Source organism: Priestia sp. FSL R5-0597 (assembly GCF_038006305.1).
Taxonomy (GTDB): domain Bacteria; phylum Bacillota; class Bacilli; order Bacillales; family Bacillaceae_H; genus Priestia; species Priestia zanthoxyli.
Genome location: NZ_JBBOUZ010000001.1, coordinates 3,350,128 through 3,407,396, shown reverse-complemented (window position 1 = coordinate 3,407,396; position 57,269 = coordinate 3,350,128). Strand labels below are relative to the sequence as shown.

Below are 57,269 nucleotides of genomic sequence, written 5' to 3'. Positions count from 1 at the left end.
AGAAGAAAAAAGTCAGTTATTTACCCTGGACTAAAAAAGTTTCCTGTGGTAAACTTTCGGTATTATTATAAGTGAAAACTAAAATTTTTAAATAATTGATGCAGACAGGTTCACTTTTCTGCTTAAGCAGAATAGCCTATTACAAATCAACGAGTATATTTTTTTACCTTAAAAGTTGGTCTAATGAAAAAAATATAACCTTGTATAAAAAACAAGAAGGGGTGAAAAATAGATGGCTAGTGTAAAAAATTCTCCGCTGTCTACATTTACGACAGGTGAAACGGTGCAGCTAGAGCGAATTGAAATCGAAGGTGCCTTAAAGCGCCGCTTGTTAGATTTAGGGTTTATTCCAGGAGCCATCATCAAAGTGCTTCAAAAAAGCCCGTTAGGAGATCCTGTTGCTTATCAAGTCAGCCATACAACAATCGGTCTGAGGAAAGAAGAAAGCTCAAAAATTTTTGTAAAAAAAGTAGGTGACGACGGTGAGTGAGTATCGCATTGCATTAGCAGGAAATCCGAACACGGGGAAAAGTACGTTATTTAACGGATTAACCGGTCTTAAGCAGCACACGGGAAACTGGACGGGGAAAACTGTAGCCAAAGCAGAAGGGACGTTTGAACATCACCAGCAGCTCTACACAATCGTCGATCTGCCTGGAACGTATTCACTTTATTCAAATTCGGCAGACGAAGAAGTAGCGCGCGATTATATTTTATTTGAAAGACCTGACGTGACGGTTGTTGTGGTCGATGCAACGGCGATGGAACGAAATCTTAATCTAGCTCTGCAGGTAATGGAAATGACGGAAAACGTCGTGATTTGCGTGAACTTAATGGATGAAGCAAAGAAAAAAGGAATTGTGATTAACGAAAAAAAGCTCGCTGAATCGTTAGGGGTACCGGTTGTGCCTATATCAGCTCGCAATAAAAAAGGCATTACGAATTTGCTGGATGCGATTGAAGGAGTCGTGCGCGGGGAAGTAAAGCTTACTCCTTACCAGGTGCAGTATACAAAAGAAATTGAAGCGTCACTAAAGGAGCTAGAACCTCAAGTTGCTTCTATTGTAGGAAAACAATTTCCTCTCCGTTGGATTGCTTTACGGGTTCTTGATGGAGACACGTCGTTTTTAGAAACGATTCAGCAGCATCAGCAGCAAGATATCAGCCACACAGAAAGGAGGAACAGCGCATATGGGAAATCCGTTAACTCCTGAAAACTCATTAGCGATGGAACAGCTAACGCGCTATGCGCAGCAGGCAAAAGAAAAAGATCATCGTTCAAATATGGTCGCAAGCATTTATCAGTCGTCACAGCAAATATGTAAAAAAGCCGTTGTATACCAAGACCGCTCAAAGCTTCAGCGTACGGAGAAATTGGATAAAGTCTTCACTTCGCCAATTTGGGGCTTTCCGATTATGCTTGGTATTTTATCAGTCATCTTTTATATCACCATAGCAGGGGCAAACGTTCCTTCTGGATTAATTGCAGAAGGGTTCGGCTGGGCGGAAGGATATTTAACAGCTTTCTTTCAAGCGATGCATGCACCAGAATGGCTGCACGGAATTCTTGTACTAGGACTGTTTCGCGGCACGGGATGGGTCATTAGCGTCATGCTGCCTCCGATGGCTATCTTTTTTCCGGTGTTTGCCCTTTTAGAAAACTACGGCTACTTGCCTCGCGTCGCGTTTAATATGGATCGTTTGTTCAAACGAGCAGGCGCACACGGTAAGCAGTCGCTGACGATGGCGATGGGATTTGGATGTAACGCCGCAGCGATTATGTCAACGCGTATTATTGAATCGCCGCGTGAACGCATGATGGCGATTTTAACAAATAACTTTGTTCCGTGTAACGGCAGATGGCCTACGCTGATTTTGTTAGCTTCTTTATTTATGGCAACAGGCTTTACAGGGAGTGCTAAAACTTTTGTAACGGCGCTTGTTGTAGTCGGAACGGTGTTATTTGGAATTGTTGTGACGCTGTTCGTATCATGGGCACTGTCTAAAACGGCGCTGCGCGGAGTTCCAACACACTATACGCTGGAGCTTCCGCCTTACCGCAAGCCAAAATTTGTAGATACAATTGTGCGTGCGACGCTGGATAAATCGCTGTTTGTGTTAAAACGCGCGATTATTGTTGCAGCACCCGCAGCGGTATTAACGTGGGTATTGGCTAATATCTATATTGGCGATACGAGTATTTTAATGCACTTCGTTCAGTTTCTTGATCCGTTTGCCAAGACGCTAGGACTAGACGGGTATATATTAGCTGCTTTTATTATTGGCTTGCCGGCTAATGAAATTGTTGTACCAGTTTTACTGATGGCGTATTTATCAACGGGTTCATTAATTGAAATCGAAGATGCGACTCGACTCAAGCAAATTTTCCTTGATCACCACTGGACGTGGCTAACGGCTCTTAACATGATGCTGTTTTCGCTTCTGCATTTTCCGTGCGGAACAACGCTTGTGAACATTTATAAAGAAACCAAAAATGTTAAGTGGACGTTTCTTGCTTTTGCGATTCCAACAGTGATTGCGATTGGGGTTACGTTTGCGGTTGCTCAAGTGGTAAAAGCGTTTAACCTTATTTAAATATGAAATAAACGTGCAGGGCTTTGCGAAAAGTCCTGTATTTTTTATGAGTAGTCAATGAGATAAAGAGTATGATAGGGTGAACTTGATTGCTATTTGTTAGGTTAAATGGTAATTTGTATGATATAGATTTGCTTAATGCGCAAAAGAGATTAATAGAAAAAAGCGCCAATGAAATGCTAAAAGGAGGCTGACGGTGGGGATATTTTTTAATAAAATAGATTCAAACAAGAGGAGTAAGTATCAAACAAGGCTGTATTCTTGCTTCACTGTTCTCATCATAATCAATGTGATTAACAGCTGGTTTCTCGAGTGGCTGTGGCTTTATATCACCACAAGTAGCGTTCTTGTTATACTAGTGGTATTCCTGCTCAAAACACCTAAACGTGATTTAGAGAAAGAGTGGAAGCAGCTAGAAATAGAGAAAGACGAGGCTTTTGAAAACAGAGTCAATTTGATGATGATGAATGGCCGAAGTGACGTTCAGGCTATTAAATACATACGAAAAGAAAAAAATCTCGGTTTGCTTCATGCGAAGCAGTATCTTGACCGTATTAAAGAATCCAAGGAATAATAAAAACGACCTCTGCTTGTCAGAGGTCGTTTTTTAATAGGCAGTTTACTTTTTCTCGCCAACCGTCACTTTTTTTGTAAACATCTTCATGTCGCCTTTTATCGTAACGTGAGCGGTAATCGTATATTCGCCGTCGTCTTTAAACGTATAGTCGGTGCTGTATGCGCCGTTATCCTGATGTTTTGCATCGATCATTTCTTGATTAATATAGCCTTCTTTTTCGACTTGGATCTGTACGGCATCTGCATTTTCTATCTTTTTGTCTCCTTGTGTAACGAGCACGTTAATAGCTGTTTTTTCATTTGCTTTAATGGTTTGAGGGACTTCAATTGTTCCTTTAACTTCCTGTGATTTTTGCTCATTTCCTTTCGAACAGCCGACTACGGCAATAACTAAAATGAGCAGTAGCATACTAAGCTTTTTCATAAATATCTCCTTTTTATCTTACTTTCTACTAGTAAATAAATTTCTCCATAAAACTTTATCACTTAAGTTATAAAATAAAATCATCCCAATGAGTGATTTTTTATGAGTGTGACGGCAAGAAAATTGAACATTTTGTTACAAAAAATAGGTTACTATCACAATGCTGCTTTACAACATTGTGTCTTGACCTTAGGATTAAACATAATAAGCTATGAAAGGGAGAGAAGGATATGCTTACACTTTATGATGAACTGTACGGAAATTTTGAAGCAGAAGGCGTTCTTTTAAAACTGATTCAAAGTGACCCCGTACAGCGTTTAAAAGGAATTTACCAAGGCGGAGCGAGCCGGTTTGTAAATGAAAAATGGAATACTACTCGATATGATCATTCCGTTGGTGCGATGATGCTTGTACATAGGCTAGGAGGCTCTTTGGAAGAGCAAATAGCGGCTTTATTACATGACGTTTCACATACGGCATTTTCTCATGTGATTGACTATGTTTTGGAACAAAAAGAAGAAAATTATCATGAAATGATTTACGAACAAATTGTGACCGGGTCGTCTATTCCTTCTATTTTAACGAGCGCCGGTTTAGACTGGCGAGATATCTTACTTGATGAAAGCCAGTGGACGCTGCTCGAACAGAACGCTCCGCGCTTATGCGCTGACCGCGTGGATTATACGCTGCGGGATTTGTACGTATGCGGCGAGATTACTTTACAAGAAGTGCATGCGTTTTTGGATCAGCTTGTCGGATTTAAGGGACAAATGGCGTGCAGTAATTTATCAGCGGCAGAGTGGTTTGTGGATGCTTACTACAAAGAAGTCATTGGCTTTTTTATGAATCCGCTTAATATGTTTGGGAATTATCAGCTGACGGAAATTATCAAGCTTGCTTTGCAGAAAGATATAGTGTCTATGGAAGATTTTTTAAAGCAGGATGACGATGTGATTAGGTTGCTGAAAAACACTGGAGATAGCAGCATTGAAGGGATGTTATCTGCTCTTTTTGACAGTAAAATAGAAACAGGAACTGCGTCTTGTTATGATGTTTACCAAACGACAAAAATGCGCTGGGTTGATCCTCTTGTTATTGGTTCAGATGGGGCGGCTCCTGTATCTCAGCTATCACTTACCGCTAAAAGAGTAATAGAAGAAACGAAACAAAGGATAGAAAAAGGAGTATATATCAACGTTCAGGCTTCGTTATAAAAGAAATCGTTATATAAAAAGGGGATGCAATAATGTGCATCCCCTTATCTTATAAGAAGTTTTATAGACCTCTAAGGAAGCCTTCTTTTAACGAACTTCATCACGCTTCGCAGTTAGTTCTTTAATCGTTTCGCCTTCAACTAACACCGGCTGATAGTAAGTTTCGTTTGGTAACTCTTTTTTGCCCTGCAGCTTTTTAATGATCCAGTCCGCCGCGTCGCGTCCCATTTGTTCTTGCGGATGGGTTAACGTTGTTAAATTAATCGTCGCATTTTTAGCGATGTACGAATTGTCTTGACCAATAATTGACAACTTGTCCGGAATGGAAATGCCAAGCTGTCTGCATACATTTACAACTTCTAATCCGACTTCATCGTTATAGCAGACAAGAGCGGTCATTTCGTCTTGATTTTCAGTAAGAAACTCTTTTAAATTAGCGTACAAATCGAGCTTTGTTTCGGTGTTAAAAGACAAAATATGCTCAGGCTGAAAGCGGAGTTTTGCATCACCAAGCGCTTTTATGTAGCCTTTCATTCGGTATTTTCCCTGCAGGTCATCCATTTTGGCAATGAGTCCAATTTGTGTATGTCCTTTTGAAATTAATTCATTTGTGGCAAGGTAGCTTGACTGAACGTCATCTAAACAAAAAAACGGAACCTCTAATTCTTCGTAGTAGGCGTTAATCATTGTAAATGGAACGTCTTGCTCTTTGAATGATAAATAATACGAGATGTTTGGATTGTACAAATTACTTTTTGTAGGCTCAACAATTAAGCCGTCTACTCCGTAGGAAAGCATCATTTCCAGCGCTTTTTTTTCTTGTTCCACATCATTATTCGTGCTCGCCAGCAGCAGCGAATAATTATCTTTATTTAATCTGCTTTCAATTCCTCGAATGATCGAAGGGAAAATATAGTCGGAAATATACGTGGTAATAACGCCGATCGTTTTGTTGGCAGAAGCCCCGCTCGCTTTGGATTGATACTGATTGCTCACATAGGTGCCAGACCCTTTTTCACTTCTTAAAAATCCTTCATTCGACAGCTCTAAAATCGCTTTTCGAACCGTATGTCTGCTGACACCATACGTTTCTTGCATGACCGATTCAGTCGGGATTTGTTCGCCAATGCTGTAATCGCCTGAAAGAATTTTGCTTTTTATATCCTCAATAATCACCTGATATTTTGGCTTCATGTTTTCACTTCTTTCGTAGTTGTATACATTCAACTTTTTTTATGTGAAAAATTTGTATGGACATATTTTATCATGAACGTGAATAAATGAAAAGATTTCCGTAATTTTTAATCAAAAGGAAAATGATTTAAGGGTTGAATACCGATTTTTTAAAAGTTTAAGAAGAGAATAGTAGGGTGTTTTGAGTATTTGTGTGCATATATAATTTTATTATTGACAAATGTACGTACAAATAAATATACTTAGGTTGTTAACAAATTCAAACAGCGTTACATAAAACGGAAAGCGCTTCCTTACTGCTATAGGTATCTTTATAGCTATCAGAAAGGAGATTAAACGTGAAAACAACTCAAGAAAGCATAAAACAAGCAATTGCTAAAGGGAAAACGTCCCTTGGAATTGAGCTTGGATCTACTCGTATTAAAGCGGTGCTGATTAATGAAAACTTTGAAACGATCGCATCAGGCAGTTATGAATGGGAAAATCTCTTGGAAGACGGTTTTTGGACGTACAACTTACTTGATATTATTACAGGTTTGCAAAGTGCTTACCGTGAAATGAAGCAAGAAGTGGAACGAAGCTACGGAATCACCATTCGAACAGTTGGCTCTATCGGCGTTTCAGCTATGATGCACGGATATATGGCGTTTGATAAAACGGGTGAGCTGCTTGTTCCGTTTCGAACGTGGCGTAATGCAACAACAAGCGAAGCAGCAAAAGAATTAACTGAACATTTCCAATTTAATATTCCTGAACGATGGAGCATTGCGCATCTGTATCAGGCAATCATCAATCAAGAAAAACATCTGCCGCGCATCCATTACATAACAACGCTAGCCGGCTATATTCATTGGCTGCTAACAGGCACTAAGGCGCTTGGGATTGGAGATGCCTCGGGGATGTTTCCGATTGATGAACGCACAAAAAATTACAGTGAAGATATGATGAAGAAATTTGACGAGCTCATTTCTTACAAAGGATATCCGTGGCAACTATCAGATATTCTGCCTGCAGTTCATACTTCAGGCGAGCAAGCAGGTACGTTAACAGCGATAGGAGCTAGTATTTTAGATCAATCAAAAAATTTGCAGCCGGGCATTCCGTTTTGTCCTCCAGAAGGAGATGCAGGAACGGGAATGGTGGCGACAAACAGCGTAAGAAAACGCACGGGAAATGTTTCAGTAGGAACGTCCGTTTTTGCGATGATTGTACTAGATAAAAAGCTTTCAAACGTCTATCCGGAAATTGATTTGGTTACCACGCCAAACGGCAGTCCAGTTGCCATGGTTCATGCGAATAACTGTTCAAGCGACTTGAATGCTTGGCTCGGATTGTTTCGTGAATTTTTGGAGGCGATGGGGCAAAAAGTAGAGTCGGATAAATTGTTCCAAGTGATGTTAAATAAAGCGTTAGAAGCTGATCCTGATGGAGGGGGCTTGCTTAGCTACGGCTATTTCTCAGGTGAAAATATTACCGGAGTAGAAAGTGGACGTCCGCTATTTGTCCGGTCAGCAAAAAGCAATTTTAATCTAGCAAACTTTATGCGTACACATCTTTTTACAGCCTTTGGTGCTTTAAAAATAGGAATGGATCTTTTAGTCAAAGAAGAAAACGTAAAGATTCATAGTATTTTAGCGCACGGAGGGTTATTTAAAACGCCGGTAGTGGGTCAAAAAATGATGGCAGCGGCAATTAATACCCCGGTTTCCGTTATGGACACAGCAGGAGAAGGCGGCGCGTGGGGAATGGCTATTCTTTCTTCTTACATGCTCAATAAAAGTGAGAATGAAAGTTTAGAAGATTTCTTGGATGATAAAGTTTTTAAAGAAGTGACCGCACAGGAAATCTACCCTGACGAACTCGATGTAAAAGGGTTTGAAGCATTTATTAAAAGATATAAAAAAGGGCTAGTCATTGAAAAAGCAGCTGCCGAGCATCACAGCGAAGAACGGGAGGAGTTACTGTGCTAGATAAATTAAAAGAAGAAGTATTTCAAGCAAACCTCGATTTGCCAAAACAGGGACTGGTCAAGTACACGTGGGGAAATGTAAGTGCAGTTGATCGAGACAGCGGTTTGTTTGTGATTAAACCAAGCGGGGTGACGTATGAAAAAATGACGGCCAAAGATATGGTAGTCGTAGACCTAGATGGCCGTGTGGTAGAAGGTGAGCTTAATCCGTCCTCTGATACACTGACACACGCCGTACTATATAAACACTATCCCGAAATTGGCGGTATTGCTCATACGCATTCAACGTGGGCGACCATTTGGGCTCAAGCAGGACTTGATGTGCAGGCAATGGGAACGACTCATGCTGATACCTTTTATGGTTCCGTACCGTGCGCGCGCTTTTTGACAGAAAAAGAAGTAAATGACGGATATGAAGTGGAAACGGGCAAGGTAATTATTGAAACGTTTGAAAAGCGCGGTTTAGATGTGCTAGCGGTTCCTGGAATTTTACTTCAAGGACACGGGCCGTTTACGTGGGGAAAAGATGCCAAAACGGCGGTAATGAACAGCGTCGTATTAGACGAAGTATCCAAAATGAATTTCTTTACCCAAAAATTAAACGTGCTGGCTGAAGAGCTGCCGCAGCGTATATTAGACAAACATTATTTACGAAAACACGGACAAAATGCGTATTACGGGCAAGGACAGTAAAAGACTTACATACAGAAAAGGGGATTATCATGTTAAAAACGACTCAAAAAGAATTTTGGTTTATTGTTGGTTCACAGCATCTTTACGGAAAAGAAGCGCTAGCAGAAGTAAAAGCACACGCGCAAAGTATGACTGATGCTTTAAATGAAAGCGGTGTCTTACCTTATCCGCTTGTGCTGCAAGATTTAGCTGTGAACGCTGATACGATTACAAGCATGATGAAAGAAGTGAATTACCGAGATGAAGTTGCCGGTGTAATCACGTGGATGCATACGTTCTCGCCTGCAAAAATGTGGATTCGCGGTACCAAGTTGCTGCAAAAACCGCTGCTTCATTTGGCAACACAATTTAACGAAAGCATTCCTTGGGAAACGATTGATATGGATTTTATGAACTTGAATCAGTCCGCTCACGGTGATCGTGAATACGGCTTTATCAACGCGCGTTTGAACAAGCAAAATAAAATTGTAGTGGGCTACTGGGAGCGCCCCGACGTACAGCAGCAAATTGCACAGTGGATGGACGTAGCCGCTGCTTATAACGAAAGCTTCAACATTAAAGTTGCGCGTTTCGGTGACAATATGCGCAACGTGGGGGTAACAGAAGGAGATAAAATCGAAGCGCAAATTCAATTTGGCTGGACGGTTGACTACTTTGGAATCGGTGACCTTGTTCAATATGTCAATGCCGTTACGGAAGAAGAAATCAATGATTTATTTGCTGAATATGCCGACGCGTATGAATTTGTTTACGGCGATTATTCTGCAGAAGACTGGGAATCTAGCGTAAAAGTACAGGCAAGCTATGAAATTGCGATTAAACGTTTTCTAGACGAAGGCGGCTACAATGCTTTTACGACTAACTTTGAAGATCTATACGGCATGAAGCAGCTTCCTGGTCTAGCGGTACAGCGCTTGATGGCACAGGGATACGGCTTTGCTGGTGAAGGAGACTGGAAAACAGCGGCGCTTGACCGCTTGCTTAAAGTGATGAGCCATAATCAGTCAACGGGCTTTATGGAAGACTACACGTATGAATTGGCTCCCGGACGTGAGTCAGTGCTTCAATCACACATGCTTGAAGTAGACCCAACGCTAGCGGTAAACAAGCCAAAACTAATCGTTTCTCCGCTAGGAATTGGCAACCGCGAAGACCCGGCCCGCTTAGTGTTTGACGGTAAACAAGGAGAAGGCGTAGTCGTTTCTATGGCTGACTTCGGCACGCATTACAAGCTGTTAATTAACGAAGTATCGGCATTTGAGCCGGAAGTTCCAGCTCCAAATCTTCCTGTGGCGCGCGTGCTTTGGAACATTAAGCCGAACTTCCAAGACGGCGTTAAAGCGTGGATTGAAAACGGAGGAGGACATCATACAGTTCTTTCATTAAATTTAACTACGGATCAAATTGTGAGCTATGCAAAGCTTGTGAATTTAGAGTACGTCATTATTAAGTAAGCATCATTACTTCCAAGGGAGCGCTGCTTCCTTGGAAGTGAAAATATAGCGTCAGTAAAAGAACGCCGTATTTAGAAATAAATGAAAGCGTTTTAAATAAGTGTGGCAGGAAGAAAAACTAAGACAATACAAAGGGGATATAATCATGAGTAAAGTATCAAGTAAGTTTATCTTCTTCTTCGGCTCATTTGCCGGTATTTTATTCGGTTATGATATTGGGATTATTGCTGGTGCAGAAGGTCATATCCGTGAAGCGTTTCATTTAAGCCCGCTCTGGCTGGGGATTGTGGTTTCATCGCTAATGGGCGGAGCCATTATCGGTTCTATTTTAAGCGGATTATTAGGTGATAAGTTTGGACGAAGAAAGTTAATTTTAATTTCGTCTATCATTTTTCTGTTAGGCTCAATCGGTTCAGCGATTGCACCAGAGGAAATTACGTTAACGATTGCGCGCGTCTTTTTAGGTACAGCAGTGGGAACGGCTTCTTCTTTAGTTCCTGCCTATATGTCAGAAATCGCACCTGCTCATATTCGCGGGAAGCTTTCAGGTTTAAATCAGCTAATGATTGTAATTGGATTATTATTAAGCTATATCGTAGCCTTTATTTTTGAGCCGGTTCCAAACAGCTGGCGATTAATGCTTGGCAGCGCCGGTGTTTTTGCGATCGTTTTATGCATCGGGATGATCAAGCTTCCGGAGTCACCTCGCTACTTAATTAAAAACGGAATGGCAGATAAAGCGCGTGAAGTGCTGCGCACGCTTCGTTCCTCAGCAGCGGAAGTCGAAGCTGAAGTATCTGAAATTCAAAGCGTAGCTGTGCATGAACAATCAGGCATTAAACAGCTGTTTCAGAAAAAGTTTCGTTTAGCTTTAATTATCGGTGTCGGAATGGCAACTTTTCAGCAAATTCAAGGCTCCAACTCAATTGTTTATTATGCAACAAGCATTGCCCGTCAAGTTGGTTTAGCGCCGCAGGTAGCTGCTGGTTTTACGGTTATTGTTGGGGTAATCTTCGTTGTGACAACACTTATTTTTCTGCAGTTTGTTGATAAATTTAACCGCCGTACCATTCTTACGGTTGGCGGAGCGGGAATGGCTCTTTCCTTTTTTACCCCGGCTATTCTTGGAGCAGTAGGCGTTAATGAATCCGTTGTTAACTGGGTTACGTTAATTGCACTGTGCTGCTTTATCCTTTGCTATGCGTTTTCTTGGGCGCCGCTTACGTGGATCATTGTAGGAGAAATTTTCCCGCTTTCTGTACGCGGAATCGGTGCTGGAATTTCATCTGCCTTTAACTGGACAGGATCGCTGGCAGTAGGGCTTGTGTTTCCTATTTTAGCCGATCAGTTTAGCTTAGGCGTAATCTTTTCAACATTTGGGATCATTTGTGTTCTCGGATTATTCTTCATACGCTTTGTAGTTGTTGAAACAAAAGGACGTAGCCTAGAGCAAATTGAAACGGACATGGCAGCTCGTTCTGAAAGAAATTCGTTAAGTCCCGTTGAGCGTAATAAATATGTTTAATTGTCGTAAATGTTTTAAATGTAAGGTGCTGAGATAAAAATATTTTAGCTGAAGTGAAAAACGAACCATTAATCAAACACTTTGATTAGTGGTTCGTTTTTTATGGTGAACGCAGGTTTCAGCTGTTTCATTTCTTCTAGCAGCTGATTGGAGAGCAAGGCTCATCGACCGCCCCCGGAAAGCGAAGCCTTGCACGGAAATCAACTGCGGGGCAACAAGCGGTTCAGCTCATGTCGGTCTTTGTTCGTCTTTGGATTATGCTCCAGCTCTTATTAATAGATACTGAGATTCTAGCTTTTATGTTGTCCTATTAGTGCTTAACAAAATGAAAGAATAGATAGGCTATGGAAACTCATTTAAATGTGCGTTCTTCTTACAAGAAGGTAGTGACCTTCATCAACAAATTCTCATATAAATAAGTAAGCTTGTTTACTTTTAACTAAATTTATTTATTAATAGGGGGATTAACTAGTTGATGAATTTGACGCTTCATGAACGTTCTGAAAAGTTATTAAAGCAAAGAATTAAACAATTAAATCCGAGAGATCCATTCAACTTTGTTTTTATGGGCGACAGCAGAGGTGACGGACCAAACGATAATTGTTACACGATGAGCGGTGAATTTGAGCTTGTGTTAAAAAAGGCGGTGGAATTGAATCCGCTGTTTATTATTCATGGGGGAGACACCGTGTATACAGGAGAAAAGAGGTATTTGGAGCACTTTGTTAAAGTTGTCGAAAAAATAGCACCAAACATTCCCGTGTTTGTATGCGTAGGGAATCACGATGAATTAAACCTTGAAGAAAGCAACCTCGAAAACTTCAGAGCCACTATCGGAAAAGTGCACTGGGTCATTGATATTCCTGTCTTTAACTTCCGGTGCATCGCATTAAATAATATCATCAGCCCCAAGAATAAAATATATGGATTTACAGATAGAGAGCTGAATTATTTAGAGCAGCAGCTAGAGGATGCTCCTCGTAATACCGTTGTAGCCATGCATGCGCAGCCAAATATTGGCCGGTGGTCAGACCTGGGAGGTTTTCCTGTAACGACTCCTCAAAGTCAAGAATTTTTTGATTTAATTCAAGAACATCGCGTGAAAAAAGTGTTAGTCAGCCACGTGCATGCGTATGACGAGCAGTTTATTAGAAAAAACAGAAACGGGTCGTTTACGCTTGGAAGAGGTACTGATTTTGTATTATCAGGAGGCGCGGGTGCTCCCCTTGATTTTGAACCGCCTTTAATTTTAAATAATTATAATTTTACGGAGTTTTTTGTTAGCAGGTACGACATTTTAGGACCTCTTCTTTGGAAGGATTTTGGACGACCTCGAAGAAGTTGTTTGTAAAAACAAGAAAGTAGAAAGCTAGGTTCAAAAAAAAGAGGCTGGGACAAAAGGGTTTTAGGCGAAATGAAAAATGAACCACTAATCAAGCATCTTGATTAGTGGTTCATTTTTTTATTAGGGTAAACGTAGATTTCATGTGTATAGGTCTTTCTAGCAGGTGATTGGAGGACAAGACGAAGACTCCTGCGGGAAAAGCGGAACACGTGAGACCCCACAGGAGCGTATGCGACGAGGAGGCTCAGCGACCGCCCGCGGAAAGCGAAGTCTTGTACGGAAATCAACTGCGGTGTCACAAGCGATTCAGCTCATGTATCCCATTTGCCTTTAGATTGGATTCACTTGGTTATGTCTCAACCTCTTTTGGAAAACCGTACGAAACCTTGTAGCAGAAGGCTCAGTCAAACGTTATAATAGATAATGAATGATGATATATTCTCTATATTTGTCATATATTTGTATTACATATGTAATTGAAGAAAAACATTCACTTGATATACTGTTTAATGACTTAACTTTATCTTAACATTCACAGTGAAATGCGTGTTTATAGAGGCTTAAAACATACACAGCAAATGGAGGAGCTATCATGGCAAACGAAAAGATGCAAGAAGGACTCAATCGTTTTATTAAGGAAGATTTAAATGACCTTTTAGGTAGACTGTTCCCCCTAATGGACCGAGAATGTGCGGAAGAAAAGAGAATGCTTATCGAAACGGCGGTAGAGTACATCTATTCTTCAGGGTATCATCAAGGAGCAAAAGACTTGATCGAAACACATCGAAAAGATGATTACAAATTATTAAGGCAAAAATTAGCGTCAACGCCTCCTGAAAACTAATTTTTTTGAAATTTCTTTTGACAACATAAATGTAAGGTGTTAAGATGACTCTACATTCAAAATATTATAAACAATTAAAACTCTTATTGAGAGAGGCGGAGGGACTGGCCCTGTGAAGCCCGGCAACCATTTAACAATCTTGTTAAAAAGGTGCTACATCCTGCAAAGCGTACAGCTTTGAAAAATAAGAGAGGATTTCATAGATACTATGCCTCTCTATTCATGATAGAGAGGCTTTTTATTTTATGTGAATATGTTTTGAATGAACAATTTCATAGAAATGCATCAGGTGCTGTGTAACGAATGTACGCAGCTTAAAAGGGAAGACCGGTGAAAAGCCGGCGCGGTCCCGCCACTGTAATGGGGAGCAACTTATTAACCACTGTTTCATGTTGAAATGGGAAGGGATAGGAAGCGATGAACCTAAGTCAGGAGACCTGCCTGTTGTATGCACTTAAGCTCTACGGGATATAGAGAGGAGTGAGGAATACGTGTTGAGAAAAACAGGCTATCTCAACTTTAGTTAAGTATGCGTATCATCTCTCTTTTCATTTCGAAAAGGGAGATTTTTTAGTTTAGCGATAAAAAAATATATAGGGAGTGGAAAAAATGAGCAGTGTAAAAAGTTCAAATGTAGGTTATCCAAGAATTGGTGAAAAACGAGAATGGAAAAAAGCGCTTGAGCAGTTTTGGGCAGGAAAGATAGAGAAAGATATCTTTCTTCAGGAAATTGAAGCTCTTCGTCTTGGGCATCTGAAAAAACAGCGTGACGCAGGAATTGAATTAATTCCAGTCGGCGATTTTAGCTTATACGATCACGTGTTAGATACAGCCGCTATGTTTGGTTTGGTGCCAAAGCGCTTTGAATATAACGGAGGCCCGGTATCCCTTGAAACGTATTTTGACATCGCCCGAGGAACAAAAGGTGCGGTAGCCTCTACGATGACAAAATGGTTTAACACAAATTATCACTATATCGTACCAGAGCTTGACGAATGTACGCCTGCCCTTGTAGAAAATCGTCCGCTTCAATTTTACAAAGAAGCAAAACAAAAGCTGAATATCAAAGGCAAACCCGTTATTTTAGGTCCAGTAACATTTGTGAAGCTGTCAAAAGGATATAAAAAAAGTGAGTTTAAAAAAGTAGTTGAACAGTTTGTTCCTCTTTATGCAACAATCTTAGCGGAGCTGGAGGCAGAAGGGGTCGAGTGGGTACAAATAGATGAGCCGATTTTAGCTACAACGCTATCAAAAGAAGACCTGGCACTGTATAAAGAAGTCTATGAAGCTTTGAAAAAAGCGGCACCGAATGTAAAAGTCATTTTGCAGACGTACTTTGACAGCGTAGATTACTATAAAGAAGTAGTTGCTCTTCCTGTTCACGGAATTGGATTGGATTTTGTACATGACCGAGGCGAAAATCTCACGGCGCTTAATAAATATGGTTTTCCAACTGATAAAGTGCTGGCAGCAGGAGTGATTGACGGACGAAACATTTGGCGTGAAAACTTGGACGAACAGCTTTTAACAATCAGTGAAATTGAAGAAGCTGTATCAAAAGACCGTTTGATTCTGCAGCCTTCATCAAGTTTATTACATGTTCCTGTCACGGTGAAAAGCGAAAAAACCATTGAGCCAATTCTAAAAAACGCGCTGTCTTTTGCAGATGAAAAGCTGAAGGAAATCACGCTTTTAACAAAAGCGGTGCAGCAAGGAAAAGAAGCAATTGAAAAAGAAATAAGTGTAAGCAAACAAGCGATTCAAGCATTAAATGGATCATCTTTTCGAAACCATCAAGACGTTCAAAAAGAGCTGAAGCAGCTGCACAGCTATAAAGCGGAGCGCCAAGCGCCGTTTGACGTACGTCAACGCGTTCAGCAAGAAGCATTTCAACTGCCGCTTCTTCCAACGACAACAATTGGAAGCTTTCCGCAAACAAAAGAAGTGCGAAAAGAGCGTCTGAAGTGGCGTAAAGGAGAGTTAAGCGATGAAGCATATGAAGCGTACATTAACGCTGAAATCAAAAAATGGATTGAAATTCAAGAAAACATCGGCTTAGATGTCCTTGTGCACGGAGAGTTTGAGCGCACGGACATGGTTGAATACTTCGGTGAAAAATTAGGAGGTTTTCAGTTTACGAAGTTTGGCTGGGTGCAATCATACGGTTCTCGCTGCGTGAAGCCGCCGCTTATTTACGGAGATGTCTCGTACGAGCAGGCGATGACAATCAAAGAAACGGTCTACGCACAGTCTCTAACCAATAAGCCTGTTAAAGGAATGCTGACGGGGCCAATTACAATTTTAAACTGGTCGTTTGTACGTGATGATATCTCACGCTACGACGTGGCCAATCAAATTGCGCTTGCTCTTAGAAAAGAAGTGGAAGCACTTGAAAGTCAGGGCATCTCAATGATTCAAGTAGATGAACCGGCGCTGCGTGAAGGACTGCCGTTAAAACGAGAAAACTGGGAAAGCTACTTGAACGCGGCGGTGTATGCGTTCAAACTAGCCACGGTATCGGTGCAAAACGAGACGCAAATTCACACGCATATGTGCTATTCAGAGTTCGAAGAGATTATTGATGCGATCAAAGCGCTTGATGCCGACGTGATTTCCATTGAAACGTCCAAAAGCCACGGTGAATTAATTTATGCGTTTGAAAAACATACGTATAACCAGGGAATTGGACTTGGCGTATATGATATCCACAGTCCGCGCGTACCGAAGCTTGAAGAGCTGACACGAAACATTGACCGAGCTCTGAAGGTGCTTGACCCTGCACTGTTTTGGATTAATCCCGACTGCGGCCTTAAAACAAGAGGAATCAGCGAGACGGTTGAAGCTTTAAAAGTGATGGTTGAGTCTGCAAAACAAACAAGACAAAATTTATTACAAAACGTTTAATAACAAGAAAGTAAAGACCAAGCACTGTAAACGCTACACTGCTTGGTCTTATAGGTTTTTTAAAGGCCAAAAATATCCATTGACACTTCCCGTAGATTTTTGTATCTTTTTAAAGGTGTTTTTAAAATCAGGGAGGTACAACATGAGTAACAACAGCACGCAGCACGTTAAAATTGTAACAGCGGATCCATCAGCGCTAGGCCTATTCGGACTTGCCATGGTGACACTTGTTGCATCGTTTCAAAAGCTTGGGGTAACCGATGGTGTTTCATTGGTATTGCCATGGGCAATTTTTTTAGGCGGGATAGGACAGCTAATTGCGTCTATGCAAGATTTCAAACATAATAATACCTTCGGCGCAACTGCTTTTGGTGCCTTCGGTTTATTTTGGCTAGGTGTAGCTATGACATGGCTTATTCAGCTTGGCGCATTTGGGGAAGCGCTCGCAAAAGAAGCGGATCCGAAGCAACTAGCATTTGCTTTTGTCGGCTATTTGATTTTCAGCGTTTTTATGACAGTTGGAGCAATGGGCACTCATAAAGTATTATTTATTATTTTTGTGTTAATTGATTTCTTATTTATTGGATTATCGCTAAGTACATTTGGTGTGGCATATGAATACACGCATTTACTAGCAGCAGTGTCAGAGCTATTAATCGCTTTGTTTTCATTCTATGGATCTGCAGCGGCTGTATTAAATACTCACTATGGTCGAGTTGTGCTTCCGGTGGGCAAGCCATTTGGTGCATTTATTAAATAATCAAGACGTTCATTAAACAGCGAAGTAGGGTTGAATTCTGTATGATGCAGAGGTCAATCCTTTTTTATTTGGGCATTTTTATATATAGTAGAAAGAGATAGTTATATATAATAGAAGCTTTTAGAGAAAAAAGAGAAATACATAATGAAAGGAATCGTTTCAATGATTATAAGACAAGTGGATGAAAAAGATTTAAACCAATTAATTACGTTAGAAAACAAAGGGTTTACACCTGAAGAAGCTGCCTCAAAAGATGCATTTATCACGCGAATTAAAACCATTCCTGATACGTTTATCATCGCTGAAGAAAATGACGAAATAATCGGATATGTGAACGGACCCGTCATTTCAGCTCCGTTTATTACGGATGATTTGTTTGAAAAAACGATTTCGAACCCTGAGACAGGCGGTTATCAAAGTATTTTGGGTATCGTTGTAAATCCCAAGCATCATCACAAAGGAATCGCCAGTATGCTGCTAAAAGAGTTTGAAAAACAAGCACGGAACAAACAGCGCGTAACGGTGACTTTAACGTGTAAAGAAGAATTGATTCCGTTTTACGAAAAAAATGGATATGTGAATCAAGGAGTTGCGCAGTCCCAGCATGCAGGCGTGCAGTGGTTTAATATGAGTAAGGAGCTTTAATGTTACTACTATGGATTGCTTGTTACACCGCTAATGATTTCCGTGCAAGGCTTCGCTTTCCGCGGGCGGCCGCTGAGCCTCCTCGTCGCTTGCGCTCCTGCGGGGTCTCACCTGTTCCGCTTTTTCCCGCAGGAGTCTTCGCCTTGCCCTCCAATCATCAGCTAGAAGCACCTACATACACGAAACCTACGTTCACCATACCCATAAAAAAATTAGCACGAGATGAATTCTTAATCAAACTCGTTCGCCTTGTCCTTCAACTAACCTACTTTTGTTCTAACCTCTATTTCAGTTATGTAAAAGACTCTACTTTGTCAAACATATTTGACAGTAACAAAGGAAATAATATAAGATATGGGTGTAAAAAGTTTTTTACATTTTAGAGATGAGTGATGAATGGTGGAAAACCGAATTAAAGAACTGCGTAAAATCAAAAAAATGTCTCAGGATGAACTGGCAAAAGTATGCGGCGTCTCGAGACAAACGATTAATGCAATTGAAAACAATAAGTATGATCCAAGCTTAACGCTAGCTTTCCAGCTGGCCCAAGAACTGGGAGCAACAGTAGATGAGCTGTTTTTATTTCATAAATCATGAGTTAGTAAAAAAAAGGTAATGTGAAGCAACGATCTTCCTAGTAGGCGTGTTGACGATTCTGACCTATAAGCGAACAATACATAAGTAGGTAGAAGATTAATACTATTTCTATTGCTTCATATAAAAAATTCACCAAGAGATGGCGGTGAAATGAATGAAAAATCGAGCTGCCGGAGTAGCTCTTACAAGCATGGGCATGTTACTGTTGATGATAACGTTAATACTTCCTGTTCCGGGATTAATCTATAGTTTACTTGTAGGAAGCAGCATTCTACTAAAAGGATGCGGAACAGGAGGAATAAAAAGGTGTATCACCTGAATGCAGCGTGATGCGGAAAAGGAGGTTCCTTTTGAAAAAAAGAACGATTATTATAGCTGCACTTTTATTTATCATCGTATTTTATTTTACATATACCGGGAAAGCCTATCAGTTAAAAGACGTCATAAAAGTAGAGGAAGCAAACGTTACGCGTATTGAAATAGATACGGACGAAGGAAAACGTGTAGTAGATGACAAAAAAGAGATAAAGCAAATCGTACATTCTTTAGCAAAAGTAGAAGTGAAAAAAAGCAAGGAACTCGATCCAAAGTTTGACCAGTCTTACTGGGTAAAAATCGTTGAAAACGGAAAAGATGCGTACGGATTAACGATTTACGATGACGATTACATAAAAGCGTTTAACTTTGAAGATAAAAAACAGGCGACGTATACGATTGTTAAAGATCAAAAAGTAGATGTTAAAAAGCTGTTTTCAACTAAATAAAAAACCTACTAAAAAAGACAGCCTGCGCTGTCTTTTTTTATAAAAATAATAGATTGAAAATTTTGACTATTTTAAGTGGAATTAATCCTTGCCTATATAATTAATAAATGATTGAATTAGGTCAATATCGGGGTTAACTAACAGTGCTGGAAGAAGGCCAAATGTTAATAATACAAGGACGTTTGATCCAATAAAGATGCGAAGTGCTTTTTTGATTTTCATGATATTTCCTCCCTTTTTTATATTTTCGTATAAAAAGAGAAAAAAATCAATAGAAATGTGACGAAATTGTGAACTTTTTGTCTGATAGTCCCTGATAGATTATAAAAATTCCCTCTCTATACTAGATAAAGAGGGGATATAGTAAGTCATAAAATATGTAGAAACATTAAAAGTACATGCGCAGATTCCCGATAAATCGGTAGAGAAAATAGCATGAAAAGCCAATTAAGATACATCCAGCTGCAATAGAAACCCATTTGATATAAAGCTGATTCAGCACTTTTCTAGTTCCAGAGACAATTGTCATTAAGCCCAGATCATGAATTAAAATTCCCGTTAATATTCCGGCAGCAATCACTAGGAAATGAAACGAGTGAGAGGCTTGAAGCGAATTTGTCAGCACCGTCCCAAACACGCTCAGCCAAAAAATGAGATTGCTAGGAGAAATCGCAACAAAGATTCCGTTCACATAAGAAGAGGCAAACGAGTTTTTTACGTGTTCTCCAGGAGCCGTTATATCATGATCCGCGTGTCTAATGCTGTCATAGCCAATATAAAGTAAAAAAAGTGCCCCTACAAGCCACATAACAAGCTGGATAAAAGGAGCAGACAAAAAAGAAGCCAGTCCAGAGTAAAGAAGCACAATTAGCAACAAATCAACCGTCATGCCTCCAAGTCCCACAACCCAGCCGTGAAGAAAACCATTTTTTAAACCTTGTTTTGTCATTTCAATCGTTACCGTACCAACGGGAAGGGCAATCGAAAGACCGAGCAGCACATTTGTTAAAAATAACGTCACCAAAAACAAAACCTCTTTCAATCTCGTATCTACTATCGTTTTCCGTTTAAGTGGTCTTTCATTATATAAAAATATGTAGTGAAATTTGATGTTATGTATAAAAAACAGTAAGCACAAAGGCTGCTTCGATATATATTTGCACTTTTTACCTACCAAGCTATAAAAAGAGGAGCAGTAGCTGCTCCTCTTCACCATTTTAAACGCTTTCCTGCACGGTAGTTGACGGTCTTTTAAACGCAGCAACAAACCACACAATATTCGTAATCAGTAAGCCTAAGCAAGAAATCATTACACCTATGATGGAAGCTAAGTTTCCTGAGAAATCTTCCAGTCCAAATAAAAACAGAGCTGGCATTAGTAATAGAGTACTAGCAGCGATTAAAAGTCCAATGCTGCAAAAAGCAGCCATCACAAATTTTAAGAAATGCATTCCTAGCAGATAAAATGCTAAAGGCAATAGATATAAAAATAGAATCATGCCAAGAGATAACCACATCCCAACTGAACCGAACGTGTTAACATTGGGACCAGAATCTGCTAGAGGAGAAAGCGAAGCAAGAACTATGATAGAGCAGAAAAATAGGCCGGAAAGCAAAGTGGTGATCGCCACACTATTTTTTGCTGTAGAATTACGCACTGTTTGTTAACCTCCTTTCCAAATTAAAAGTATATGGATTAATTTTACAATATAAAAGTCCTGAAATCACCAATTTTTTACAAAAATGTTCGATAGGCTGGATAATAATGAAGAGAAGATGGGTTGAGATAATACACGTGAACATATTTTTTGTGTGGGCCTGGATAGTGGGTTTCGTGCCAGTATTGCGTCAGTATTGTTTGAATAGGGTGCGAATGAGGGGCCTCTCCGTAATGTCCGTAGTAGATACCGCTTCCTGAATAAGGAGAATACATAAAATCACCTGCCTGCTTAAATGAATGTGTTACACGGTATGTTTTTATACGGATTAACGTTCTTCTACAGTGTAAAAAGGGCACAAATAGGTCGTTTGCTGTATAAATGCCTCACTCCAGTAAAAAAGACCTCTAAAAGCACGAGGTCATAAGCTACGCATCTGTATGTTCTTCACTGAGATTTCTTTGAAAATCCAAAAAACGAGTTCCTTGAAACGTCAGTATTCCTTCGTCTCCTTCTGCAAGCTTGCCGTACTGGCTGCCTGAAACAGTAAATTCAGAGCGGTCGGTGCTTTCAAATTGAAAGGTTACGTAGTAAGTTGTAGACGTGTGAGAGTGGTGATGTTCGTGAGCATGGCTGTTATGGTGATGAACGTTTGTCCGTTTGCCCGTAATTTTTGCTTTTACAGATAGACGGGGAGACTGCTCATTTTTGCTCCACGTGCTGATTCCTTTAAAAATAGAAAACAAGAAAATACCAATAACAATAACAAAAAATAGCATAACAAACGTAGGCATTCCGTTAAATAACGCATCGTCTGGAAAAAAAGCGCCTCCGCTTAGGTCAGCATCACCTTCAAAAACAATGTCATCTCCGGACGGATCATCTTCAAATATCATTTCATCTTCAAACATTCGTATTCCCCCTTACTATAAATACGGTTCCTGAATGGAAAAAGTTTCATCTTTATAGTAGTCTTATGATAGGATAGCTAGTTACTATTCATACATATGAGTGAACAAGGAAAAGGAGAGATCAACATGGGGAAATACAAAGTTGTTATGTCTGGAAAGACGTGGCCAAACGCTTACGAAAAGCTAGCGGAACACTGCGATATTCAAATGTGGGAAGGAGAAGGGAAGATTCCACAAGAAACGCTGCGCGACTGGCTTCGTGATGCTGACGGCTTTTTTAATATCGGCCACATTACAGTGGACGAAGAGCTATTAGAAGCAGCACCGAATCTGCGCGTTATTTCTCAATCAGGCGTCGGGTATGACAGTGTAGATGTCGAAGCGTGTACCAAAAAAGGCGTGCCGTTTAGCAATACGCCGGGCGTGTTAGTAGAAGCGACGGCTGATTTAACGTTTGGTCTCTTATTGTCAGCAGCTCGCCGCATTCATGAAGGCTATGAAAAAGTGAAACAAGGAAACTGGGAAACGGTATTTGGCGTCGATTTATTTGGAAAAACGCTTGGTATTGTTGGAATGGGCGATATCGGAAGCGCCGTTGCCAGACGAGCAAAGGCATCGGGGATGAACATCGTTTACCACAACCGAAGCCGCAAGCATGAAGCCGAAAAAGAGCTTGATGCCGTATACCTTTCGTTTGAAGAGCTGCTTCACACAGCTGACTGTATCGTATGCTTAGTGCCGCTTTCAAATGAAAGCAAAGGCATGTTTGGAGAAGCGGAATTTAAAGCTATGAAAAACAGCGCGTATTTTGTGAACGCAGCGCGCGGAGGATTAGTGGATACGGAAGCACTGTACGAAGCGCTGAAACATGAAGAAATTGCGTATGCCGCACTGGACGTAACAGACCCAGAGCCACTTCCGGCAGATCACAAGCTGCTGCAGCTTTCAAATGTGCTAGTAACGCCGCATATTGGAAGCGCTACGTACGAAACGCGCAATCGCATGGCAGATTTAGCCGTCCAAAACCTACTTTTAGGTCTTGAGAAAAAGCCTTTAGTGACGTGCGTGAATGAAGAAGTGAACTACAAGTAAGGAGAGATTTTTTGTTAAAAGCATTACAGCTTATTTTTTCAATTATTACCGTTGGACTGGCTCTTTATATGATGCTCACTCACAATGACCAGTTCCTTTCGCTTTTAAATATACTTCTAGGCTTAACGATGCTAGTTTTAGGAGCAATTGAGTGGCAAAAAAGAAAGAAAACCAGCGCGTGGCTGCTGTTTTTCGTTGCGCTATTCAGCTGGTTTGTCGGTCTTTATCGCATGACCATTTAAAAACGCTTGGCATACGCCAAGCGTTTTTTTAATGTGCTTTTAGCTGCGTTTCTAACACGTTTTCAATAACGGAAGCTACTCCGTTTTCATCGTTTGTTAATGTAACGTCATCAGCTAGTGCTTTAATTTCTGCGTGCGCATTTGCCATAGCGATTCCTTTTCCAGCTCTTTGCAGCATCGATACGTCGTTAAAGCTGTCTCCAATGGCAATGGTATCGTGAAGAGAAGCGCCAAGCTCTTTTACAACGTAGTTTAATGCGTTTCCTTTTGACGCATCTTTGTGTTCGAGTTCAAAGTTATGATCAGCGGAAGAGACAAGCGTTATGTCGTGCTGCTTGCTAAAGTGATCCCAGCCTTTTTTTCGTTTTTCATCATCAAATGAAAAAGCTAATACGTTATAAAGCTCAGCGTTTGTATTTAAAATATCTTCATACGATGCAACAAAGGCAAATCCCGTTTGGCTGTACTGCTTAGCCGCCGCGTGATGAAGTCTTTGTTCGTCCACGTTTTTGTTGGCGCTTTTTACCCGGTCAATTTCAATGGCGAGCAGCTCACGGCCTGAGTTTGGTGTATAAATCGCATGTTCAGCAAACACTTCATAATAAAATTCGTTTGCATCCAGCCACTGAAGCGCTTCTTTTACGTGCTGGTCATCAATTGGAACAGAATGTCTGAGCTGTCCGTCCGGGTCATGAATAGTCGCTCCGTTTGCGGCAATCACCCAAAGGTTGGAAAGCTCAGCTTTTTTTAAAATTTCCTGCACGTCGAAATAAGCGCGCCCCGTAGCAACCACGACTTCAACTCCGTGTTTTTGCGCTTTTTTAATTGCTTCTGCATTCATTGTGCTAATTTCACTGCTGCTATTTAAAAGAGTTCCATCTAAGTCTGTAAAAATCATCTTCATAAACTATCTCTCCCCTTGACTATTATTACTTGTTTTTGCGTGTTTTATCTTGTTTATCCTACAATAAACGAAAAAACACTGATAATCAAGCGTTTTTACATTGTTTTTACAAAAGAAACAAGTATAATAAAGTAAAAAGCAGAAAGAAAACAGGTGAACAAGTAATGTTAAAACAAGAAAGACGCAAACAAATTATGAATTTGCTTGAAAAAGAGGGGCGCATTGTAGCTACGACGCTTAGCCAAACGCTGAACGTTTCAGAAGATACAATCCGCAGAGACCTGCGGGAAATGGACGCGCTCGGTTTGCTGCAGCGCGTGCACGGAGGAGCGCTTCCGCGTTCCACGTCTGCGGTTGATTACAAAGAGCGAAAACGTGAATTGATGGATGTTAAGCATTCACTTGCCGTTTCGGCGCTTCCGTTAATTAAAGACGGGCAGGTGCTTTTGATGGACGGAAGTACAACAAATATTCAGCTCGTCAAAGCTTTTCCAAAGAATTTAAACGTTACGGTTATTACAAACAGTCCGTTAATTACCGTTGCATTAGCGGAACATGACTTTGTAGAAGTTGTTTCTCTTGGAGGAACGTTTCGAAAAGAATCGATGGTCACGGTAGGACAAAGCGTGGTTGATACGCTTAAACAAATTCGAGCGGATCTTTGTTTTTTAGGCGTATACGCAATCGATCCTAAAATCGGTATGAGCATTCCTTTGCTTGAAGAAATGCACATCAAAAGTCAAATGATAAAAAGCGCGAGTGAAGTAGCGGCTATTGTAACAGCAAAAAAGCTCAATACGTCTTCAACGTACACGTTCAGCTCAGCCAACTCCCTAGATTGGCTCATTACAGAAGAACATGTGAACGAAACCGTGTTAAATGCTTACCGCGAAATCGGTATTGAAGTAATCACAAATAAATAGTAGTGTTAGTAAGGAAGTATATGGTAATGTAGAGTAAAAAGGAGCTTGAGCGATGAGCGAACAAATAGATGTTACGCAGGAATTAGCGAAGCTTCAGCAAAGAGTCGAACACCTAGAGGAAAGAGTGGAAAAAGCAGAGTCCAGGCAAGGCCCTTTATGGTTTCTATGGGAAGCTATACGATCAATTTTAATTGGACTATTTATTGTAGGACCTGTGGTCGCCATTATTTTTGGCGTGTTAGGGGCACTATCGGGAAAATAAAAGACCCGTTTCTTTATTGAAACGGGTTTTTTATTATTATTTGTTTTCTGAATCAGAACGAAACTTCGTGCTGACAAAAATGATAATAGCTAATAGAATCACAATTGGCAGCCAAATAATTTCAAATTTATAAGCTGGCTCTGCAAGTGCGGCGATAACAGCGCCAAAGCAGTAAAGCACAAGAGACAGCGCGCGAAGAATCGCATCGGTGTTAAACGTTTTGCGGTAGCGAGAGCTGCGAAAACGTGCCGTTACGTCTTCAAAGAAGTTAGCAAGCGTCCCTGTCAATACAGTTGTAGAAATTCCGGCTACGCCAAGCTTTCGAGCAGCCGTTGTTTGAAGACCCATTGCTGAGCTTAATAAGAAAATAAATAAGTAAGTTAAGTGTAAAGAAGGAGAAAACGAAGATAAAAGTGCAAAAACAAGTAAAATCAATCCTTCTATTCCAAGGGCAATCGTTACGGCTTTAGGCCAAAACGTTTTTTCTTTGTTTCCAACTAGGATTGCAGCTCCTACAACTCCTACAATAAAACCTCCTAAAGCTGTGAGGGAATGAAAAACAGTTGTTTCAAGCGAGTTTCCGATTGCTAACCCAAGCAGCACGATGTTTCCCGTCATATTTGCAGTAAAGATATGGCCAAGGCTTAAGTAGCCAATCACATCGACGATACCTGCTGTTACGCAAAGAACGAGCAAAATAATGTTTCGATAAGTAGAATTCGTCACGGTAAGTCATCCTTTCTTTTTATACCAACTAAACAGTTTACCGTGAAGAAAAAAATCTGTCCAGAGAGTTGTCCTACAAATTTTCAAGTGTGTCCCACCCAAAAGCCACTTCAGATAGAGATGTACCATCAATGATAACGTCAGCGCGATCGATTCTTTTTCCGCCAAGCGCTTCATAAAATTGACAGGCGCCGTTTTGTTCAAAAGCCCATGTGAGCATCGTATGTATATCACGGTCTACAAGCTCTTGCGCTATTTTATGCATAAGCGCTTTGCCAATTCCTTTTCGCTGATGCTCTGTGAGTAAATACATGGCATACAGTTCTCCGGTATAGGAAGGATGCTTGTTGGTTCTTTCTTTACCATAAGAAGCAAAGCCTACGATTTGACCGTTTTCTTCTGCAACGAAAACAGAATTTGATTCCAGCTGCTTTTTCCAGACGGCTTTTCGCTTTTCAGCGTTCAACGAATGTAAAAAAGAATCCGGAACAAGTCCTTTATAAGTCGATTTCCAGCTTTCTACGTGTACGTGGGCAATGCCCGCTTCATCACCAATTCTCCCTTGACGTATCATCTGCTCACCTCGTTTTTTTCTATATTTTAACATAAATTTAAAGGTGGTATCCCCGTTTTTCCGTTTTCTTTGTATATATATAGTAGCTATTTTACATAACAAAGGAGATGACGTAATGAGTAAATTATTATTAAAAGATCAGCCGTTACTTGTACTGCCGGCGCTTGCAGTCAAAGTAGGAGTGAACGGAGCGCTGTTTCTTCAGCAGCTTCACTACTGGCTTGAAAAAAGCGTAAACGTCCAGGACGGATATACGTGGGTATACAATACCAATCAGCAGTGGCTGCAGCAGTTTCCGTTTTGGTCGCTTTCAACGATTCAACGCATCATTTCAAAGCTTGAAAAAGAAGGGTTGATTATAAAAGGAAAATACAACCGCTCTAAATTTAACAACACGGTTTGGTACCGAATTGATTATGAGCAATTGGAAAAGCTTATGCCAAGCGATGAATTTGAAGAGCTCGAAGATGTCAATTTGACAGAAAGGGCTAGTCAAATTGAAGCAGCGGAGCCGGTCACAGTGAAGGCGTCATTAACAGAGACTACAGCAGAAAATACAAATCAAATAAAAAGAGAAGAAGACGCGCATGACGCTTACGTCCAAACGTTAGAAGCTGCTTTTATTGCTAGAAGAAACCGAGGGGTGTATCCTTCAGCGAATGACTTGAAGCATATGTACGAAGTCGCAAAAAGCGAAATACCACTAGAAACGGCGCTATCAGGACTGCATGAAGCATTCGATCACTACGTGCCTAAATACAGCGGCGATACCATTCGAGCGTTTGCCTATATCAAACAGCATCTTTTTCATAAGCATTACGTAACATCACAGCGAGCGCTAGCGAGTCAACAGACTGACAAGCCGATTTCCTACGTCAATAAAAAGCGTGTCGTTCGCAGAGAATTGACGCCGGATTGGCTAAGAGAAAATGAAGAGGCAGCGCCTTTGGCTTCAGCTTTTAAAGACGATGCTCACTTTGAAGAAGAAAAGAAAAAGCTGGCAGAAAGTCTTCGCGAGCTGGAGCAAGAATTAAAAAATAATTGAAAATACCACTGGACTTTTATAAGATAAAAGATAGTAAACCTTTTGAAGACGAAAGGTTTACTTGGTAAAAGAAAAGCGGCTTTTAAAGAAGGTGCGCCATAAACGTGATAAAATTTTTGTTTTTGCTGTTCATGCCTACAATCTTTGTTTTTTTCGGTTTGTGGCTTATCCAAAATGTGTTGGTAACATTTGTTTGCTTTTACGGCTGGATGTTTATGATTTTATATGCGAATAATAAAATTAACTTTAAGGTAGCGCTTACAAAGAAATCTCTGTATGTGGGAACTCTCAGCGGAATTCTATGTGCCGCTGCGATAATTGGAAGCAGCCTGCTTTTTTCTGGTAAAATCTTTCATGTGAAAGATATGCAAGCGGTTTTGCAAATATGGGGATTTAGCGGGTGGAAAGTTATCGTTTTAGCCGTCGTTTTGATTTTTATTAATCCTGTTTTAGAAGAAATGTATTGGCGGGTGTATATACAAAATAAAGTGAAAAAGCATGTTTCTGTACTTGCTTCAAGCGCTGTTACATCAAGCTTTTATACGCTTTATCACGTATTCATTATCCTTCCTGTTTTCGTATTTCCGTTTAATATGATCTCGGTAATAGGCGTCTTTTCAGCAGGTATGATGTGGGCGTATATAAGAGAGCGATATGGTATCAAAGGGGCCATCATCAGTCATGCGTTAGCGGATGCGGCGATTATGATTGTATACGGATTATATGTAAGATAGTGGTATTATATCAAAAAACCATGAATCGTTATTCATTTATAACTTGTTTTCATGGTATAATAACAATAATAGTAAAATTTTATCAACACATTTGAATTGAAATAATGTATACTTGTAATACAAAGATTGAAGCGTTTACATAAATCGGAATACACATAGTTAATCTGGGTCCGATGAACACTAAAAAAAGAGAGAGAGATAATTACTTGGAGGAGGAATAGAAGTATGTTTGTACCTATTGAGCGTAAAAAAGTATCTAGTCAAGTGCTTGATCAATTAAAGAAGATGATTAAAGAGAAAACGTTCCCGCCAGAGTCTCGTTTACCGTCGGAACATGAACTGTCAAAAATGTTTGGAGTGAGCCGCGCACCAATTCGTGAAGCGCTAAGCGTTCTTTCTGCCAGTGGATTGATTGAATCAAGACAAGGCGGAGGAAGCTACGTAAAGCGTGTAAACTTAGTGGGGATGCTTGATCCAATGACGTTTGAAATGGTTGAAGCAGATCAGGTTCTTGAATTAATTGAAATGCGTATTATCATTGAGTCGCAGGCAGCAAGCTTAGCCGCGCTGCGCCGCACAGATGAAGAACTGATTGAAATTAAAGAATCGTTAGAAGCATTTAAAAAGACGGTTCATAACAGTGAAGAAATTGGACATGAAGCAGACTATCGTTTTCACCATGATATCGTGAAAGCAGCTCATAATTCATTCCTTCTTCATGCCGTAGAAGATTTAGGGCATTTATATCGAAAAGCGCTTGCTTATTCGTTAAATAAAAGCCAAAAAGAAAATCGCAAGCAAACGGATGCTGACCATGAACGCATTTTTGAAGCGATTAAAAATGGAGAGCCAGAAGAAGCAGCAGAAGCGGTTCGTGATCACTTAGAGCACGTTCGCCAAAAAGTAATGGTATCTCAATAATAAAAAAACGACAGCCGGAGTGGTTGTCGTTTTTTATTACTCAGACCATTCATGTGAGGAAATAGCACACGATGAAAACGAAAATTTATGCTTAAGCCGGTGCAAATGTGCCGGCTTTTTTGTGTGTGAAAGGAGAAAATATCTAATTATACTCTTTAATAATCAGAAAATACAGTATTGTTAATAATTTTACGACGTGGTATTTTATTAACAAATGTTACTTTTATTTACATATTTATGTTAGTAAATCTAACATTTATAGAAAGAGGAGGGATAAGATGCTTTCATCAAGCGTCGGATATTTGATTTTACTGATTTTTGGAGGAGGATTTACGGCCGTTACAATTATGATGCAGCGCCGTCAAGGAAAGAAAATGACGGCTGAGCAGTTTAGTACAGCCGGAAGAAATGTAGGCGTTGGGCTGGCGAGTGCATCCATTATCGCCGCGTGGACATGGGCCGCTACGTTAATGATGTCTTCATCCACAGGGTATCAGTACGGCATTAGCGGACCGTATTGGTACGCAGCGGGAGCAAGCATTCAAATTTTGCTGTTTGCCATTGTAGCGATTAACCTGAAGAAAAAAGCACCGAACGCTCATACGTTTTTAGAATTTATTGCACAGCGTTTCGACGTGAAAAATCATCGTTTAATGCTTGGCTTTGCTCTTATGACAAATATTATTGTGACCGCCATGGTTATTTTAGGAGGAGCCATTGCTTTAAACTCTCTTACTGGGATGAATATTTTTGTTGCCGCTTTTTTAATTCCTCTTACGTTTACCATCTACACCATGATTGGCGGTTTAAAAGCCTCATTTGTTGCTGATTATTTTAACACTGTTTTTATTTTCATTATTTTATTTATTTTTGCTGCTGCCGTCTATTATAAGTTCGGCGTAACAAGCGTGTACGAAGGGCTGAAAAATCTGCCTTCGTCACAGCATATGCTTACGATGGCATCGGTGCCGGGCCTTTTGTTTGGGATGATTAATATTATCGGGAACTTCGGTACGGTCTTTGTGGATCAAGCTTACTGGCAGCGTGCCATCGCAAGTAAAAACAGCGCTGCTTCAAAAGCGTATATTTACGGCGGAATTGCCTGGTTTTCGATTCCCTTTGCCGTTGCCACTTTCCTTGGCGTAAGTGCCGCTGGTCTTGGAATTGCGGTTGATTCACCAGATTCCATTGCACCCGTTATGGCGTCACACGTGCTTGGAAATCTAGGTTCTATTTTGTTTTTAACGATGCTGTTTATGGCAGTAATGTCGACAGGAGCGGCTGAATTAACGGCGATCACGAATATTATCGTAACGGACATTTACCTGCGTTCTATCAACCCGAAAGCAAGCAGTAAAAAAATCTTAAGCACGTCGCGAAAAGTGACGCTTGGCTTTGGGCTGGCGATGGGCGTGTTTTCCATTTTACTGTTTTACTTAGGAATTAGCCTTGGGTTTGTGTATATGGCCATGGGTATTTTCGTCAGCGGAGCCGTTATTCCCGTCACGCTTGGACTGATGTGGAAAAAAGCGACGAACACAGGTGCATTTTACGGCGCGCTGTTAGGAATGATCGGAGGCGTTATCGCATGGAACACATCTGCTTACGTGATTAATGGTCACATTAATGTGGAAGCCCTTGGCGGACTGTATCCAATGCTTATTGGAAATTCTACCGTTTTTATCATCAGTGGGGTCATATCAATTGGACACGGCTTGCTTGCTAAAAAAGAATTTGACTTTGATGAACTAAAAGACAAATTCAAAAGCTTTGATGAACATGGAGATGAACCATTAAGGGAGGAAGTGGCGTATGGATCCACAACAACAGTTAAATAAAGACGCAAAGCTATGTACGCGCTGGGCGCTGGGACTTACATTCTTATTTGTCCTCTTGTTTCCAGGCGTGATGTTTTTAACGGGCTATCAATATACGCTTTCCTTTTTTAAAGGTTGGACGTATCTGGCGTTTGGCTGGCTGATTATCGCAGGTATTTGTATTATTGTCGGGCCTGTGGTGGAGTTCGTGAGGGAGAAGAAGGATAGAGATACAGTTTAATTTGTCAAAACAATACGAATTTCAAATGTGTTAGTTATAAAAAAGATCACAAATCATATTCTAGTGAATGTGGTTTGTGATTTTTTTGTAAAGATATTTAAAATTAGGTTAATTTTATAAAACTTCACCATGGATTTAAGTGGAATTTTATCGCTGTATTTGATGATCTTTTGACATAAATGAAAGGAGGTGAAGTAATTGCATATCGTCTCTTTAGAAAAAGCATGTTATGCAGAACTACAAGCAGTAGGTTCAAAAGCTTACAATCTTTCAAAAATGATTCAGCACGTTTCTCATATCCCTAAAGGATTTGTTTTAACATCTCACGCATTACTTTCCTTTTTAACATTTAACCAAATAGAAATAAAAACAGAAGATAGCAGCGTCATAGAAAAGAAGATTCAAAGCGGCACGTTTTCTGCAGCTCTGCAAAAAGAAATTGTTTCTTCGTATGCTAACGTTCAAGGTGCTGGTATAAAAGGCGTAGCCGTAAGATCTTCTTCCGCACTTGAAGATTTGGAAAATGCGTCTTTTGCCGGACAGTATGAAACGATATTAAACGTAAGAAACAGAGAAGAACTTTTGACAAGTATAAAAAGATGCTGGGCTTCTTACTTTTCATCCGTGGTTCAAGCGTATGCCGAAGATAAGGAAATTTCGCTTTCTAATCCCCAGATGGGTGTCCTTGTACAAGGAATGGTTGAAGCCGATGTATCGGGAGTAATTTTTAGCGTAAATCCTATTACAGAAAGTGAAGATGAAGTGGTCATTAACGTGGCGTACGGCTTAGGAGAAGGAATCGTATCAGGTGGTGTTACGCCGGATTTATTTATTATTCATAAACAGACAAAGAATATAATGAAAGAACTAGGATTAAAAGAATATAAGCTAGTGTCAGGTTTTACAGGAATAACAAAAGAGATGACAACGAATAAAGAAAAAAATGAATTTTCTATATCAGATGAAACAGCACTACAGCTGCTTCGTCTAACGAATCAAGTAGAGGAGTATTGTCAGTACGCTGTAGACATTGAATTTGCCATAAAAAATGAAGATATTTATCTGCTTCAAGTAAGACCGGTTACTACATAATGAAAAGGAAAGGGGAAATCAAATGAACGTATTATCTGCATTTCAAAACGACCTATTTTTAAGTGAGGAAGAAAAACAAACGGGGTTTTGGGTACAAGATAATTTACATATCGCACATGCACTAAGCCCTTTATACGCTTCTTTTCAGCTTCCGGCAATGACGTATGGGACAAAGCAAGGTTTTGAAACGTTAAAACTGCCTATTGCTCAATTTGTAGTGAAATTAGCTGATGGAAAAATGTATCAGCAAAATATCCCGTTTCCCGGTGACGTAAATGATCGCTTAAAGGAGCACCAAGAAGCAGTGAAGCCGCTGTTGCCTCGACTTAAACCTAGATTATACGAGTACGTTAATGAGGTGTTTTTACCTTTTTATACGGAAGTCAAAAGAAATGCAGAACGTCCTTTATCTTTAAAAGAAGCAGGAAAAAAAGTAAAAGAGCTGCATGATTTTTATAAAAAAGCTTGGCAGCTTCACTTTGAAATTGTCATGCCAAGAAGTGATTTAGGAATGATTTTAGAAGAGCTATATGGAAACTTGACCGGAGACGCGAATACCGCTTACGTATATGATCTGCTGGAAGGCGTGATGAACAAGTCACTTGAAAGTGATCAAGCACTGTGGGAACTAACTGACACGGTAAAGCGTTCCGGCCCGTTAAAACAAGCTTTTACGGAACAAAGGTCAGAAGAAATAGAAGCAAATCTATTAGGCACAGCTGAAGGCAGAGAATTTTTAAAGAATCTGCAAAGCTTTTTAAATGAGTATGGCTATCGTTCTGCAAATTCGCACGAGTTTATTGATGAGACGTGGGTAGAAAATCCTTTACATGCGCTATCGATTATTGCTGGCTATGTGCGTAAAGATTACGACTTCAAGAAAAATTATGAAGACGTCGTAAAAAAGAGAGAAGAAAGCTATCGTGATGTACTCGCAAACATGCCGGAGTGCGAAGAAAAAGAGCAGTTTAAGCTGTTTTATGGATGGGCTTTGGACGCATGGGGGTTGGATGAAGATCATCATTTTTATATCGATGCGATGCTGCCTGCTACAGCAAGACTTTTTCTGCTGAATGTAGGAACTCTTTTAGCTGATCACCAAGTGATTCATCAGCCTCAAGATATTTTTCATTTTTATTACGATGAATTGCTGGAAGTATTAAAAAAACCCGTGGCATCTCATGAACTTATCGCCAATAGAAAGCAGGAGTTTAAAGAAAATCGTCATAAAAAAACGCCGCCTGCTTATGGAACGCCTCCTCAAACAGGAGAAGATCCTTTATTGGAGCGGGTATTCGGAAAAATGGGGCCTCCAGAAGTAGATGAAACGCAAAAAATCTTTAAAGGAAGTGCCGCTTCAAGAGGTGTTTATACGGGAGTGGTAAAAATCATTTCAGATCCAAGTCAATTTTCTAAGCTTAAACAAGGAGATGTTCTTGTATGTGAAACAACAGCACCTGCTTGGACCACGTTATTTTCGCTTGCTGGCGCGATTGTAACCAATGCAGGAGGAATTTTATCTCATGCAGGAACAGTGGCTCGTGAATATAAACTTCCAGCGGTTCTTGGCACAAAAGTAGCCGTGGATCTACTAAAAGACGGAGATGTTGTTACCGTAGACGGAACTAACGGAGTGGTGACGATTGAACAGCAGTAAGCCGTCTTTGATTATCTTTTCTATTTTAACGGGAACTTTTTTAATTCCCGTTAATTCCACTATGATTGCGGTAGGCTTACCGTCTATTGCCAAAGCGCTTCATCTTTCCATCGTACATGTATCAGTAGTGGTAACTATTTATTTAATTGTGATGGCAGTTGCTCAGCCCATTGCGGGGAAACTTGGGGATTTATATGGAAATAAAACGATGTTCGTAGCTGGAATGATTATTTTTCTAGTGGGATCTGCCGCCTGTGTGTTTTCATATAACTTACTTTCGCTCACCGTTTTTCGAACGCTGCAAGCATTAGGAGGTGCACTGGCTACTCCTAATGCAACAGCGATTATGAGACACAGTTTACCAAAAGAAAAGCTTGGAAGAACGCTTGGGTTATTTGGATTATCAATGGGGCTAGGAGCAGCTGTAGGGCCTGTATTAGGTGCTTTTTTAATCAAGTATCTTGGATGGACGTCGATTTTTTGGTTTAACGTTCCTTTTGCTGTGTTATCGCTGATTTGTTCATTTATATACGTGCCGTCTAACGTAAAACAAAAAGCAAAAATGCTGGATATAGTGGGCGCTTTATTGCTTGGAGTAAGCATGACGAGCTTTACGCTAATGCTGACGCACCGTGATTTGTTTAATGCTTGGACTATTTTTATATGCATAGCGTCTATCGTTCTTTTCATTGTGCAAGAACGCAAAGTCCAAGAGCCACTGATTGATTTTAAGCTTTTTAAGGTTCGTCCCTTTTTTTCGTCAAATCTTTCTATTCTATGCAGTAATTTTATGATGTATAGTACTATTTTGTTTGTTCCTCTTTTGCTAGAGAAGCAGTATGATATTCGTTTAATTGGTTTGCTTCTTTTCTTTTTTTCATTAGCCATGTCTATTTCTTCTTGGCTAGGAGGATTGTTAGCGGAAAAGGTAGGGAAAGAACATCCGATCCGATTATCGTTTCTTATTTCACTGCTTGCGGCGATGCTTTATTTCCACTTAGCGAATGCATCCATTTCTTATACCATTGTATCTTTATTAGTAGGAGGAGTGGGAGCAGGAATCGGTGTTTCATCTATGCAGGCTATGAATATTCAATCTGTCAAAAAAGAGCAATCAGGGACTGCATCGGGCATTTATTCCACTTTTCGTTATATTGGAGGAATGTTAGCGTCAGCTGCGGTGAGCTTGTTAGTAGGTACTACTGGTCTATTGGTGGTTCTATGTATAGCTGGAATAGCAGGATTTCTTGTGTCGTTAGTTGGAAAAGAAAAGCAAGTTTCCTTGTCCAAAGACGTTTTTAAATAAAAAGGGAATAGCCAGCGGAGAAGCAGACATTCGTTTTATTGCGCGTGCTGAAAATGATGATGTGCTGGTCCAAAGGCTATTCTATTTTTAAGTGATCGCTCTTTTTTCAATTTTACACACCCACCGGTAATACTGCACCACCATCCAAAACAACAGTGGATTTAAGAGGAGCGAATACCACCACGTCCACCATCCGTAGTGAAAATAACCCCAAGGAGCAGGGAGAAGAGCCACTACTTCATAAAGTAAAACAGCAACCGACCAAAATAAAATATAGGCGGCTTTTTTTGTGAGTTTCCCGGCAAGGGGATAGTAGGTAAGAAAAAGCATGTTTACAGGCGGAATGAGAACAGTATAAGCAAAAATACCTTGCCAGTCCGTCTCTTGTGTAAAATACCAGTAGCCGTGAAATTTGAAATTAATAAAGACGTCAAAGATGTGCTGAGCAGCAATGGTGAACATCCAAATGTGTACAATTTGATTTGCTGTGAAGCGCTTGTTTGTTTTAAAAGCAAGAACGTTAAATACTAAAATAGAAAGAATTAATCCAATCATATTGGTTCTCCTTTTGGCTTCTTGACTATATTGTATAATTTTAGGAGATTAAATCCAATAGAGAAATGGACATACTACGAATTTTCTGCGGTCTTTTTCACAGTGACGGACTGTACTTTTTTTCGATTTCTTAAAAAGGCGATCACGAGTAAAAAAGCAGGAATGACAATTTGAAACGGAAGATGTAAAGTGAACGGAATAATTTTTAAACCTTCATAGACATGTTCGAAATAGTTTTGAGCAAGAGACAATGAATAAAACAAAATGACCAAGCCGATTGGAAATACAAGCGGTGACGGGTTTTTAAGCTCAAACACGTGAGAAAGGCCCAGCACGGTGGCGTAGAAAAACAGACCGATTTTAAAGAAGCCGCCAGTGATTAAAGCCACCATAAAAAACACATCAAGCCGCTCTAAAAACCCTGCAAATTGAATGCTTTGAACGGTGCTTAAAAGCGGAAAAGCAGACCTCGATGTTAAGGTAACGCCCAGCACACCTATATTCACAATCATTGTGATCATAAGATTAATACCGTTTAATGTGATTGCGCTGAATACAATCAGAGCGGTCTTTTTCACATTTTTTGTATACGGGAAAATCATTGCAAATACAATCACTTCACCAAAAGGAAAATAAAGTGTTTGGCTGTAGGCAACGCGAAGCACCGGAGCGATGCCTTTTTCAAGAATCGGCCGCAGGCTTGTAAAATCAATGAGGCCGGAAACAAAGATAAGAATAAAGCCAGCAACGGCGAGTACGTAAATGAAGAAAAACAGCAGTTCCGCCGAACGTGCCATTACTTCAATTCCTTGGCGAACGGTATAGATAATTCCGAGCATCAGTAAAGCGTTCACTATAAAAAGCGGCGTATCGGGATAGACGAACGTAAGAAGCATCGCGCCAAAATCGCGCAGCACCCGCGCGGCTCCATTCGCAAAATATAATATGTAAAGAAAAGCAAGTATGCGTCCCGGCACTTTTCCAATAATTTTTTCGATATACTCCGTCAGGGCTAAATCCGGATAATAGCGGTGCAAGCGATAATACATAAAAATAAGTGCATAGCTGCTGATCATACCAACTAAAATAGCAATCCAAGCATCTTGCTTAGCGTCCATTGCTAAGCCGACCAAAAAGGCGCTGCCAATCTCAAAGAGCGTAATTAACACAAACAGCTGCCATCCGCTAATTCGAGCTTTTTCCACTGCCTATCCGCCTCCTTTTCTACAGCTAGTATGCGCTTTTTAACGTGAAGCATATGCATCATGTAAGTAAAGAGTCGGAAAGGAAATAGGGATATTTTGTTAAAAACTAAGTGCGCTAGCCGAAGATATAAGAGAGAAGTACGTAAAAGGAGAGAGCGTATTGGATTTATTTGAAGTTATATTGAGTATCCATATTGGACTCGGAATGATTTGTTTGCTTTCAGGAGCGGTGTCCATGTTAGCGGCTAAGAAAAAAGGAGGGCATACCAAATGGGGAGAAGTGTACCACGGTGTTTACGCAGCCCTAGCCGCTACAGCTATCATGTTAGCGATTTGGAAATGGAATGAAATTGCCTATTTATTTTATATTGCGGTGTTTTCATACGGATTAGCGGTATACGGGTACTTAGCACGCAAGCAAAAATGGAAGAGCTGGCTTCAGTATCATATTCGCGGGATGCTGGGGTCTTATATCGGAGCGGTTACCGCGCTGCTTGTGAATATTGGAGACAGTATTCCGCTGTTAAATATGCTTCCGCCTCTTTTTTATTGGTTTTTGCCGACGATTATTGGCAGTCCGCTTATTTACTTAGTCGGAAGACGCTATCGAAAAAATCCTTCCGCTTCTAAAAAAATATCATACTAACGAAAAAAGCCTTTTCTCTATAAAAGGCTTTTTTCTATGGCGAACATTTGTGCTATGATAGAGAAGCAAGGAGGATACAGCATGAAAGAAAATCATCAGTTTACCATACATACAGATAAAGAAAAGCTTGATATAGATGTTATCTACTCGTACCTTCATCATGAATCATACTGGGCAAAAGGAATTCCGTTTCATCTTGTTCAAACATCTATTGAACATTCCGTTTGTTTTGGCGTGTATGATGAGTGCGATAAACAAGTAGGGTTTGGACGGATTATTTCAGATTTTGCGACGTTTGCTTACTTGGCGGATGTGTTTATTCTTCCGCACGCGCGAGGCAATGGCCTTGGAAAAGCATTGATACAAGAAATGATTCGCTATCAGCCGATTCAACACGTACGAAAAATTTTACTAGCGACAAAAGATGCTCACGGTTTGTACAGTCAGTACGGATTCAAAGAAGTCAAAAACAAACAGCTGTTTATGCAAATTTTTAAAAAGGGCATGTACGAGCGGGCGCTTTATTCAAAAGAAAATAAAATACTGCCTGGAAAAGAGGGATAGGTATGGCTGAAGAGTTACGTAAAAGCGTATTTAATGAAGAGTTGATTACGCACTTAAGCGACACTTTTTCACGTGAAATGAGCTCATTTGATCAAAAAGCGTTTCATGAGCTGGTTTTTCAACAGGACTGGGAAGACTTAGCGCTGAAAGAGCGCATGAGAAGAATTACGCTTTCCATGCATGAAGTGCTGCCAGATGATTATGAAGAAGCGCTTCATATTTTATATAAAGCGGCTCCAACGGTAGGAGGGCTTCAAGGCACGATTTTTCCAGATTACGTTGAACTATACGGATTAAACGCTTGGGAAGCTTCCATAAAAGCACTCGCGTTTTTTACACCGTTTTCCACATCAGAATTTGGGGTGCGTCCGTTTTTAATTCAAGATCAAAAACGAATGCTCCAGCAAATGATTGAGTGGGCAGGAGATGAAAACCATCATATTCGCAGATTAGCAAGCGAAGGGAGCCGACCTAGACTTCCGTGGGGACAATCAGTACCTGCGTTAAAGCAGGATCCAAAACAAACGCTGCCGATTTTAGAGCAGTTAAAACGCGATGAATCGCTCTATGTCCGCAAAAGCGTAGCCAATCATTTAAACGATATTTCGTACATAGAAAAAGATTGGATGCTTGATGTGATGAAAAGCTGGTACGGAAAAGATGCTAAAACCGACTGGATTGTTAAACACGCGTGCCGTTCACTGCTGAAAAAAGGAGATTCTGAAGCTCTGTCTCTTTTTGGCTATGGAGATGACCCAGGCGTAATTGTCACAGGTCTTGGCTTACATCCACATACGATTACAATCGGTGATAGCATTGACTTTTCATTTGAGCTATCCGTGGAAAAACCCATGCCGCTTCGCATAGAGTATGGAATTCATTACGTAAAAGCAAAAGGAAACCGCACTCAAAAAGTGTTTATGCTAAAAAATGTTCAAGCAAAAGCAGGCCAAACGCTTACCGTCATAAAAAAGCATGCATTTAAAGATTTAAGTACAAGAAAACATTACAGCGGTACGCATACGCTTTCTGTTATTGTAAACGGAGTGGTAAAAGCAGAAGCGGACTTTGTGATCGAGTAGCTCTTTCCTTATGGAGAGAGTTTTTATTGAAGAGTTTAACTATATGAAAAAAGGAAAAGTCGACGTGCACTACGATCTGGGCGCGACTGTTAAAAACAAAGAAATGCCTCTCGCTCCTTCCGATCAGAAATTAAAAAACCTCCAAAAGGTCGCGAGGCATGGAAAGCTCGTCATTACAAGAAATAACAAAGAAATTGGTCGATATGATTTAGAGACGTTAGAATCTGTAAAGAACTGACTAATAGTAGAGATAGCTGCACGGAATACGACTCAGCTTACAATAGCTCCTAGGAGAAGTCCTGAATTTTATAACAGTTCATACATAAAAAAAAGAGATTAGGACAAAAATAGTTTAGCTGAAGTGAAAAATGAACCATTGATCAACATGTTTGATTAGTGGTTCGTTTTTTTGTTAGGTTGAACAAGAAGTCCGAATTGTTAATCCAGATTATTTGTCTTCATATTGAATTGATTCTGCTATGTCTCAATCCTTTTTTATATAAATGCACTCATTTGATACATTAAAAATAGTCAAAAAGGTTCAGCTCCCTTATCTTGAAGTTATTTCCTTAAACGGTATAATTATTTATGTAACATTTTAAATATTTAAAAAATTTAAAATGTCTAATCAAGGGGATGGGGAGGAGTAAATGAATGAAAAAAACTGTAAAACGAACGGCCGTGCCGGCGATTTTGTCAATTGGATTATTGCTGTCGCCGCTTGCGGTACAAGCTGAGATGCCTTACTACGGAAAAGACTACAGTCAGCCGGAAAAAATTAAAGCGCTTTATCCAGAAATAAAGGTGGATGAAGCAACGCCGGCATTTCTGAAAGGGCAAGACGCATTTACGACTCAAGAAGAAATGATGAGCTATGTTCAAACGCTTGCTCATAAAAGTCCGTACGTAAAGCTGAAGATTATTGGTAAATCACAGCAAGGGCGAGACATTCCAGCTCTATATTTTTCGAAGGAAAAGAAGTTTGCTGATGGAAAGACATCTAAAAAGCCAACGATTTGGCTTCAAAGTCAAATTCATGGTAATGAACCGGCAAGCGGTGAATCCGTACTCGCCGTTGCAACGCGTTTGACACAAGACTTTGGAAAAGATGTGTTAAATAAAGTCAACATTGTCATTGTGCCACGCATTAATCCTGACGGATCTTATGCATTTAAACGTCAGCTAGCAAATAATTTAGACGGAAACCGCGACTACATAAAGCTTGAAAGCCCGGAAGTACAGAGCGTACGAGCTGAATTTAACCGTTTTTCACCAGAAGTCGTCATCGACGCTCATGAATATACGCCTTACAGCAGCGGATTTAAAAATATCGGTAAAGAAGGCGTGTGGAAGTATCACGATATTTTACTGCAGTCCGGTCGAAACTTAAATATTCCGCAGAACATTCGCGACGTGTCGGATGAGCTGTTTGTGAACAGTACGCTTACAGCCATTGAAAAGCAAGGCTATTCAGGAGAAGTATACTATACGTCTCAAGTGAATAAACAAGGGCAGCTGGAAGTAGAAGAAGGCTCAGTTGAACCGCGAATCGGCCGAAACTCACTAGGCTTGTATCCATCGTTTTCATTTTTAGTCGAAAGCAGAGGAATCGGCATTGGTCGAGAAGATTTTCCGCGGCGAGTGAGTGCGCAAATTGCTACACAAGAAAAGCTGATTACACAAACAGCCAATCACGCCAAACAAATTAAAGCGCTGATTGCCAAAGAAAAAGCGGCGCTTGTCAAAAAAGGCAAAAATGCAAATGATCATGATCCAATTGTGGTGAACAGCGAAAATAAAAAAATACCAAACTCGACGTTAGAAATGGTTGATGTGGAAAGCGCGTTTGTTAAAGAGATTCCTGTGACGTACTACAGTGCAAAGAAAGCAACGCCGACGCTTGTACGCGAACGTCCGACTGCTTACCTTTTAAAACCGGGACATGAAGAGTTAGCAGAAAAACTGCAGGGACAAGGCGTAAAAGGCTTCAAGTTAACGAAAGAAACGGCTCTTTCAGTAGAAGCGTATAATGTCAGCAGCCGCATTGAAAATGAAGTCTACGAAAATAAACCAAATGTGGACGTGCAAACAATCGTCAAGTCAAAAACGGTGACGTTCCCAAAAGGAAGCTACGTCTTTTTAACGTCTCAGCCGCAAAACAATTTATTGTCTCTATCGCTTGAGCCAGAATCTGTGGACAGCTTCACAACGTTTGGTTATTTGCCTTCAGAAGTAGGACAAGAACTTGATGTTTACCGGTTTACGCGTTCCATTGAAAAATCGCCCTTGCAAAAAGAATCCCGTAAATAATGAAAAAGCGTGGAGCTTGGCTTCACGCTTTTTCATTACGATCACGTGACTGCTGTCGGTTTTTTCTTCTTCTAGAAAAGAAATAAATAAAAAAGCCGGCTAATACAAGAAGTGTAATAAGAAGAATACTAGTAGGAAAGTAAAGAGAGCCTATCTGAATGCCCAAGTAGTTTAACATTATCATAACTTCCTTTCTTGATAAAAAATGGTTTATTTTACTAAATACCCTTATAAGCTAATAGAAAACGTTTCAGCTGTTTTAGTAGGGAATGGATTGACTCTGTGCGCCAACAACCACGACATGACCTTGTCTCATCTCTTCTATATACCGGTTTGCCTCCCTGTTAGATAAGCCGAGTGAAGCCATCTTTGAAAGAAGCTCATCTTCTCTTGAAAGAAGCATATTGACCGCCGTTTCAAAAATACCTTGCTCTGCCATTCTGTACTTTTTTGTATGTGTTGCCTCCGTTAAATGCTGAGCCCATTCTTTATCGTAGGCCAGCAGATAAATCTCTTTGCTTGTAAATCCTTTCTTTAAAAAAGAACGGATGACGCAGACTGCCTCCTCTTGGTTTTCTGCTACTTGAATGTGTTTCATACACGAACCAAACCTCCTGATAAAAGATATTTCCGAAATACATCTTCTACTCATCATGTAGCCTTTGTTTCCAACTTTAAACTTGTTTTCTATCAATTTTCTCAGATAGTAAAAGAGAATAGAAACATCATAAATTTTCAAAAAAAGATGTTTGAACTTCAAAACAGAAGGCTAAACCTAGACTATACTAAAAAGTTCCATCAAAAATAGGAGGAGATTAAAATGAATTTACAAGATCAACAAACACAAGGCCAGCCCGAGCAAACGCAAGACCGCCAGCCGGGTATCGAAAGTGAGATGAATCCTCTCCCTATTTATGAGGATGACAATTACATTGGTACAGGAAAATTAAAAGGAAAAGTAGCGCTGGTTACCGGGGGAGACAGCGGAATTGGACGAGCTGTATCCATTGCTTATGCGAAAGAAGGAGCGGACGTAGCCATCGTTTACTTAAACGAACATAGCGACGCCGAGGAAACAAAAGCCCGCATTGAAGAAGAAGGTGTAAGATGCTTGCTGATTGCAGGAGACGTAGGAGACGAATCATTCTGTAACGAAGCGGTAGAAAAAACGGTGAGTGAGCTTGGAAAGCTAGATATCCTTGTGAACAATGCAGGAGAGCAGCATCCAAAAGAAAGCATTAAAGAAATTACGAGTGAACAGCTTGAACGAACGTTCAAAACGAACTTTTATTCATACTTTTATTTTACGAAAAAAGCGCTTGATTATTTAGGAAAAGGCAGTGCGATCATTAATACAACGTCCATTAATCCTTACCGCGGGAATCCTCAGCTGATCGATTATACGGCGACAAAAGGTGCAATTAACGGCTTTACGCGCAGTATGGCGCAAGCGCTTGTCAAAGACGGTATTCGTGTGAACGGCGTAGCGCCGGGACCAATCTGGACACCGCTTATCCCGTCTACTTTCTCAAGTGATAAAGTAGGAGAATTCGGTACAGATACGCCTATGGGAAGACCTGGGCATCCTGTGGAGCACGTAGGCTGCTATGTGCTGCTAGCTTCAAATGATTCATCTTATATGACGGGTCAAACGCTTCATGTCAACGGCGGAGATTTCATGAACACATAATTGCTTCACCTATTATAAAGGAGGAGAAAACGATGGGAGAGCGCCAGAAAAGATCTATTTCAAATACACCAAAAAAACGAGATGAAACGGAGCAGCGTGTAACAGATCAAGACGAAACGTTGTTTGAACGTTTCAAAGAAGAAGAAACAGTGGATCCTATGCCAATGGAAGATATAAGACTTGAACAAAAAGAAGAGAAAAATAAAACGAAAACAAAAGATGAATCGGGTTCTGAAAACATTCATCATCGAAAATAAAAAACAGCCTTCTCGGGCTGTTTTTTTTATCTGTGTTTCTATATTAATGAGCATTAGAAGCAATGACAATTTTTGAATCATCTTCTAATGCCTGAGCAAGATTCGATTTAATTCGTATATGGTCAAAACTTAAACCAAGCTGCATCGCAGTAGTGGCTAATTCAGGACGAATGCCCGATAAAATCGATTTAACGCCAATTAAATCAAGCGCATTTATCAGCTGAAACAGCTCGTGCGCGACCATTGTATCGATCATCACCACTCCTGACAAATCAATATACAAATGAGAGATTTGCTTCTCGGCACACTGTTTTAACGTGCTTTCTAGGATCATTCTGGCCCTTGCCGTATCAATATCTCCAACTAACGGTAAAAGAGCCACGTCTTTTTTAATCACAATAACAGGTGAACTTAATTCATGAATCATTTCCTGCTGAGAGCGAAGGCGGTTTGAGGCATATTCCTGCGCTTCTGTGATGAATTTCAAAATAATAATATCAAATACCCGTACTACTTTTTCATTCCACATATCGATATGCTGCTGAGTGATGTCATCATGAAGTTCTGCAAATCGGCGAATATACTCACAGTATTGTTTGCGGACGTTCATAAATTCTTTAATAATACTTTGAATGGGGGTTCTGAGATGCTGTTGGTCTTTGGCAACTTTATTTAGCCACGTGTTAAAAGAGTCAAAAAAGCTTTTTTCATCTTCTATAAAGACGTTGCTAATATATAAATGAAATTCATAGTTTTGCGCTTTTAAGCGTTGAATGACGTCAGGGTCATTAGAGGTATATACGCCTTCAGAAGATGTTTTATCCAAAGATTCATACCATTCTTCCGTCATAGTTGGTGCGCTTTCTAGCAGATAAGAACGTAAAGCGATATCTTTCTTCACTGTTATTCTCCTCTCAAACTGATAAAACATGCGCAGGTGCGCAACGTATTTATTATAGCATCTTTTTTATAAAGATGGATATGAAATGTATGTTTATTTTGCGTGTGAGGTTTTAAGTGATTGTATATAGGGAAAAATTTTAATAAAAGGGGAAAGAGGGAAAGTATGAATACCGTGACGAGCGATCAGTGGAAATGGTATCAGTTTGATTTAGAAGAAGCCGATGGAATAGCTGATATAATCAAAGACTATCAGTATCCAAGAGATGAATGGTTTTGCCAGCAGCTTCAAAAGGAAAATTCTAATCATATTCAAGTAGATGTAATAGGAGAAAGTGAGCTCATTTATGGTTCACTGATTTATCATAAGAAGTCGTTTGATCAAAAAAATTACGATTCGTTTCATTTTTATATTACTGAGGAATTTATTATAACGGCAGGAATCGATTTGAAAATCCTTGAGAACACCAATCATGAACGAATGATTGAACGCATGAAGCAGGCTGCTAACACGGCGGAAAGTTTTTTTATTCTTTTAGGCGAAATTATGAAAAAACACTTAAATGGGTTTGATCAGTTTGAAAGTCATTTCAGAGAGCTTCTGTGGGAAGTGCGCCATAATAATAACATCGACGTGTTAGATGACATTCATAAAGCGCGGTATGACCTGCTTATATGGACAAATTTAATCAGTTCTGTTCGAGAAGTTACCATGGGAATAGAAGAAGCGTTTCATAAAAAAATTAACCAAACGATTCAATATCAGCGGATGTGCAAAAAAATCGAAATCGGCTTAACGCTAATTGAACAATATCAAAAAGAATTTGACGCGTTAATTAAATTAGAAGAAGTTGTGTCGACTCATCGAGGAAATGAGATTATGAAAGCTTTAACGCTGCTGACAGCCATCAGTACGCCTTTAACGGCTTTTGGAGCCCTTTGGGGAATGAACTTTAAAGGGATGCCGGAGCTTGATTGGAAGTTTGGCTATATCTATGCACTCATTTTAATCGTTCTTTCGACCATTGCCATTTATCTCTATTTACGAATGAAAGGGTGGACGGGCGATCTGTTAAAAGGAAGAAAAAAGAACTCATTTTTTAAATAAGCTTTAATAAAAGAGGTTGAGACATAACGAAATGAATCCAATCAACTGCTAGAAGGAACAAAATAGATTAAACTATATTCACCATCACAAAAAACGAACCACTCATCAAACATGTTGATTAATGGTTCGTTTTTCACTTTGGCTAAACTATTTTTGTTCCAGCCTCTTTGTTGTTTGTTATCCTCGCCTCCACGTCGTAGGCTCACCTGAACGAAGGCATCTTGGGAATAAATCGTTTTCTTTTAGCTTTACTTGATTGCCGTTTTCGTCGGTATAGCGACCGGTTTGTGGAACCAATTCTCCGGTTGAAAAGGCATCATCTACGGGCTTCCACGTCGTTGATTCACGTGTGTGCGGGCAAGGTGTAAAAAGATCATCTTTTTGAAAAAGTTTAATTTCACCTTCCGCACAAATGTAAGCGCCCGATTCTGGTACAGCTTCACTCGTTCGATAAATGTTCTGGACGGTCTTCACACGCATCCAACCTTTCGTTTTCTATTTAGTTGTATTTTAGTGTCCCTGTTGTGGCGTCCATGTACGTACGGTCTTCTATAATATCTGAGTCGTCTAGCTTTCTAAACGGAGCGCAGTAGCAGACAACACCCGTCTCGATTTCAATTTCTTGAAATCCGTATGCACGGCAAAGGTATTCACCGACAGCGCTTGGAGATGGATGCGTATCCAACTCATCTAATGCTTCGTTAAACATCGCTAGAAATTCTTTTTTCGAAAACTGCTTCTCATGATGCAGTGTTACTGGGTCTCCAGAATCTGTTCCTTGTGCTAACGCGTAAAAATACATCATCTTCACTCCTTATATATATAGTCGTGCTTTTTATGAAATATAGAAACAATGATTGTTAGTAAGTAAATTCCCTTAAATAAACAAAATAAACGCATTTGGAAGAAAACGGTTTCTTTATGATTGTTATCTTAGAGAGAATTCAGTGCTATCAGCGTTTGATAGCAAGCTGCCACAGGGTGATAATCGGCTTTAGGAGCCGGGCTTTTTTTCGAGCTGTAGCGTTCGTTTTGTTGATTTAACAGCTGATACCAGCCTCCATATGTGTGATCGATAAAGTGTTTCTGAGAGTAGGAGAACAGGGCGTCGTATGCTTTCCAATATCCGCTGTCTCCGGTTTTTACCCCGAGCAGTGAAGCCGCAGAAATGGCTTCGGACATCACCCAGTAGTTTTTATCGGGGTCAATGACCTCTTCTTGAGGAGACAGCGCAAAGTAAAGACCTCCGTACTTAGCATCCCAGCCTTGGTTCCATCCCTTATCAAACAAATACTTTGCACGTTCTGTCATCCAGTTTTCCGAACGGTGCCGATCAAGCCATAAAAGCAGCTTGCTCCATTCAAACTGATGTCCTGGTATAAAGCCGTACGGACGAAATTCATCTTTTGTATCGTTTTTATTGTAGTCCCAATCTGGCTGCCAGTCTGTATCATAATGCTCCCAAATCATGCCGCCAGATCGTTCAGCAAGCTGCTGAGTAACACCTTTTGCAAGCGTGTACGCTCGGTCTACGTATTTTTTATCTCTTGTTGCTTCAAAGGCAGAAAGCATCGCTTCACACATATGCATATTTGCATTTTGGCCGCGGTACAAAGAAGAAGCTGACCACGATGCGTCCCATTCGTCTCGGTAAAAGCCGTGCGCATCTTCCCAAAAGTACTTTTCCATCACGTCATAGACCTGTTCAATTGTTTCTTTTGCTTCTAAAATGCCGGCTTGGTACGCGATGGAAGAAGCTAAAAGAGCAAAAGCGTGGCCATATGCTTGTTTAGAATCATCTTTGACTTCTCCGTCATCGGCTATTTCAAAAAAATACCCGCCGTGCTCTCTATCATAATGGTTGTTTTGTAGAAAATGAATGCCGTGCTGAGCTGCTTCTTTGCACCAATCCGGTCCGTCTAAAAGAGCCCCTACACTGAAGATATAAATAAAGCGCGCCGTACTTACCAAGTGCTTTGAATGCGTGTTGTTGACGGTGCCGTCGTCGTAGTATTCATGGATATACCCGCCGTTTTTTTGGTCAATACAAGCGGGGTAGTAGAAATGAAGCGTATCAAAAATATGCTGTTTTAATGTGTGAGGTTTTCGAAACGCAGTTGAGGAAAAATCCGTTGCCGTGTTCATTTTATCACCATCTCAATCTTTGTTTTTAATTGTTTTTTACCCTAAGCCATTGGGAGTAAACGTAAGGGTTTTTTTGCTGTTTTTGCTCTATTATTCTATTTTTGTTGAAAATGTATCAGTTTGGAAACAAGTTTGAAATATTTTGATATACTTTTGACACGATTATCCGGTATTCTAAAAGTACGTGCTAGCTGGAACGAACAAATGTACAGAGCCTCTAGACGTCAAATGATTTTATTTAGTGTGGCTAGTTTAAGATTGAGCTTAAACATCGGATCCTGTTTTCACTTAATCTATTAAACTGGCAACATGTATTTCTATTATATTTTGCAAATGAGGTATAAAAAATGACAGAAGTGAACAAACAAAGATTTTACAAAAAATTAGCGGTAACAGGTCTTGCTTTTACACTTGTAGGAGCTGGAACTCTTGGTCTTCATTCCTTACATTTTACGGGTGAGCCAACTGTCGCAAGCGCAGCAGCGGAAACCTATACAACCACGGCGAATTTAAATATTCGAAGCGCTCCATCGACGTCCAACGCGATTATTGCGACAGTTAAACAAGGCACACAGCTAACGGTAGTTGGACAAGCAGCAAGCGGCTGGCTTAAAGTAAGCTATCAAGGCAAAACGGGCTACGTAAGCAGTGAGTATGTTAAAAAGTCAGCGAGTTCAACGACCAAAACTTATGTAACAACGGCAAATTTAAATATTCGAAGCGGTCCATCGACGTCAAGCGCGATTGTTGTAACGGTCAAACAAGGCACGCAGCTAACGTCGACAGCACAAGCAGCGAACGGCTGGCTAAAAGTAAGCTATCAAGGCAAAACGGGTTACGTGAGCACGCAGTACGTAAAAGAATCAACGGGTTCTTCTGAACCGGCTCCAGCTCCAGCTCCGGAGGCTTCTGTCTATGTGGCAACGGCGAATTTAAATGTTCGAACAACTGCTTCAACTTCTGGTGCGGTTATGGCAACACTGAAAGCCGGCACACAGCTCGACGTAACGGCTAAAGCAGCAAACGGCTGGCTAAAAATTACGTATCAAGGGAAGGTTGGTTATGTAAGCGGTCAATACGTACGAGCATTAGCTGGGATGAAAGTGGTTTCGAACCCTGAAAGTATACAAGTTGTTGTGAATAAACAAAACAAGCTTCCGGAAAACTACGTTCCGAAAGATTTAGTATATACAACGATTCCGTTTACATTCAAAGAACAAACGGAAAAGAAAAAAATGCGCAGTGAAGCAGCCTCTGCTATTGCACAGTTATTTGCGGGTGCGAAAAAACAAGGCGTTACACTTCTTGGCGTATCAGCTTACCGTTCACATGCAACGCAAAGCGCGCTTTTTAGTTCGTATGTTCAACGAGACGGTTATGATAAAGCGGCAACTTATAGCGCACTGCCAGGCACGAGTGAACATGAAACAGGTCTTGGAATTGATGTAACAAAAGGAGACGGCACATGTGCTGCTCAAGACTGCTTTGGCGGAACAAAAGAAGCAGGTTGGCTCGATGCCCACGCAGCAGAATACGGATTTATTATTCGCTATCCAAAAGGGAAAGACGCGGTAACCGGCTATAAATATGAGCCGTGGCATTTGCGCTATGTAGGCAAACCAGTGGCGCAGGCGATTAAGAGTAAAGGCATTACGCTTGAAGAATATTACGGAATTAAGTAGATTTAAAAAAGAGGCTGGAATAAAAGTAGCTTAGTTGACGGAAGATCCGAACGCGTTTGATTTAGAATCAAACGCGTTCGGATCTTTTTATTGTTGTGGTAAAGATAGCTTTCATGTATGTAGGTGCTTCTAGTGGTTTGTTATGCCTCAATCTCTTTTATTTTTGTTCATCATGTTTACCCTTCTTGTGAAGGAGGGTAGGTAATGATACAAAAGAACTACTGTTTGTACATTTAAAGTTGAGTTTGTGTGTGAAAAGATCTAGTGTATATTTCATACAGAAGTGTAAAGTACAGGGGGCGTTCATCTGTGAAAAAACGAAGGAGATGCATCCTATCATGTTGAAAGATCATATGTTTGAATTTTATTTTGATCAAATGAATGAGCTGGTTTTTTTGGCGGAAGTAAAGAACCAACATCTTTATTATAAAAAAATGAATAAAGCGGCTGCTAAGCTTGTACGGTACCAAGGAGAAGTGGGCATGCGGCTAGAAAGCGTACTCCCTGATCGGGCGTATCACTCTCTTTACCCTTACTATATAAAAGCGATGGAAACAAAAAAGCCAGTTACCTACCATGACATAAATACCTTCTCAGATGAAGCTGAAGCGTTTGAAACAACGCTTACCCCCATTTTTGATGATACCGACAATAGTACGCACTTATTGGTGATGAGTAAAAATATCCAAAAGTTAAAAAAAGATTTAGCCCAAAGTATGGAGCGGTATAAGTCGCTTTTTATGAACCATGAAAACGCCATATGTATGATGGATCTAAGCGGTAAAATTGTTCAAGCAAATCCTGCCTGTGAGCAAATGTTCGGCTACGATACGCAGGAGATCATCAATAGTTCTTACATGCAGCTTCTAGAAGAACTGAAGATTGATGTTCGTGCTTTGCCTCTGCATCACATCATATACGACCAAAGCTACAGCAAAGAAATCCAAGCGTGGCACAAAGAAAAAGGAATGATTTATTTATATGTTACAAACGTGCCCATCATCGTGGAAAATGAATGGATGGGTATTTACTTGATTGCTCAGGACGTTACAAAGGAAAAGGTAGCTGAAATAAAGCTGGAAAACACGGTGAAAGATTTAGCAAACATGAAGTATGCCCTTGATGAGTCCGCAATCGTAAGCGTCCTGGATCCATATGGAACGATTAGGTATGTCAATGATATGTTCTGTACGATATTTGGCTATGAAAAAGAAGAGCTAATTGGACAATCATACGAGTTATTTGATGTAAGCTATGATTTTCGGGTTCTTGAAAGTATTGGCCAAGGAAAGGTTTGGAGAGGGCAAGTCAAAAGCATAACAAAAGAAGGCGTCATCGTGTGGAGCCATAAGACCATTGTTCCGCTGACCGATATTCATCACCGCATCTCAAGCTACGTGCTGATTCAAACTGATATTACTGCGCAAAAAAACCTAGAAAATCAGCTGAAGTTTAAGGCGTTTCATGACAGTTTGACGGGGGTGCCGAATCGAATGATGCTGCAAAAACAAGTGCAGGCTGCGATCGAGCAAAAGGAAAGATTTGGCCTGCTGTTTTTAGACTGTGATAATTTTAAAGAAGTGAACGATCAATTTGGTCATGATATTGGCGATGCATTTTTAATTCAGTACGCGCATCGGTTAACGTCTTGCATTCGCACATGTGACGAAGTGTATCGCCTCGGAGGGGATGAATTTGTGATCTTACTTCGGCACATTGAAAGGCGCGAGGAAATTCAGCAGATCATGGAACGAATTCATCGAGAGCTTCAAAAAGAATGGAGTATTGAATCCTGCATCTTTACAGCTACATCGACCATCGGAGCCGCTTATTATCCAGAAAACGGAGAATCATTTCAAGAACTGTTAAAACAGGCGGATCAAGCGCTGTACGAAGGAAAACGACAGGGGAAAAATAACGTGAATTTCTATAAAAAAAACCACTCTGTAGCCGATTCTATAGATAAAGAAAGTATTGTCTAATATAGAAAGGGAGAAATATGAATAAACATAAATTAATGGTTGTTTTATCAAGCGGAGCAGTGATACTTTCTCTGCTCATACATATCATTCATCGTATTTGGCCGATGGAGATGTCCGGCATGTCGATGGAACATAATTCAACGCCAGGCGAAGTGTCATTGATCTTTTTGATGCTTCCTATTCTTTTTCTTGGCGTGCTGCTTGTACTGTATGTTAAAAAGCATGAGCTAGTACCTGCGTTTGTGACGCTAACGCTCACGTTTTCAAGCATCAGCACGATTGTAGGCGGAGGAGGAATGGTCGAGTATCATTTTTCAATTTTTATGGTGATAGCCATTCTTTCCTACTATGAAAATGTAAAGCTTTTATTGTTAATGACGGGTATTTTTGTCATCGAGCATCTAGTGGGATTTTTTGTTCCATTTTTCACGCCGATTATTTTCGGAACGTCTTCTTATTCCTTTTCGATGCTGTGCCTTCACGCGGCGTATTTGCTTTTTACATCAGGGGCGACCGCTTGGCAAATTACTTCAAAGAAAAATTATACAAAACAGCTTCAGCAGCAAAATAAACAAAAGCAGCATATCATTTATGACATGATGAAAAAACTGCATGAAACGAATGGTCAGGTAAGACAAACGGTTGCTGACTTAAAGGGAAGCTTAGAAGAGTCGCAAGCAGCTAGTCATCATACGACGGCTTCAATGCAAGAACTAGCCGCAGGAGCGGACCAGCAGGTAATAATGGCTCAAAAAAGCAGTGAGTTTCTAGAAGAGATGACGCAAGGCGTAACCAAAATAGCCGAGGCTTCAGCGGCAGTCAGCGAAGCTTCTGATCAAACAGCAAATGAAGCCGCGCAGGGAAAAGAAAAAATTCAAGAAGCCATTCAACAAATTCATACAATCGATTCTTCTGTTCAGCATGCAGCTAGCGCTATTCATCAGTTAAAAGAACGTTCTGCAGAAATCAACGATATTATGAGTGTGATTTCAGGCATTGCTGCACAAACAAATCTACTGGCGCTAAATGCTGCAATTGAAGCAGCGCGCGCAGGCGAACATGGTAAAGGGTTTGCGGTCGTAGCAGCGGAGGTTCGCAAACTTGCAGAACAATCCAATCAGTCAGCCGAACAAGTAGCAAGACTCATTCAGCATATTCAGCAAGAAACGTCTCAAGCCGTAGCATTCATTCAATCAGGAACTGCTGATGTAAAAAACGGTATTTTACTAGCCAACGAAGCGGAAAATGTTTTTAACCGAATCGCCGACGCATCTACATACGTTCATGAACAAATTCAGCAAACGGCTGCTTCCGCACAGCAAATAGCAGCCGGATCTACGCAGGTGCTCCATGCCGTCAGCGAGATGACCGCTTTTGCGAACCAATCAGCCGCAAGCAGCAGCAGCATTTCTTCTGCTTCCGTGCGTCAGCTGCAATCGCTGCAGACTATCGACCAGACGGCGGAATTTTTAAGTCGGTTAGTTGAAGAGCTTGGCAGCGTAACGGAAAAGTTAGCGAAGCAAGCGTGAGTGAGGTAGCAGACTACATAGAAGTACATGATTTTATACACTGGATTAATGTTATAAATCTGCTAAAGAATTATGTACATACAAACACTTAAAAATTTTCTACGGACCTTTAGACCACTAATGTTCATATCAATCCCCTCCTTTAGAGAAATGAAGCGATCTAAAAAGAGGGGATTGATGCTTTTGTCTAAAAGCTAGTGTTAGTTATTTGTTGGAGAAGGAAATCTTGCTGCTTCAAAATGTGAACCATCTTCGGATGTGACGATTGTACCGGCTATGCTGCTTTGAACAAAAACTTCAACGCGGTCTCCAGCTTCTAAATTATAAATAGTAGACACGGATACCGCATTAACAAACGGTGTGTTCCCGCCAAAGAAATCGTTATCGATAGCGATAGCGGTTGTCCCATTTACACGTATTTCAATGCGAGTTCTATAATCTAGCATCTGGTCGTTAGGAGAGAATCCAATTGTAGCAATGATAGAATATACGCCATCTTTTTTGGGGCGGAAGGTAGAAGTAATCGGGTTATATTCATTTGCTAAATCAAATTGTTCAGTTGGGAAAACGGCTTTTACAAACGTATTTGCAGGAACATTTTGAGGCATCGTTAAGTTGAGCGCTCTAAATGCTGACTCCCGCGTGCTTCCTTTTTTGTCTTTATCTTCTTTACATTTAGAAGCACAATCATGTGATTCCTCATAGAAATCTTCTGCGCGTCCATAAGTCCAAACTTGTGATTCTTCAGAGCTATCTTCTTCGAGACCATAAGTCCAGCCGCGTGCTTCCTCAGGAGCATCTTCTTGATGTTGCTCTTTCTTATTGTTAAGGGAAGCTTTCTTCCTGTGAGGATAAGATTTTTCTACATAATATTTATCATCTTTATCATTGTAATGGAAATAATACTTTTTTATAATAATCACCCTTTCTTTGCAGTACTCTATACTGTATTCACTCATAGAGGAAATATTTGGATGCTTGTCCAACAACTTTAGAACTGTTTTTTTAATAGCTACTAGTAACTAATTTTGAATGTAGAATTAGTTGCATTATATAAAAAACACCTCGTTCGAACGAAAGTCGAAGAGGTGTTTTTATTCGAAGAGTATTCGATTCGAGAGTCTACTCATAACCTGTATGTAAACATCACTCTATCAGTCAACTGGGTGTACTTTTATAGCGCTCGGTCCTTTAGCTCCTTCTTGGATTTCAAACTCTACTTTTTGTCCTTCTGACAGATTTTTATATTCCTCACGGTCGATTGCATTAGAGTGAACGAACACTTCTTTTGATCCGTCCTCGGGTGTGATAAATCCAGATCCTTTCGATTCATTGAACGATTTAACGGTTCCTTTATGTTTGCTCATTGATAAATCCCCCTTATAAGTATAGAAATAATTTCTTAATAGGTTTTTACCCAAACGCTGAAATCTCAATCATTTTTATGATCGTTATACCGATTAGAAGAGTCGGGAAAAGCAAATAGGGAGGGCTTAACAATTTTTTCATTTCAGTTATATTTTTATATTGTCTGTGATATAACTATTGTTATAAAATGTAATCGTTAATTCTGCTAACTAAAGGAGATAAAGAAAAAAATGAGGGATGAGTTGTTATATATAGGGAAGAAAATTATCGATAATAAACAGGAATTAGCGATACAATTTTCTGATCTGATGGACTCTGAATATAAGCGGAAGCTTGTTTACCATGAAGAAAGTGAAGTTTTAAAATGGAGAGCAGAACTCATTGAGTATTTAGGCGAGTCGTTATTCGAAGAGTACTCGGTCGTTTTAAAGAAAATCATTCAGTGGGGTACAGATATAGGAAAAGTGGCTGTGGAAAACGGACTTTCGTTGAGTCAAACGTTAAAATCACTCGCGCTGTTTCGAACAGTGATATGGGGTGTTTTTACAGAAGAGCTGCAGCAGAAGCAGTTTGCTCCTATTACGATGCTTGATGTAAGTAAAAAAATTGATCCGATGCTTGATCAGCTTAATCATATATTTGTCGAAATTTACGAAGAACATAATACCGAAACCATAAAACGCGCTTATGCAGCGCTAGAAGAATTATCAGTTCCCATCGTTCCTCTTTCTGAAGGAATCGCTGTGATGCCAATCGTTGGACAAATTGATACGCATCGTTCGCAGCTTATTATGGAAACGGCTTTAGAAAAAAGTGCTCAGCTGCAGCTGAGTTATTTAATATTTGATATTTCAGGTGTTCTGATCGTCGATACGATGGTAGCGGACAATATTTTTCAAATCGTAAAAGCTTTACAGCTTATCGGCACTAAAACGATGATTACCGGAATACGTCCGGAAATCGCGCAAACCGTTGTTGATTTAGGCGTCGATTTTGGAACAATCAAAACAAGAGCGACGTTAGAAAAAGGTCTTGAAGAAATAGGCTTCAGTAAACTGCCAGAAAATCCGCAAAGAAAAAAAGACAAATGGCGTTATTAATAAATAAAAAAGCCTAGAGGCTGGGACAAAAATATTTTAGCTGACGTTAAATCCGAACTATTAATCTAATTGATGGTTCGGGTTTTTTGTTGTTATGATGAACGTAGGTTTCATGTATGTAGCTGCTTCTAGCTGGTGATTGGAGGGCAAGACGAAGACTCCTGCGGGAAAAGCGGAACAGGTGAGACCCCGCAGGAGCATAAGCGACGAGGAGGCTCACCGGCCGCCCGCGGAAAGCGAAGTCCTGCACGGAAATCACCAGCGGTGTAAAAAGCAGTCCAACTCATTTATCTCATTTATCTCATTTGTTCGTCTTTCGATTGGGTTGATTTAATTATGTTTCCACCTCTTTGTTTTCTCGTGTCTCTAAAAAATAAAAGAAAGGCTTATATTACGAAAAATTTAAGGGGAAGTCACAGCGTCACATGTTACATTCTTTGTAAAAAGGGGTACTGGTAAAAAGAAGCATTTCAAGCGCTTTTCAATTACAGTAGCCGTCTAAAATTAATTAATTGTCAATTTCGAATAACATAAATTATTTAAATACTTAGACAAACAAATGAGGAAAATATATACTTATTAGTGTTGTCACGAAAAGATAAAGGGGAGAAACAAGGATGGATATCAAACGTCAAAACGTTGATTTTGGTAACTCAATTTTTCAAACGCTAGTGGATGGTTATTACTATGAAATTCCTACAAACGTAGTAGAAATCACAAAAGATCAGGCAGAGGGTCATTTTCCTTCAAGTGTAAATGAACCGGAATTACTTCTTCAAAATCTACTGATTTCTACCACAATTGAAGGAGTAGAAAAGTATTATTTAGTAGGAGACGCCGCAGAGAAACACGTGCTAGGCAATATCCATATTAATAAGTTACATAATAAAACTGAATCTGATATTCCTTATGTGATGTTTTTAGCTTCAGTTGCTTATTACAACATACTTAAAGGAAAAGACAAAGAGGATAATCATGTGACGATTAATTTTTTCTCGACTATGCTTCCGATTTGGCTGCTTAAGAAAACAAATAAATTCAGTGAAATGCAGCAGAAGATGGCCGAACGTTTTCAAGGAGAGCATACGGTAACGGTATTGACTCCTGGTTTAGAAAAAACGGTCACTGTGAACATTGAAACGAGCAAATGCCGTATTGAAAGCGAAGTGGCTCGCTGGGCGATCAAAAAAGATTTTGAATTACAAGATAGAGAAGAAGCAAATGCATTCAAACATTTTGAAACACTAATTGTAGATTTGGGCGGAGGTACGGTTGACCTGGCACTGCTTCCAGCAGGACTTCAAGCTCCTAAAAGCAGAAATTCGTTGAAGTGTCTTACGGATATTTCATATTTGAAGCATATTGAAAAGCTAAGAAATGAAAAGCTGCTTGAGTATTTTGATGATGTTCGTTCATTAGAAGAATTTATTATTGCCAATATCCATAAAGCAAAAATGGAGCAAAGAGACGGCAACAGCGGGAAAAAAGTAGATCTCACGGAGCCTATTCACGCTTCGCTTAGAGAATACACGCAAATT

The 57,269-nt window shown here is 40.1% G+C and carries 63 protein-coding genes, 1 pseudogene and 2 riboswitches (1 of these 66 running past the window's edge); of the genes and pseudogenes, 44 read left to right on the top strand and 20 right to left on the bottom strand.

The annotated features are described in order from the left end of the window. Nucleotides 1–232 precede the first annotated feature (232 nt). The 4 genes from MKX72_RS17805 (at nt 233) to MKX72_RS17790 (ending at nt 3,169) form a co-directional block, all read left to right on the top strand. Nucleotides 233–490, top strand: a complete 258-nt coding sequence (locus tag MKX72_RS17805; protein ID WP_033580146.1) for a FeoA family protein — start codon at nt 233–235, stop codon at nt 488–490. After that, nucleotides 483–1,214, top strand: a complete 732-nt coding sequence (locus MKX72_RS17800) for a FeoB small GTPase domain-containing protein (protein WP_049165838.1) — start codon at nt 483–485, stop codon at nt 1,212–1,214. The genes MKX72_RS17805 and MKX72_RS17800 overlap by 8 nt, the downstream gene beginning before the upstream one ends. 13 nt (nt 1,215–1,227) lie before the next feature. Then, nucleotides 1,228–2,595 carry a nucleoside recognition domain-containing protein gene (locus MKX72_RS17795; RefSeq protein ID WP_372507777.1) on the top strand — a complete coding sequence of 456 codons (1,368 nt, stop codon included), beginning with the start codon at nt 1,228–1,230 and terminating at the stop codon, nt 2,593–2,595. 196 nt (nt 2,596–2,791) lie between these two features. After that, nucleotides 2,792–3,169, top strand: coding sequence for a hypothetical protein (locus MKX72_RS17790; RefSeq protein WP_048019402.1), 378 nt, complete (start codon nt 2,792–2,794; stop codon nt 3,167–3,169). A gap of 45 nt (nt 3,170–3,214) precedes the next feature. Here the strand turns inward: MKX72_RS17790 and MKX72_RS17785 are convergent, their stop codons facing one another. After that, nucleotides 3,215–3,595: a FixH family protein gene (locus MKX72_RS17785; RefSeq protein WP_155007801.1), complete on the bottom strand. Its 381-nt coding sequence runs from the start codon at nt 3,593–3,595 to the stop codon at nt 3,215–3,217. Between the two features lie 230 nt (nt 3,596–3,825). Here MKX72_RS17785 and MKX72_RS17780 point away from each other — a divergent pair, with 230 nt between their 5' ends. Further along, on the top strand, nt 3,826–4,809 hold the full coding sequence (locus MKX72_RS17780) for an HD domain-containing protein (RefSeq protein ID WP_155007802.1): 984 nt from the start codon (nt 3,826–3,828) through the stop codon (nt 4,807–4,809). A gap of 87 nt (nt 4,810–4,896) precedes the next feature. Here the strand turns inward: MKX72_RS17780 and MKX72_RS17775 are convergent, their stop codons facing one another. After that, the gene (locus MKX72_RS17775) at nt 4,897–6,003 is read right to left on the bottom strand and encodes a GntR family transcriptional regulator (RefSeq protein WP_098627653.1); all 1,107 of its coding nucleotides are present in this window, start codon (nt 6,001–6,003) and stop codon (nt 4,897–4,899) included. 338 nt (nt 6,004–6,341) lie between these two features. Between MKX72_RS17775 and MKX72_RS17770 the strand changes: the two genes are divergently transcribed. From MKX72_RS17770 to MKX72_RS17725, 10 genes are all read left to right on the top strand, one after another. Next, entirely contained in the window at nt 6,342–7,973 is a 1,632-nt protein-coding gene (locus MKX72_RS17770) for a xylulokinase (RefSeq protein ID WP_049165814.1), read from the top strand. Beyond that, on the top strand, nt 7,967–8,665 hold the full coding sequence (locus tag MKX72_RS17765; protein ID WP_049165813.1) for an L-ribulose-5-phosphate 4-epimerase: 699 nt from the start codon (nt 7,967–7,969) through the stop codon (nt 8,663–8,665). Before MKX72_RS17770 ends, MKX72_RS17765 begins: the two co-directional genes overlap by 7 nt. 29 nt (nt 8,666–8,694) lie before the next feature. Next, nucleotides 8,695–10,119, top strand: a complete 1,425-nt coding sequence (gene araA, locus MKX72_RS17760) for an L-arabinose isomerase (RefSeq protein ID WP_034267048.1) — start codon at nt 8,695–8,697, stop codon at nt 10,117–10,119. Nucleotides 10,120–10,264: 145 nt separating this feature from the next. Next, entirely contained in the window at nt 10,265–11,644 is a 1,380-nt protein-coding gene (locus tag MKX72_RS17755) for a sugar porter family MFS transporter (protein ID WP_049165811.1), read from the top strand. 475 nt (nt 11,645–12,119) lie between these two features. Continuing rightward, nucleotides 12,120–12,995, top strand: a complete 876-nt coding sequence (locus tag MKX72_RS17750) for a metallophosphoesterase family protein (RefSeq protein ID WP_223546690.1) — start codon at nt 12,120–12,122, stop codon at nt 12,993–12,995. A 157-nt stretch (nt 12,996–13,152) separates the two neighbouring features. Continuing rightward, complete coding sequence (locus tag MKX72_RS17745) at nt 13,153–13,323, top strand: hypothetical protein (RefSeq protein ID WP_186806743.1); 171 nt, start codon at nt 13,153–13,155, stop codon at nt 13,321–13,323. Nucleotides 13,324–13,581: 258 nt separating this feature from the next. Beyond that, nucleotides 13,582–13,833 carry a hypothetical protein gene (locus MKX72_RS17740; protein WP_028414722.1) on the top strand — a complete coding sequence of 84 codons (252 nt, stop codon included), beginning with the start codon at nt 13,582–13,584 and terminating at the stop codon, nt 13,831–13,833. An 80-nt stretch (nt 13,834–13,913) separates the two neighbouring features. After that, nucleotides 13,914–14,024, top strand: a riboswitch (SAM riboswitch). Nucleotides 14,025–14,103: 79 nt separating this feature from the next. After that, nucleotides 14,104–14,292, top strand: a riboswitch (cobalamin riboswitch). A gap of 150 nt (nt 14,293–14,442) precedes the next feature. Beyond that, the gene (gene metE / locus MKX72_RS17735) at nt 14,443–16,737 is read left to right on the top strand and encodes a 5-methyltetrahydropteroyltriglutamate--homocysteine S-methyltransferase (RefSeq protein WP_098113632.1); all 2,295 of its coding nucleotides are present in this window, start codon (nt 14,443–14,445) and stop codon (nt 16,735–16,737) included. A gap of 142 nt (nt 16,738–16,879) precedes the next feature. Then, the gene (locus tag MKX72_RS17730) at nt 16,880–17,497 is read left to right on the top strand and encodes an acetate uptake transporter (RefSeq protein WP_013058231.1); all 618 of its coding nucleotides are present in this window, start codon (nt 16,880–16,882) and stop codon (nt 17,495–17,497) included. Nucleotides 17,498–17,641: 144 nt separating this feature from the next. Then, complete coding sequence (locus MKX72_RS17725; RefSeq protein WP_155007803.1) at nt 17,642–18,142, top strand: GNAT family N-acetyltransferase; 501 nt, start codon at nt 17,642–17,644, stop codon at nt 18,140–18,142. A gap of 22 nt (nt 18,143–18,164) precedes the next feature. Here MKX72_RS17725 and MKX72_RS17720 read toward each other — a convergent pair whose 3' ends face one another. Continuing rightward, entirely contained in the window at nt 18,165–18,296 is a 132-nt protein-coding gene (locus MKX72_RS17720; protein ID WP_259345520.1) for a hypothetical protein, read from the bottom strand. A 242-nt stretch (nt 18,297–18,538) separates the two neighbouring features. On the opposite strand from MKX72_RS17720, the gene MKX72_RS17715 reads away from it, so the two are divergent. The 3 genes from MKX72_RS17715 (at nt 18,539) to MKX72_RS17705 (ending at nt 19,503) form a co-directional block, all read left to right on the top strand. Further along, a complete protein-coding gene (locus MKX72_RS17715) occupies nt 18,539–18,739 on the top strand; it encodes a helix-turn-helix transcriptional regulator (protein WP_154991910.1) in 201 nt (66 codons plus the stop codon). 154 nt (nt 18,740–18,893) lie between these two features. Continuing rightward, nucleotides 18,894–19,058 carry a hypothetical protein gene (locus MKX72_RS17710; RefSeq protein WP_186807949.1) on the top strand — a complete coding sequence of 55 codons (165 nt, stop codon included), beginning with the start codon at nt 18,894–18,896 and terminating at the stop codon, nt 19,056–19,058. 31 nt (nt 19,059–19,089) lie between these two features. Beyond that, on the top strand, nt 19,090–19,503 hold the full coding sequence (locus MKX72_RS17705; protein ID WP_049165794.1) for a DUF5301 domain-containing protein: 414 nt from the start codon (nt 19,090–19,092) through the stop codon (nt 19,501–19,503). 81 nt (nt 19,504–19,584) lie between these two features. Here the strand turns inward: MKX72_RS17705 and MKX72_RS17700 are convergent, their stop codons facing one another. From MKX72_RS17700 to MKX72_RS17685, 4 genes are all read right to left on the bottom strand, one after another. After that, nucleotides 19,585–19,725, bottom strand: a complete 141-nt coding sequence (locus tag MKX72_RS17700; RefSeq protein WP_013058226.1) for a hypothetical protein — start codon at nt 19,723–19,725, stop codon at nt 19,585–19,587. A gap of 166 nt (nt 19,726–19,891) precedes the next feature. Next, nucleotides 19,892–20,524, bottom strand: a complete 633-nt coding sequence (locus tag MKX72_RS17695) for a LysE family translocator (RefSeq protein WP_176544812.1) — start codon at nt 20,522–20,524, stop codon at nt 19,892–19,894. 196 nt (nt 20,525–20,720) lie between these two features. Next, the gene (locus tag MKX72_RS17690) at nt 20,721–21,161 is read right to left on the bottom strand and encodes a DUF5391 family protein (protein ID WP_049165792.1); all 441 of its coding nucleotides are present in this window, start codon (nt 21,159–21,161) and stop codon (nt 20,721–20,723) included. A gap of 428 nt (nt 21,162–21,589) precedes the next feature. Continuing rightward, entirely contained in the window at nt 21,590–22,072 is a 483-nt protein-coding gene (locus tag MKX72_RS17685; RefSeq protein ID WP_049165789.1) for a DUF2500 domain-containing protein, read from the bottom strand. Between the two features lie 126 nt (nt 22,073–22,198). On the opposite strand from MKX72_RS17685, the gene MKX72_RS17680 reads away from it, so the two are divergent. Together MKX72_RS17680 and MKX72_RS17675 are read left to right on the top strand one after the other, a co-directional pair. Further along, nucleotides 22,199–23,164, top strand: coding sequence for a 2-hydroxyacid dehydrogenase (locus MKX72_RS17680; RefSeq protein WP_028414711.1), 966 nt, complete (start codon nt 22,199–22,201; stop codon nt 23,162–23,164). Between the two features lie 11 nt (nt 23,165–23,175). Beyond that, entirely contained in the window at nt 23,176–23,406 is a 231-nt protein-coding gene (locus MKX72_RS17675) for a DUF3953 domain-containing protein (protein WP_049165787.1), read from the top strand. A gap of 28 nt (nt 23,407–23,434) precedes the next feature. On the opposite strand, the gene MKX72_RS17670 is transcribed toward MKX72_RS17675, so the two are convergent. After that, a complete protein-coding gene (locus MKX72_RS17670) occupies nt 23,435–24,310 on the bottom strand; it encodes a Cof-type HAD-IIB family hydrolase (RefSeq protein WP_155007805.1) in 876 nt (291 codons plus the stop codon). 164 nt (nt 24,311–24,474) lie between these two features. On the opposite strand from MKX72_RS17670, the gene MKX72_RS17665 reads away from it, so the two are divergent. Both MKX72_RS17665 and MKX72_RS17660 read left to right on the top strand, forming a co-directional pair. Next, nucleotides 24,475–25,233 (top strand): DeoR/GlpR family DNA-binding transcription regulator, encoded by a 759-nt coding sequence (locus MKX72_RS17665; protein WP_034264390.1) that lies wholly within the window; start codon nt 24,475–24,477, stop codon nt 25,231–25,233. Nucleotides 25,234–25,285: 52 nt separating this feature from the next. Next, entirely contained in the window at nt 25,286–25,495 is a 210-nt protein-coding gene (locus MKX72_RS17660) for a hypothetical protein (RefSeq protein WP_028414708.1), read from the top strand. A 36-nt stretch (nt 25,496–25,531) separates the two neighbouring features. Here the strand turns inward: MKX72_RS17660 and MKX72_RS17655 are convergent, their stop codons facing one another. Together MKX72_RS17655 and MKX72_RS17650 are read right to left on the bottom strand one after the other, a co-directional pair. Beyond that, nucleotides 25,532–26,221 carry a YoaK family protein gene (locus MKX72_RS17655; RefSeq protein ID WP_049165781.1) on the bottom strand — a complete coding sequence of 230 codons (690 nt, stop codon included), beginning with the start codon at nt 26,219–26,221 and terminating at the stop codon, nt 25,532–25,534. Between the two features lie 73 nt (nt 26,222–26,294). Beyond that, a complete protein-coding gene (locus tag MKX72_RS17650; protein ID WP_028414706.1) occupies nt 26,295–26,795 on the bottom strand; it encodes a GNAT family N-acetyltransferase in 501 nt (166 codons plus the stop codon). Nucleotides 26,796–26,910: 115 nt separating this feature from the next. Here MKX72_RS17650 and MKX72_RS17645 point away from each other — a divergent pair, with 115 nt between their 5' ends. From MKX72_RS17645 to MKX72_RS17610, 8 genes are all read left to right on the top strand, one after another. Continuing rightward, on the top strand, nt 26,911–27,840 hold the full coding sequence (locus MKX72_RS17645; RefSeq protein WP_155007806.1) for a hypothetical protein: 930 nt from the start codon (nt 26,911–26,913) through the stop codon (nt 27,838–27,840). Nucleotides 27,841–27,944: 104 nt separating this feature from the next. Continuing rightward, nucleotides 27,945–28,574, top strand: coding sequence for a CPBP family intramembrane glutamic endopeptidase (locus MKX72_RS17640; RefSeq protein ID WP_155007807.1), 630 nt, complete (start codon nt 27,945–27,947; stop codon nt 28,572–28,574). A 225-nt stretch (nt 28,575–28,799) separates the two neighbouring features. Next, on the top strand, nt 28,800–29,495 hold the full coding sequence (locus tag MKX72_RS17635) for a FadR/GntR family transcriptional regulator (RefSeq protein WP_013058211.1): 696 nt from the start codon (nt 28,800–28,802) through the stop codon (nt 29,493–29,495). A gap of 278 nt (nt 29,496–29,773) precedes the next feature. After that, complete coding sequence (locus MKX72_RS17630; protein ID WP_034264412.1) at nt 29,774–31,333, top strand: sodium:solute symporter family protein; 1,560 nt, start codon at nt 29,774–29,776, stop codon at nt 31,331–31,333. Next, complete coding sequence (locus MKX72_RS17625; RefSeq protein WP_034264415.1) at nt 31,308–31,553, top strand: hypothetical protein; 246 nt, start codon at nt 31,308–31,310, stop codon at nt 31,551–31,553. The genes MKX72_RS17630 and MKX72_RS17625 overlap by 26 nt, the downstream gene beginning before the upstream one ends. A 198-nt stretch (nt 31,554–31,751) precedes the next feature. Continuing rightward, a complete protein-coding gene (locus MKX72_RS17620; protein ID WP_155007808.1) occupies nt 31,752–32,645 on the top strand; it encodes a PEP/pyruvate-binding domain-containing protein in 894 nt (297 codons plus the stop codon). 22 nt (nt 32,646–32,667) lie between these two features. Continuing rightward, nucleotides 32,668–34,302: a PEP-utilizing enzyme gene (locus MKX72_RS17615; protein ID WP_155007809.1), complete on the top strand. Its 1,635-nt coding sequence runs from the start codon at nt 32,668–32,670 to the stop codon at nt 34,300–34,302. Beyond that, a complete protein-coding gene (locus tag MKX72_RS17610) occupies nt 34,289–35,608 on the top strand; it encodes an MFS transporter (protein ID WP_235918730.1) in 1,320 nt (439 codons plus the stop codon). Before MKX72_RS17615 ends, MKX72_RS17610 begins: the two co-directional genes overlap by 14 nt. Before the next feature lie 87 nt (nt 35,609–35,695). Here the strand turns inward: MKX72_RS17610 and MKX72_RS17605 are convergent, their stop codons facing one another. Together MKX72_RS17605 and MKX72_RS17600 are read right to left on the bottom strand one after the other, a co-directional pair. After that, nucleotides 35,696–36,163: a hypothetical protein gene (locus MKX72_RS17605; RefSeq protein ID WP_063247484.1), complete on the bottom strand. Its 468-nt coding sequence runs from the start codon at nt 36,161–36,163 to the stop codon at nt 35,696–35,698. A 74-nt stretch (nt 36,164–36,237) separates the two neighbouring features. Then, nucleotides 36,238–37,368 carry a GerAB/ArcD/ProY family transporter gene (locus tag MKX72_RS17600; RefSeq protein ID WP_028414702.1) on the bottom strand — a complete coding sequence of 377 codons (1,131 nt, stop codon included), beginning with the start codon at nt 37,366–37,368 and terminating at the stop codon, nt 36,238–36,240. Nucleotides 37,369–37,528: 160 nt separating this feature from the next. Between MKX72_RS17600 and MKX72_RS17595 the strand changes: the two genes are divergently transcribed. From MKX72_RS17595 to MKX72_RS17575, 5 genes are all read left to right on the top strand, one after another. Next, nucleotides 37,529–38,014 (top strand): DUF2306 domain-containing protein, encoded by a 486-nt coding sequence (locus tag MKX72_RS17595; protein WP_155007810.1) that lies wholly within the window; start codon nt 37,529–37,531, stop codon nt 38,012–38,014. 81 nt (nt 38,015–38,095) lie between these two features. Further along, a complete protein-coding gene (locus tag MKX72_RS17590) occupies nt 38,096–38,578 on the top strand; it encodes a GNAT family N-acetyltransferase (RefSeq protein ID WP_034264432.1) in 483 nt (160 codons plus the stop codon). A gap of 2 nt (nt 38,579–38,580) precedes the next feature. Beyond that, a complete protein-coding gene (locus MKX72_RS17585) occupies nt 38,581–39,660 on the top strand; it encodes a DNA alkylation repair protein (protein ID WP_155007811.1) in 1,080 nt (359 codons plus the stop codon). A 43-nt stretch (nt 39,661–39,703) separates the two neighbouring features. Further along, a complete protein-coding gene (locus tag MKX72_RS17580; protein ID WP_328141124.1) occupies nt 39,704–39,898 on the top strand; it encodes a hypothetical protein in 195 nt (64 codons plus the stop codon). A 416-nt stretch (nt 39,899–40,314) separates the two neighbouring features. Beyond that, entirely contained in the window at nt 40,315–41,970 is a 1,656-nt protein-coding gene (locus MKX72_RS17575) for a M14 family metallopeptidase (protein ID WP_155007812.1), read from the top strand. Nucleotides 41,971–41,992: 22 nt separating this feature from the next. Here MKX72_RS17575 and MKX72_RS17570 read toward each other — a convergent pair whose 3' ends face one another. Both MKX72_RS17570 and MKX72_RS17565 read right to left on the bottom strand, forming a co-directional pair. Next, a complete protein-coding gene (locus MKX72_RS17570; protein WP_155007813.1) occupies nt 41,993–42,148 on the bottom strand; it encodes an intracellular growth attenuator family protein in 156 nt (51 codons plus the stop codon). An 81-nt stretch (nt 42,149–42,229) separates the two neighbouring features. After that, the gene (locus tag MKX72_RS17565) at nt 42,230–42,568 is read right to left on the bottom strand and encodes a general stress protein (RefSeq protein ID WP_033580172.1); all 339 of its coding nucleotides are present in this window, start codon (nt 42,566–42,568) and stop codon (nt 42,230–42,232) included. A 222-nt stretch (nt 42,569–42,790) separates the two neighbouring features. On the opposite strand from MKX72_RS17565, the gene MKX72_RS17560 reads away from it, so the two are divergent. Together MKX72_RS17560 and MKX72_RS17555 are read left to right on the top strand one after the other, a co-directional pair. Next, entirely contained in the window at nt 42,791–43,660 is an 870-nt protein-coding gene (locus MKX72_RS17560) for an SDR family oxidoreductase (protein WP_028414695.1), read from the top strand. Nucleotides 43,661–43,692: 32 nt separating this feature from the next. Then, on the top strand, nt 43,693–43,917 hold the full coding sequence (locus tag MKX72_RS17555) for a hypothetical protein (RefSeq protein ID WP_028414694.1): 225 nt from the start codon (nt 43,693–43,695) through the stop codon (nt 43,915–43,917). Nucleotides 43,918–43,960: 43 nt separating this feature from the next. Here MKX72_RS17555 and MKX72_RS17550 read toward each other — a convergent pair whose 3' ends face one another. Next, complete coding sequence (locus tag MKX72_RS17550) at nt 43,961–44,818, bottom strand: STAS domain-containing protein (protein WP_154973911.1); 858 nt, start codon at nt 44,816–44,818, stop codon at nt 43,961–43,963. A gap of 165 nt (nt 44,819–44,983) precedes the next feature. Here MKX72_RS17550 and MKX72_RS17545 point away from each other — a divergent pair, with 165 nt between their 5' ends. Next, nucleotides 44,984–45,925, top strand: a complete 942-nt coding sequence (locus tag MKX72_RS17545) for a magnesium transporter CorA family protein (protein WP_034264451.1) — start codon at nt 44,984–44,986, stop codon at nt 45,923–45,925. A gap of 177 nt (nt 45,926–46,102) precedes the next feature. Here MKX72_RS17545 and MKX72_RS17540 read toward each other — a convergent pair whose 3' ends face one another. The 3 genes from MKX72_RS17540 to MKX72_RS17530 form a co-directional block, all read right to left on the bottom strand. Next, entirely contained in the window at nt 46,103–46,405 is a 303-nt protein-coding gene (locus MKX72_RS17540; RefSeq protein WP_016764991.1) for a hypothetical protein, read from the bottom strand. A gap of 19 nt (nt 46,406–46,424) precedes the next feature. Next, nucleotides 46,425–46,730, bottom strand: coding sequence for a hypothetical protein (locus MKX72_RS17535; RefSeq protein WP_230624686.1), 306 nt, complete (start codon nt 46,728–46,730; stop codon nt 46,425–46,427). Nucleotides 46,731–46,858: 128 nt separating this feature from the next. Beyond that, the gene (locus MKX72_RS17530; protein ID WP_155007814.1) at nt 46,859–48,070 is read right to left on the bottom strand and encodes an AGE family epimerase/isomerase; all 1,212 of its coding nucleotides are present in this window, start codon (nt 48,068–48,070) and stop codon (nt 46,859–46,861) included. 347 nt (nt 48,071–48,417) lie between these two features. On the opposite strand from MKX72_RS17530, the gene MKX72_RS17525 reads away from it, so the two are divergent. The 3 genes from MKX72_RS17525 (at nt 48,418) to MKX72_RS17515 (ending at nt 53,263) form a co-directional block, all read left to right on the top strand. Then, complete coding sequence (locus MKX72_RS17525) at nt 48,418–49,752, top strand: SH3 domain-containing protein (protein ID WP_155007815.1); 1,335 nt, start codon at nt 48,418–48,420, stop codon at nt 49,750–49,752. A 338-nt stretch (nt 49,753–50,090) separates the two neighbouring features. Further along, the gene (locus MKX72_RS17520) at nt 50,091–51,734 is read left to right on the top strand and encodes a sensor domain-containing diguanylate cyclase (RefSeq protein ID WP_186808513.1); all 1,644 of its coding nucleotides are present in this window, start codon (nt 50,091–50,093) and stop codon (nt 51,732–51,734) included. 17 nt (nt 51,735–51,751) lie between these two features. After that, complete coding sequence (locus MKX72_RS17515) at nt 51,752–53,263, top strand: methyl-accepting chemotaxis protein (RefSeq protein WP_155007817.1); 1,512 nt, start codon at nt 51,752–51,754, stop codon at nt 53,261–53,263. A 200-nt stretch (nt 53,264–53,463) separates the two neighbouring features. Here MKX72_RS17515 and MKX72_RS17510 read toward each other — a convergent pair. Both MKX72_RS17510 and MKX72_RS17505 read right to left on the bottom strand, forming a co-directional pair. Beyond that, a pseudogene (locus MKX72_RS17510) lies at nt 53,464–53,976 on the bottom strand (hypothetical protein); the annotation flags it as partial. 441 nt (nt 53,977–54,417) lie between these two features. After that, nucleotides 54,418–54,630, bottom strand: coding sequence for a cold-shock protein (locus MKX72_RS17505; RefSeq protein WP_033580178.1), 213 nt, complete (start codon nt 54,628–54,630; stop codon nt 54,418–54,420). A gap of 231 nt (nt 54,631–54,861) precedes the next feature. Between MKX72_RS17505 and MKX72_RS17500 the strand changes: the two genes are divergently transcribed. From MKX72_RS17500 to MKX72_RS17490, 3 genes are all read left to right on the top strand, one after another. Then, nucleotides 54,862–55,731: an STAS domain-containing protein gene (locus MKX72_RS17500; RefSeq protein ID WP_098627636.1), complete on the top strand. Its 870-nt coding sequence runs from the start codon at nt 54,862–54,864 to the stop codon at nt 55,729–55,731. Nucleotides 55,732–55,866: 135 nt separating this feature from the next. After that, complete coding sequence (locus MKX72_RS17495; RefSeq protein ID WP_255256570.1) at nt 55,867–56,001, top strand: hypothetical protein; 135 nt, start codon at nt 55,867–55,869, stop codon at nt 55,999–56,001. Between the two features lie 347 nt (nt 56,002–56,348). After that, nucleotides 56,349–57,269 carry the 5' portion of a ParM/StbA family protein gene (locus MKX72_RS17490; RefSeq protein ID WP_034268326.1) on the top strand. It continues 237 nt past the right edge of the window, so only the first 921 of its 1,158 coding nucleotides appear in the window; its start codon is at nt 56,349–56,351; its stop codon lies off the right edge, out of view.

Coding starts and splice junctions, on each gene's coding strand:
- MKX72_RS17615 (WP_155007809.1), top strand. CDS start 32,668: ATGAACGTATTATCTGCATTTCAAAACGACCTATTTTTAAGTGAGGAA.
- MKX72_RS17570 (WP_155007813.1), bottom strand. CDS start 42,148: ATGTTAAACTACTTGGGCATTCAGATAGGCTCTCTTTACTTTCCTACT.
- MKX72_RS17560 (WP_028414695.1), top strand. CDS start 42,791: ATGAATTTACAAGATCAACAAACACAAGGCCAGCCCGAGCAAACGCAA.
- MKX72_RS17780 (WP_155007802.1), top strand. CDS start 3,826: ATGCTTACACTTTATGATGAACTGTACGGAAATTTTGAAGCAGAAGGC.
- MKX72_RS17750 (WP_223546690.1), top strand. CDS start 12,120: ATGAATTTGACGCTTCATGAACGTTCTGAAAAGTTATTAAAGCAAAGA.
- MKX72_RS17585 (WP_155007811.1), top strand. CDS start 38,581: ATGGCTGAAGAGTTACGTAAAAGCGTATTTAATGAAGAGTTGATTACG.
- MKX72_RS17665 (WP_034264390.1), top strand. CDS start 24,475: ATGTTAAAACAAGAAAGACGCAAACAAATTATGAATTTGCTTGAAAAA.
- MKX72_RS17630 (WP_034264412.1), top strand. CDS start 29,774: ATGCTTTCATCAAGCGTCGGATATTTGATTTTACTGATTTTTGGAGGA.
- MKX72_RS17700 (WP_013058226.1), bottom strand. CDS start 19,725: ATGAAAATCAAAAAAGCACTTCGCATCTTTATTGGATCAAACGTCCTT.
- MKX72_RS17795 (WP_372507777.1), top strand. CDS start 1,228: ATGGAACAGCTAACGCGCTATGCGCAGCAGGCAAAAGAAAAAGATCAT.
- MKX72_RS17670 (WP_155007805.1), bottom strand. CDS start 24,310: ATGAAGATGATTTTTACAGACTTAGATGGAACTCTTTTAAATAGCAGC.
- MKX72_RS17650 (WP_028414706.1), bottom strand. CDS start 26,795: ATGATACGTCAAGGGAGAATTGGTGATGAAGCGGGCATTGCCCACGTA.
- MKX72_RS17685 (WP_049165789.1), bottom strand. CDS start 22,072: ATGTTTGAAGATGAAATGATATTTGAAGATGATCCGTCCGGAGATGAC.
- MKX72_RS17775 (WP_098627653.1), bottom strand. CDS start 6,003: ATGAAGCCAAAATATCAGGTGATTATTGAGGATATAAAAAGCAAAATT.
- MKX72_RS17535 (WP_230624686.1), bottom strand. CDS start 46,730: ATGATGTATTTTTACGCGTTAGCACAAGGAACAGATTCTGGAGACCCA.
- MKX72_RS17710 (WP_186807949.1), top strand. CDS start 18,894: ATGAAAAATCGAGCTGCCGGAGTAGCTCTTACAAGCATGGGCATGTTA.
- MKX72_RS17525 (WP_155007815.1), top strand. CDS start 48,418: ATGACAGAAGTGAACAAACAAAGATTTTACAAAAAATTAGCGGTAACA.
- MKX72_RS17520 (WP_186808513.1), top strand. CDS start 50,091: ATGTTGAAAGATCATATGTTTGAATTTTATTTTGATCAAATGAATGAG.
- MKX72_RS17635 (WP_013058211.1), top strand. CDS start 28,800: ATGTTTGTACCTATTGAGCGTAAAAAAGTATCTAGTCAAGTGCTTGAT.
- MKX72_RS17515 (WP_155007817.1), top strand. CDS start 51,752: ATGAATAAACATAAATTAATGGTTGTTTTATCAAGCGGAGCAGTGATA.
- MKX72_RS17540 (WP_016764991.1), bottom strand. CDS start 46,405: ATGCGTGTGAAGACCGTCCAGAACATTTATCGAACGAGTGAAGCTGTA.
- MKX72_RS17530 (WP_155007814.1), bottom strand. CDS start 48,070: ATGAACACGGCAACGGATTTTTCCTCAACTGCGTTTCGAAAACCTCAC.
- MKX72_RS17580 (WP_328141124.1), top strand. CDS start 39,704: ATGAAAAAAGGAAAAGTCGACGTGCACTACGATCTGGGCGCGACTGTT.
- MKX72_RS17715 (WP_154991910.1), top strand. CDS start 18,539: ATGGTGGAAAACCGAATTAAAGAACTGCGTAAAATCAAAAAAATGTCT.
- MKX72_RS17625 (WP_034264415.1), top strand. CDS start 31,308: ATGGATCCACAACAACAGTTAAATAAAGACGCAAAGCTATGTACGCGC.
- MKX72_RS17725 (WP_155007803.1), top strand. CDS start 17,642: ATGAAAGGAATCGTTTCAATGATTATAAGACAAGTGGATGAAAAAGAT.
- MKX72_RS17565 (WP_033580172.1), bottom strand. CDS start 42,568: ATGAAACACATTCAAGTAGCAGAAAACCAAGAGGAGGCAGTCTGCGTC.
- metE (WP_098113632.1), top strand. CDS start 14,443: ATGAGCAGTGTAAAAAGTTCAAATGTAGGTTATCCAAGAATTGGTGAA.
- MKX72_RS17555 (WP_028414694.1), top strand. CDS start 43,693: ATGGGAGAGCGCCAGAAAAGATCTATTTCAAATACACCAAAAAAACGA.
- MKX72_RS17575 (WP_155007812.1), top strand. CDS start 40,315: ATGAAAAAAACTGTAAAACGAACGGCCGTGCCGGCGATTTTGTCAATT.
- MKX72_RS17505 (WP_033580178.1), bottom strand. CDS start 54,630: ATGAGCAAACATAAAGGAACCGTTAAATCGTTCAATGAATCGAAAGGA.
- MKX72_RS17590 (WP_034264432.1), top strand. CDS start 38,096: ATGAAAGAAAATCATCAGTTTACCATACATACAGATAAAGAAAAGCTT.
- MKX72_RS17755 (WP_049165811.1), top strand. CDS start 10,265: ATGAGTAAAGTATCAAGTAAGTTTATCTTCTTCTTCGGCTCATTTGCC.
- MKX72_RS17680 (WP_028414711.1), top strand. CDS start 22,199: ATGGGGAAATACAAAGTTGTTATGTCTGGAAAGACGTGGCCAAACGCT.
- MKX72_RS17785 (WP_155007801.1), bottom strand. CDS start 3,595: ATGAAAAAGCTTAGTATGCTACTGCTCATTTTAGTTATTGCCGTAGTC.
- araA (WP_034267048.1), top strand. CDS start 8,695: ATGTTAAAAACGACTCAAAAAGAATTTTGGTTTATTGTTGGTTCACAG.
- MKX72_RS17805 (WP_033580146.1), top strand. CDS start 233: ATGGCTAGTGTAAAAAATTCTCCGCTGTCTACATTTACGACAGGTGAA.
- MKX72_RS17500 (WP_098627636.1), top strand. CDS start 54,862: ATGAGGGATGAGTTGTTATATATAGGGAAGAAAATTATCGATAATAAA.
- MKX72_RS17660 (WP_028414708.1), top strand. CDS start 25,286: ATGAGCGAACAAATAGATGTTACGCAGGAATTAGCGAAGCTTCAGCAA.
- MKX72_RS17740 (WP_028414722.1), top strand. CDS start 13,582: ATGGCAAACGAAAAGATGCAAGAAGGACTCAATCGTTTTATTAAGGAA.
- MKX72_RS17645 (WP_155007806.1), top strand. CDS start 26,911: ATGAGTAAATTATTATTAAAAGATCAGCCGTTACTTGTACTGCCGGCG.
- MKX72_RS17730 (WP_013058231.1), top strand. CDS start 16,880: ATGAGTAACAACAGCACGCAGCACGTTAAAATTGTAACAGCGGATCCA.
- MKX72_RS17545 (WP_034264451.1), top strand. CDS start 44,984: ATGAATACCGTGACGAGCGATCAGTGGAAATGGTATCAGTTTGATTTA.
- MKX72_RS17605 (WP_063247484.1), bottom strand. CDS start 36,163: ATGATTGGATTAATTCTTTCTATTTTAGTATTTAACGTTCTTGCTTTT.